General features: G+C 60.5%; 45 protein-coding genes, 1 tRNA gene and 1 pseudogene (1 of these 47 only partly in view). 15 read left to right on the forward strand and 32 right to left on the reverse strand.

Going from position 1 to position 57,671, the window contains the following annotated elements; genetic code table 11:
- Positions 1–256: 256 nt before the first annotated feature.
- The 4 genes from HMPREF2980_RS07485 to HMPREF2980_RS07500 form a co-directional block, all read right to left on the reverse strand.
- Positions 257–1,798, reverse strand: a complete 1,542-nt coding sequence (locus tag HMPREF2980_RS07485; protein ID WP_070691096.1) for a hypothetical protein — start codon at positions 1,796–1,798, stop codon at positions 257–259.
- Positions 1,799–1,931: 133 nt separating this feature from the next.
- Complete coding sequence (locus tag HMPREF2980_RS07490; protein WP_070691099.1) at positions 1,932–2,903, reverse strand: Ppx/GppA family phosphatase; 972 nt, start codon at positions 2,901–2,903, stop codon at positions 1,932–1,934.
- Between the two features lie 302 nt (positions 2,904–3,205).
- Positions 3,206–6,007 (reverse strand): type I DNA topoisomerase, encoded by a 2,802-nt coding sequence (gene topA, locus HMPREF2980_RS07495; protein WP_070691102.1) that lies wholly within the window; start codon positions 6,005–6,007, stop codon positions 3,206–3,208.
- 246 nt (positions 6,008–6,253) lie between these two features.
- The gene (locus tag HMPREF2980_RS07500; protein ID WP_070691105.1) at positions 6,254–6,712 is read right to left on the reverse strand and encodes a pyridoxamine 5'-phosphate oxidase family protein; all 459 of its coding nucleotides are present in this window, start codon (positions 6,710–6,712) and stop codon (positions 6,254–6,256) included.
- 186 nt (positions 6,713–6,898) lie between these two features.
- Between HMPREF2980_RS07500 and HMPREF2980_RS07505 the strand changes: the two genes are divergently transcribed.
- Both HMPREF2980_RS07505 and HMPREF2980_RS07510 read left to right on the forward strand, forming a co-directional pair.
- Complete coding sequence (locus HMPREF2980_RS07505; protein ID WP_246823704.1) at positions 6,899–8,650, forward strand: DUF7059 domain-containing protein; 1,752 nt, start codon at positions 6,899–6,901, stop codon at positions 8,648–8,650.
- Positions 8,651–8,654: 4 nt separating this feature from the next.
- Positions 8,655–9,173, forward strand: a complete 519-nt coding sequence (locus HMPREF2980_RS07510) for a pyrimidine dimer DNA glycosylase/endonuclease V (protein ID WP_049347141.1) — start codon at positions 8,655–8,657, stop codon at positions 9,171–9,173.
- 241 nt (positions 9,174–9,414) lie between these two features.
- Here the strand turns inward: HMPREF2980_RS07510 and HMPREF2980_RS09750 are convergent.
- The 6 genes and pseudogenes from HMPREF2980_RS09750 to HMPREF2980_RS07540 form a co-directional block, all read right to left on the reverse strand.
- Positions 9,415–9,501 (reverse strand): annotated as a pseudogene (locus HMPREF2980_RS09750) (luciferase); the annotation flags it as partial.
- A gap of 37 nt (positions 9,502–9,538) precedes the next feature.
- Complete coding sequence (locus HMPREF2980_RS07520; RefSeq protein ID WP_049327488.1) at positions 9,539–10,189, reverse strand: cation diffusion facilitator family transporter; 651 nt, start codon at positions 10,187–10,189, stop codon at positions 9,539–9,541.
- Positions 10,186–10,545: a Cd(II)/Pb(II)-sensing metalloregulatory transcriptional regulator CmtR gene (locus tag HMPREF2980_RS07525; protein ID WP_070691111.1), complete on the reverse strand. Its 360-nt coding sequence runs from the start codon at positions 10,543–10,545 to the stop codon at positions 10,186–10,188. Before HMPREF2980_RS07525 ends, HMPREF2980_RS07520 begins: the two co-directional genes overlap by 4 nt.
- A 231-nt stretch (positions 10,546–10,776) precedes the next feature.
- Positions 10,777–11,880 carry an LLM class flavin-dependent oxidoreductase gene (locus tag HMPREF2980_RS07530; protein ID WP_141755951.1) on the reverse strand — a complete coding sequence of 368 codons (1,104 nt, stop codon included), beginning with the start codon at positions 11,878–11,880 and terminating at the stop codon, positions 10,777–10,779.
- A 260-nt stretch (positions 11,881–12,140) separates the two neighbouring features.
- A complete protein-coding gene (locus HMPREF2980_RS07535; RefSeq protein WP_049338580.1) occupies positions 12,141–12,638 on the reverse strand; it encodes a GyrI-like domain-containing protein in 498 nt (165 codons plus the stop codon).
- On the reverse strand, positions 12,638–13,549 hold the full coding sequence (locus tag HMPREF2980_RS07540) for an oxygen-dependent tRNA uridine(34) hydroxylase TrhO (protein ID WP_005504694.1): 912 nt from the start codon (positions 13,547–13,549) through the stop codon (positions 12,638–12,640). Before HMPREF2980_RS07540 ends, HMPREF2980_RS07535 begins: the two co-directional genes overlap by 1 nt.
- A gap of 212 nt (positions 13,550–13,761) precedes the next feature.
- Between HMPREF2980_RS07540 and HMPREF2980_RS07545 the strand changes: the two genes are divergently transcribed.
- A complete protein-coding gene (locus HMPREF2980_RS07545) occupies positions 13,762–16,524 on the forward strand; it encodes a DEAD/DEAH box helicase (protein ID WP_070691113.1) in 2,763 nt (920 codons plus the stop codon).
- Positions 16,525–16,575: 51 nt separating this feature from the next.
- On the opposite strand, the gene HMPREF2980_RS07550 is transcribed toward HMPREF2980_RS07545, so the two are convergent.
- The 5 genes from HMPREF2980_RS07550 to HMPREF2980_RS07570 form a co-directional block, all read right to left on the reverse strand.
- A complete protein-coding gene (locus tag HMPREF2980_RS07550) occupies positions 16,576–17,136 on the reverse strand; it encodes an Rv3654c family TadE-like protein (protein WP_049353873.1) in 561 nt (186 codons plus the stop codon).
- Positions 17,123–17,587, reverse strand: a complete 465-nt coding sequence (locus HMPREF2980_RS07555; protein ID WP_246822904.1) for a TadE family type IV pilus minor pilin — start codon at positions 17,585–17,587, stop codon at positions 17,123–17,125. The genes HMPREF2980_RS07550 and HMPREF2980_RS07555 overlap by 14 nt, the downstream gene beginning before the upstream one ends.
- A gap of 150 nt (positions 17,588–17,737) precedes the next feature.
- Entirely contained in the window at positions 17,738–18,367 is a 630-nt protein-coding gene (locus tag HMPREF2980_RS07560) for a DUF4244 domain-containing protein (RefSeq protein WP_070691115.1), read from the reverse strand.
- Positions 18,368–18,495: 128 nt separating this feature from the next.
- Complete coding sequence (locus tag HMPREF2980_RS07565) at positions 18,496–19,752, reverse strand: type II secretion system F family protein (RefSeq protein ID WP_070691120.1); 1,257 nt, start codon at positions 19,750–19,752, stop codon at positions 18,496–18,498.
- 42 nt (positions 19,753–19,794) lie between these two features.
- Positions 19,795–21,447 (reverse strand): TadA family conjugal transfer-associated ATPase, encoded by a 1,653-nt coding sequence (locus HMPREF2980_RS07570; protein ID WP_070642131.1) that lies wholly within the window; start codon positions 21,445–21,447, stop codon positions 19,795–19,797.
- Between the two features lie 247 nt (positions 21,448–21,694).
- On the opposite strand from HMPREF2980_RS07570, the gene HMPREF2980_RS07575 reads away from it, so the two are divergent.
- A complete protein-coding gene (locus tag HMPREF2980_RS07575; protein ID WP_070691123.1) occupies positions 21,695–23,701 on the forward strand; it encodes a bifunctional 3'-5' exonuclease/DNA polymerase in 2,007 nt (668 codons plus the stop codon).
- A 113-nt stretch (positions 23,702–23,814) separates the two neighbouring features.
- Here HMPREF2980_RS07575 and HMPREF2980_RS07580 read toward each other — a convergent pair whose 3' ends face one another.
- Both HMPREF2980_RS07580 and nth read right to left on the reverse strand, forming a co-directional pair.
- Positions 23,815–24,579 carry an NUDIX hydrolase gene (locus HMPREF2980_RS07580; RefSeq protein WP_070691126.1) on the reverse strand — a complete coding sequence of 255 codons (765 nt, stop codon included), beginning with the start codon at positions 24,577–24,579 and terminating at the stop codon, positions 23,815–23,817.
- A gap of 41 nt (positions 24,580–24,620) precedes the next feature.
- Positions 24,621–25,511: an endonuclease III gene (nth, locus tag HMPREF2980_RS07585; RefSeq protein WP_070691128.1), complete on the reverse strand. Its 891-nt coding sequence runs from the start codon at positions 25,509–25,511 to the stop codon at positions 24,621–24,623.
- Between the two features lie 185 nt (positions 25,512–25,696).
- On the opposite strand from nth, the gene aroQ reads away from it, so the two are divergent.
- Positions 25,697–26,137, forward strand: a complete 441-nt coding sequence (gene aroQ / locus HMPREF2980_RS07590) for a type II 3-dehydroquinate dehydratase (RefSeq protein WP_005504658.1) — start codon at positions 25,697–25,699, stop codon at positions 26,135–26,137.
- Positions 26,138–26,217: 80 nt separating this feature from the next.
- Here the strand turns inward: aroQ and HMPREF2980_RS07595 are convergent, their stop codons facing one another.
- Positions 26,218–27,396 carry a MarP family serine protease gene (locus HMPREF2980_RS07595; RefSeq protein WP_049340988.1) on the reverse strand — a complete coding sequence of 393 codons (1,179 nt, stop codon included), beginning with the start codon at positions 27,394–27,396 and terminating at the stop codon, positions 26,218–26,220.
- Between the two features lie 477 nt (positions 27,397–27,873).
- Here HMPREF2980_RS07595 and HMPREF2980_RS07600 point away from each other — a divergent pair, with 477 nt between their 5' ends.
- A complete protein-coding gene (locus tag HMPREF2980_RS07600) occupies positions 27,874–28,551 on the forward strand; it encodes a Crp/Fnr family transcriptional regulator (protein WP_012902921.1) in 678 nt (225 codons plus the stop codon).
- A 146-nt stretch (positions 28,552–28,697) separates the two neighbouring features.
- Here the strand turns inward: HMPREF2980_RS07600 and HMPREF2980_RS07605 are convergent, their stop codons facing one another.
- The 3 genes from HMPREF2980_RS07605 to HMPREF2980_RS07615 form a co-directional block, all read right to left on the reverse strand.
- Complete coding sequence (locus HMPREF2980_RS07605; RefSeq protein ID WP_049340986.1) at positions 28,698–29,867, reverse strand: NUDIX hydrolase; 1,170 nt, start codon at positions 29,865–29,867, stop codon at positions 28,698–28,700.
- On the reverse strand, positions 29,860–30,342 hold the full coding sequence (locus HMPREF2980_RS07610) for a RidA family protein (protein ID WP_049340984.1): 483 nt from the start codon (positions 30,340–30,342) through the stop codon (positions 29,860–29,862). Before HMPREF2980_RS07610 ends, HMPREF2980_RS07605 begins: the two co-directional genes overlap by 8 nt.
- Before the next feature lie 185 nt (positions 30,343–30,527).
- A complete protein-coding gene (locus HMPREF2980_RS07615; protein ID WP_005504647.1) occupies positions 30,528–30,731 on the reverse strand; it encodes a DUF4177 domain-containing protein in 204 nt (67 codons plus the stop codon).
- 166 nt (positions 30,732–30,897) lie between these two features.
- Here HMPREF2980_RS07615 and HMPREF2980_RS07620 point away from each other — a divergent pair, with 166 nt between their 5' ends.
- The 5 genes from HMPREF2980_RS07620 to HMPREF2980_RS07640 all read left to right on the forward strand — a co-directional run bounded on the left by HMPREF2980_RS07620 (position 30,898) and on the right by HMPREF2980_RS07640 (position 38,186).
- Positions 30,898–33,042: a transglycosylase domain-containing protein gene (locus HMPREF2980_RS07620; RefSeq protein ID WP_070691131.1), complete on the forward strand. Its 2,145-nt coding sequence runs from the start codon at positions 30,898–30,900 to the stop codon at positions 33,040–33,042.
- Positions 33,043–33,082: 40 nt separating this feature from the next.
- A complete protein-coding gene (locus HMPREF2980_RS07625) occupies positions 33,083–34,102 on the forward strand; it encodes a metallophosphoesterase (RefSeq protein WP_070691133.1) in 1,020 nt (339 codons plus the stop codon).
- Positions 34,102–36,141 (forward strand): ABC transporter ATP-binding protein, encoded by a 2,040-nt coding sequence (locus tag HMPREF2980_RS07630; protein ID WP_070691135.1) that lies wholly within the window; start codon positions 34,102–34,104, stop codon positions 36,139–36,141. The genes HMPREF2980_RS07625 and HMPREF2980_RS07630 overlap by 1 nt, the downstream gene beginning before the upstream one ends.
- A complete protein-coding gene (locus HMPREF2980_RS07635) occupies positions 36,141–38,003 on the forward strand; it encodes an ABC transporter ATP-binding protein (protein ID WP_070691138.1) in 1,863 nt (620 codons plus the stop codon). Before HMPREF2980_RS07630 ends, HMPREF2980_RS07635 begins: the two co-directional genes overlap by 1 nt.
- Positions 38,004–38,112: 109 nt before the next feature.
- Positions 38,113–38,186: transfer RNA gene (locus HMPREF2980_RS07640), tRNA-Pro, on the forward strand.
- Between the two features lie 140 nt (positions 38,187–38,326).
- Here HMPREF2980_RS07640 and HMPREF2980_RS07645 read toward each other — a convergent pair.
- The gene (locus HMPREF2980_RS07645) at positions 38,327–39,460 is read right to left on the reverse strand and encodes a hypothetical protein (RefSeq protein WP_070691140.1); all 1,134 of its coding nucleotides are present in this window, start codon (positions 39,458–39,460) and stop codon (positions 38,327–38,329) included.
- A gap of 328 nt (positions 39,461–39,788) precedes the next feature.
- Between HMPREF2980_RS07645 and HMPREF2980_RS07650 the strand changes: the two genes are divergently transcribed.
- The gene (locus tag HMPREF2980_RS07650; RefSeq protein WP_070691144.1) at positions 39,789–41,270 is read left to right on the forward strand and encodes a cation:proton antiporter; all 1,482 of its coding nucleotides are present in this window, start codon (positions 39,789–39,791) and stop codon (positions 41,268–41,270) included.
- 610 nt (positions 41,271–41,880) lie between these two features.
- Complete coding sequence (locus HMPREF2980_RS07655) at positions 41,881–43,440, forward strand: molybdopterin-dependent oxidoreductase (protein ID WP_005504634.1); 1,560 nt, start codon at positions 41,881–41,883, stop codon at positions 43,438–43,440.
- A gap of 216 nt (positions 43,441–43,656) precedes the next feature.
- Here HMPREF2980_RS07655 and HMPREF2980_RS07660 read toward each other — a convergent pair whose 3' ends face one another.
- From HMPREF2980_RS07660 to HMPREF2980_RS07670, 3 genes are read right to left on the reverse strand one after another with little or no spacing between them, the layout of a single operon-like run.
- Positions 43,657–44,301 (reverse strand): LutC/YkgG family protein, encoded by a 645-nt coding sequence (locus tag HMPREF2980_RS07660; RefSeq protein ID WP_070691147.1) that lies wholly within the window; start codon positions 44,299–44,301, stop codon positions 43,657–43,659.
- A complete protein-coding gene (locus tag HMPREF2980_RS07665; protein ID WP_070691150.1) occupies positions 44,301–45,929 on the reverse strand; it encodes a lactate utilization protein B in 1,629 nt (542 codons plus the stop codon). Before HMPREF2980_RS07665 ends, HMPREF2980_RS07660 begins: the two co-directional genes overlap by 1 nt.
- Before the next feature lie 16 nt (positions 45,930–45,945).
- Positions 45,946–46,740, reverse strand: a complete 795-nt coding sequence (locus HMPREF2980_RS07670; protein ID WP_005504630.1) for a (Fe-S)-binding protein — start codon at positions 46,738–46,740, stop codon at positions 45,946–45,948.
- Between the two features lie 843 nt (positions 46,741–47,583).
- On the opposite strand from HMPREF2980_RS07670, the gene HMPREF2980_RS07675 reads away from it, so the two are divergent.
- Both HMPREF2980_RS07675 and HMPREF2980_RS07680 read left to right on the forward strand, forming a co-directional pair.
- Positions 47,584–49,257 carry an L-lactate permease gene (locus HMPREF2980_RS07675; RefSeq protein WP_070677480.1) on the forward strand — a complete coding sequence of 558 codons (1,674 nt, stop codon included), beginning with the start codon at positions 47,584–47,586 and terminating at the stop codon, positions 49,255–49,257.
- A gap of 221 nt (positions 49,258–49,478) precedes the next feature.
- Positions 49,479–50,342 carry a FadR/GntR family transcriptional regulator gene (locus HMPREF2980_RS07680; protein ID WP_070633715.1) on the forward strand — a complete coding sequence of 288 codons (864 nt, stop codon included), beginning with the start codon at positions 49,479–49,481 and terminating at the stop codon, positions 50,340–50,342.
- Positions 50,343–50,434: 92 nt separating this feature from the next.
- On the opposite strand, the gene HMPREF2980_RS07685 is transcribed toward HMPREF2980_RS07680, so the two are convergent.
- From HMPREF2980_RS07685 to purD, 7 genes are all read right to left on the reverse strand, one after another.
- Positions 50,435–51,592, reverse strand: a complete 1,158-nt coding sequence (locus tag HMPREF2980_RS07685) for an ABC transporter permease (RefSeq protein WP_070691153.1) — start codon at positions 51,590–51,592, stop codon at positions 50,435–50,437.
- Positions 51,593–52,369 (reverse strand): ABC transporter ATP-binding protein, encoded by a 777-nt coding sequence (locus HMPREF2980_RS07690; protein WP_070691154.1) that lies wholly within the window; start codon positions 52,367–52,369, stop codon positions 51,593–51,595. It abuts the gene before it with no gap.
- A gap of 1 nt (position 52,370) precedes the next feature.
- Positions 52,371–53,585 (reverse strand): peptidoglycan-binding domain-containing protein, encoded by a 1,215-nt coding sequence (locus HMPREF2980_RS07695; protein ID WP_070691157.1) that lies wholly within the window; start codon positions 53,583–53,585, stop codon positions 52,371–52,373.
- A gap of 182 nt (positions 53,586–53,767) precedes the next feature.
- Complete coding sequence (locus tag HMPREF2980_RS07700) at positions 53,768–54,670, reverse strand: adenylate cyclase (RefSeq protein ID WP_070691161.1); 903 nt, start codon at positions 54,668–54,670, stop codon at positions 53,768–53,770.
- Between the two features lie 85 nt (positions 54,671–54,755).
- A complete protein-coding gene (locus HMPREF2980_RS07705; RefSeq protein WP_012902899.1) occupies positions 54,756–55,088 on the reverse strand; it encodes a hypothetical protein in 333 nt (110 codons plus the stop codon).
- A 468-nt stretch (positions 55,089–55,556) separates the two neighbouring features.
- Positions 55,557–56,483, reverse strand: coding sequence for a phosphoribosylaminoimidazolesuccinocarboxamide synthase (locus HMPREF2980_RS07710; protein WP_070691164.1), 927 nt, complete (start codon positions 56,481–56,483; stop codon positions 55,557–55,559).
- 268 nt (positions 56,484–56,751) lie between these two features.
- Positions 56,752–57,671: the 3' portion of a phosphoribosylamine--glycine ligase gene (gene purD, locus HMPREF2980_RS07715; RefSeq protein ID WP_070691167.1), read on the reverse strand. The gene runs 364 nt beyond the window's last position; the window shows 920 of its 1,284 coding nt (coding positions 365–1,284); its start codon lies beyond the right edge, outside the window; its stop codon occupies positions 56,752–56,754.

Below are 57,671 nucleotides of genomic sequence, written 5' to 3' on the forward strand. Positions count from 1 at the left end.
AGTTAAAAACCATGGTCGAAGACACTAAACCATGACACAAATTCTGCGAGGGTTACAGCTGCCCCATAGCGAGAAGCCACATGTGTTTCCAGAAGCTACGATAATGGTGGCTGTTCGAAACACATGTGGCTTCTCAGATTCAACATTTGAGGCATTGAAGGATATCTAAAAAAAAATAAACTTACTTTCAACACAAAGGTTTATAAAATTAAAACTCAATCGCCTGCAATTTCTAAAATTATACAACACATTTTGATTAAATCTCGGATTTCCCCTCTCCCAACTCAGACTTATATTTGGAATATATATCGCTTGCAACCCACATCAAATAATAAATGTAGGCAACCATTATAAAGTCAATTTTCTCCCTTTCCCTACATACCAAGGTAGAAAACTTAAAGTTGTTTGCCAGGATTGGTCCAGACTTTCTTTTAATAATATCCCTCAGAGACCCACGTACAGATTTTTCCACAATAATAACGGAAACGCAGGTCACAATCAAAGTAACAATTAGAATCCCAACGATAAACACCGCCATAGAAATCTCATCTGACAAATCGAGTCCATTAATTAAATCTGATATTTCCCTAACATACCTATCAACCAATACCATAAGGGAAGCAAAGGCGGCCATAAATGCAATCACCCTATTCGCCCATACTGCCGAATAAAATGAGATATATTCAAAGGCCCTACGGTACCCTCGCTTCAGGTATAGAACATTTAATTTATATATTTCTGATATAAGGCTATAACTATTCCCCACAACCATAAACCAATATAGAGAGTAGAACACAGTCAAAGTAATACTAAACTCAATTCCATCCTGCCCCAAAAATATCAAGGACAAAATACATACTATAGCCCAGGGAACGAAAACCTTCAAAAAATGTATATTTAAAATGTATGATAGAATACTTACATTGACGGAAAAATTGGAATACCGCTCCCCAAACTTTAAGATACTGGAGTAATAAACCACTTCATCTTTACCACATTTCAAGCCATCGGACGGTTTCAATTCATCAGTTGTTTCACAACTCTTTTTCGGGTCTCCATATTCAAATTCATATCTTGCTATTTCATACTCATCCCCATATGTCGATTTTCCTGTCGTATCGACACTCTTCAACCTATTGAGAAAAAGTGAATTTTTAATTAATATACTTTTCTCGTTATATGTAAGCATTAGAGATGAGGATAATGTAAACCATGCAAAAAACAACAATACCCATTGAGGAATTTCACCATACCTGGAAAGGTTAATGTACTCTGGGACGATAAGCCTACCCCACCCTGGCCCCACACTCCAAGCCCCCAATATCGAAGGTGCATTAGATGAGCCTTGAAAATACCCAGCAAGCAGCCCATACCAAAAGTTAATTATAAATATTACGAAAACAATACCACTAACAATTTTTGCAAATTGTCGATAGACAGCACGGCGAGCCTCACCAATAACACCTTCAATATTATCAGCAAATTTTCCAACACTAATGTATAAGCTTAAAAGCAGACTGGCCAACGAAGCAATGATTGAACTGCGCACATCAAGTAGATAATATGGGATATTAAACATTGAGCTTATAAAATCTAGAAAAAATTGCCTAACCTCATTAGGCGTAGTATTATACATAACCAAAAATACAATACCTAAAACTATATAGCAAAAAGAAATATTTCTAAATAATTTAAGGGGCTTTCGAACAATATTCTCCCAATATATTTGTTTCTTCTTTTCTTCGTGCTCTTCACCCCAGGCTTCATTAACCTCGTCAATAACTTCTTGAATTTTCATCGGTGATTGTTCCTTTCCTACATCGTTGTCGGCGGGATATATACGTTATATGTGTTGACCCCGCAGGCTGGCGCTCATTACGCACCAGCCTGCGGGGTTTGTTTGCGGCTATTCGGCCCACGTTACGCACCCGTTAAGCGCCCAGGAGGGTCTTCGGGTTGACCGGAGTACCCGTACCCTCCGCCAGGTGCTCAATACGCTTCAGAATCAGGCCCTCACGCAGCGCCCACGGGCACACGCGCATCGTCTCAACCCCGAACGCCTCCATCGCCGCCTCCGCAGCGATAGCGCCCGCCAGCATCTGCTCCGCGCGCGCCTTCGAAACACCCGGCAAATCGCTACGCTCAGACACCGTCATCGCCTCCATACGACGAGTCCACAGGCGCAAATCCTGCAAATGCATCTCACGCTTCACATGCGGGCCCGCCGAATACGGCGCCGCACCACAAATACGCGCCAACGAACGGAACGTCTTCGACGTACCCACCGTCATATCCGGCGCACCATAACGCAACAGATTCTCCGCCACCGGGGCGATCTGCTCACGCACATACTTACGCAGACGCTTCACCTGCTTCGGGCTCGGCGGCTGCTCATCAAAAAACTCACGCGTCAGACGGCCCGCACCCAACGGCACGCTCATCGCCGCATCCGGCAACGCATTCGTACCCGTCGAAAACTCAAACGAGCCGCCACCAATATCAAAATCAAGGATGCGGCCCGCACCCCAGCCCTGCCAGCGGCGCACCGCAAAGTACGTAATCGCCGCCTCCTGATCACCCGAAATACCGTTCAGGCTCACGCCGGTCTGCTCACGCACCTGATGCAGCACCGCCGCACCATTACCCGCCTCACGGATAGCGCTCGTAGAAAACGCCAGCAGGTCCTCCGCCTCATTCTCAATCGCGAAGTCGCGGGCGCTGGTCACGAAGCGGGTCAGCGCGTCCGCACCCTCCTGCGAAATATTGCCCTCAGCGTCGAGGTACTGCACGAGCTGCAGCGGAATCTTATGCGACGCGTACGGTTCGGGGCGCGCTCCAGGGCTGCCGTCAATCAGTAGCAGGTGGACCGTATTCGACCCGACATCCAGAACTCCCAGGCGCACGATGCGCTCCCCTCCCCCGCCCCGCGGCGGGATATTGTCTGTGTGCGGTACCGCAGGTGCGGCGCCTCTTCCAGTCTGTCAGAGGCGCGGCTCACTCCGCAAACAATCCGGGCGGATGCCCAACATCAGCACAGCGCAAGCCTAAGAAACACAGCGCGGGCACAAAATCGTGCCGAACGCGCCGAACATCCCGAGCACAAACGTTCCCCGGACACGCAAAAACCCGAGCACGCAAAAGGCGCAGGAGGCGCCCCACCCCGCTAAGGGGTTCGGGACGCATCCTGCGCCTTCAGGTAGAAGAGCTACTCGGCGGTCTTACGAGTGGTCGTCTTCTTCGCGGTAGTAGACTTTGCGGTCGTCTTCTTAGCAGTAGTCTTCTTAGCCGTGGTGGTCTTCTTCGCGGCGGTCTTACGCTTGACCGGGCCCTTCGCGCGCTTGTCAGCAAGCAGCTGCACCGCACGCTCATGGGTCAGCGACTCGACCGACTCCGCACGCGGAACCGTAATGTTCGTAATACCGTCGGTGATGTACGGGCCAAAGCGGCCGTCCTTCACCACGATCTTCTTCTCGCTGACCGGGTCCACGCCCAGCTCAGCCAGCGGAGGCTTAGCCGCCGCACGACCGCGCTGCTTCGGCTGGGAGTAAATCTCCAGTGCCTGCTCCAGCGTAATCGTGAAAATCTCGTCCTCGCTACCAATCGAGCGGGAGTCCGTGCCCTTCTTCAGGTACGGGCCAAAGCGGCCGTTCTGCACGGTAATCTCCACGCCCTCAGCGTCGGTACCGAGCACGCGCGGCAGGCTCATCAGCTGCAGCGCCTGCTCGAGGGTCACGGTCGCCAGGTCCATGGACTTGAACAGGGACGCGGTGCGCGGCTTCTCGGGCTTCGGCTTCTTCTTCGGCTTGGGCTTGCCGTTCTTGTAGTACTCGGTCGGCTGGGCGTCCAGGTACGCCTGAATCTGCTCCTCGGTCATCTCTTCGATGACTTCGGTGACGTAGGGGCCGTAGCGGCCGTCGCGTGCCACGATCTGGTTGCCGGAGACCGGGTCCACGCCGAGCACGCGACCGTCGGACTTGCCCTGTTCGAGCAGTTCGCGTGCCTTCGCTTCGGTCAGTTCGTCCGGTGCCAGGTCGGCGGGTACGTTCGCGCGGATCGGTTCGGTCAGTTCGCCGGTCTCGGTGTCGAGGGTGCCTTCGGCTTCCAGGTAGGGGCCGAACTTGCCCACGCGCAGCACAATGCCGTCCGCAATCGGGATGGAGTTGATGCTGCGGGCGTCAATCTCGCCGAGGTTGTCCACGATGGGCTTCAGGCCGCGCTTGGAGCCGCCGCCGAAGTAGAACTCGCCCAGCCATTCGACGCGGGATTCTTCGCCGCGTGCGATGCGGTCGAGGTCTTCTTCCATCTGCGCGGTGAACTCGTAGTTCACGTAGGGGCCGAAGCTGGATTCGAGCAGGCGCACCACGGAGAACGCGATCCAGGACGGGATCAGCGAACCAGAACGAACGTTCACGTATCCGCGGTCCATGATGGTCGAAATAACCGCCGCGTAGGTGGACGGGCGGCCAATGCCCAGCTCGTCCAGGGTCTTCACGAGGGACGCCTCGGTGTAGCGCGGGGGCGGCAGGGTCTCGTGGCCGGCGGGCTCAATCGCCTCGGCGGTCAGCGCCTCACCGGTGGTCAGGTTCGGCAGGCGCTTCTCAGCGTCCTTCGCCTCACGCTCAGCTACGCGGGATGCGTCAACGCCCTCTTCGTAGGCGGCGAGGAAGCCGCGGAAGGTGATGACGGTACCGGATGCTGCGAACTCGGCGTCCTGGCCGTTAGATGCCACGGCGCCCAGGCGTACGGAGGCGGTGGAACCGGTCGCGTCAGCCATCTGGGAGGCGACGGTACGCTTCCAGATCAGCTCGTAGAGGCGGAACTCGTCGTTGGACAGGGCGCCGCGCACAGCGTCCGGGGTGCGGAAGGTGTCACCCGCGGGGCGGATTGCTTCGTGTGCTTCCTGCGCGTTCTTGCTCTTGGAGGTGTACACGCGCGGTGCGGAGGGCACGAACTCGGCGCCGTACAGCTCGGATGCCTGGCGGCGTGCGGCAGAGATAGCCTGCTCGCTCAGCGCCACCGAGTCGGTACGCATGTAGGTGATGTAACCGTTCTCGTAGAGGCGCTGCGCCACCTGCATGGTCACGCGGGAGGAGAAACGCAGCTTACGTGCGGCTTCCTGCTGCAGGGTGGAGGTGGTGAACGGCGCTGCCGGGCGGCGCTTGTACGGCTTGGTCTCAACGGAACGAACCGAGAACGCGGCGGACTGCAGGGCTGCGGCGAGCGCACGGGCGGCTTCCTCGTTCAGGTGGGTGACCTTGGAAGAGTTGAGGGTGCCGTCGTCGGCGAAGTCCTTGCCAGTGGCGATACGCTGACCGTCCACGGCGACCAGCTTGGCGTCGAAGCCTTCGGAGGCAGCGGTCAGGAAGCGTCCGGACAGGTCCCAGTAGTTGGCGGCGACGAATGCCATGCGTTCGCGTTCGCGCTCGACCACGAGGCGGGTTGCGACGGACTGCACGCGACCTGCGGAGAGGCCGCGGCCGACCTTGCGCCAGAGCACGGGGGAAATTTCGTAACCGTAGATTCGGTCGAGGATGCGGCGGGTTTCCTGCGCGTCGACCAGGTGCAGGTCGATGTCGCGCAGTTCGCCGAAGGCACGCTGAATGGCTTCCCGGGTGATTTCGGGGAAGGTCATGCGGTAGACGGGTACCTTGGGCTTGAGGACTTCCTTCAGGTGCCATGCGATGGCTTCACCTTCGCGGTCACCATCGGTTGCCAGGTAGAGCGCGTCTACTTCTTTGAGCTTGCGCTTGAGTTCGGCGACCTTTTTCTTCTTGTCGGGGTTGACCACGTAGTAGGGTTCGAAGTTCTCTTCAACGTTGACAGCGAACTTGCCGACGGGGCTCTTCTTGAGGTTTTCGGGCAGTTCGGAGGGCTGCGGAAGGTCGCGGATATGGCCCATGGACGAGTCGACAAGGTAGTCCTCGCCGAGGTAGCTGCTGATGGTTTTGACCTTGGAGGGAGACTCCACAATCAGCAGGGCTTTTCCGTTCTTTGCCTGAGCGGGCACGGCACTCCTCTATCTGTGTGTTGAAAAGCTACGTATTCAACCATAACCTACGCTGGCGCTTGTGGGCGCCGACTGGTTGTGGTGTACGCGGGTGCGACGGTCGGTGGGGGTGAGTATTTTTGTTGAGTCTGCACGAGTGCGCAGGGTACTCGGTACATCATACGGTACCGAGGAGGTGGTGTGTGCACGGGGTACATGGGGGGCGGGTGCTGGGGCGCGCCGCACGGCACCCACTAACCGATGCTTCTAGCTGGTGAGGGTGTCCGAGTCGGGCTGGGTGCCGTCCAGGTATGCGGGCAGCAGCGGGTATTCGCGACCGTACACGGTCTGCGGCACGATGCGCACCCACTGCATTTCGTGGGTTTCGGAGTCGGGCAGGTCGAAGGTGCGCACAATCTGCGGGGTCATTTCCGGCGGTAGCCAGTGGGCGATACCGACCACGATGACGGAGCGGATGCCGTCTTCGAGGGTTTCGTCGATTTCGAAGGCGACGCGGCGGCTGACCACCACGGAGGAGAACTTGTTGCCGCGGGTGGTGCGGATGTAGATTTCCTGCTTGTCGTCTTGGCTGGCGACGGCGTAGAGCACGGGCAGCACATCGACGTGCTGTCCGTCAGTGAGGATGAGGCGGCCGAGAGTGTTTGCGTGCAGACGCTCCCAGCACTTGTCGACGCTGATACTTTCATCGGGGTACAGGTTACTCATGGTTTCAGTGTATGCGATGGGGTGGGCGCTCTTGCGCAGATGACGGTTTTGGTCAGTGGGTGGGTCTTTGGCCAGTGGGTGGGTCGGAGCTCATGAAGTTAGGGATTCTTCCCCGCTAGTCCGTGCGGTGTTCCCAACGCACCTGACTCGGGCGGTCGGTTGCGGCGGGTGCGTAGAATGGTGTGCATGACTATTTCTGCCGCCACTTTCGCCCCCGAGTACGCCGCTGTTGCGGATGCTCCCCGTAGCGATGATTACGCCCGCCTGACCCGCATCCGTGAACGCCTGCTGGCGTTGAACTACAGCTATGACGCTGTGCAGGAGCTGCTGGGTGTTGAGGCGGCTGAGGCGATGGCTCGTGACCAGGTGGTTCCGGGTCTGTGGCGTGTGGAGCACATTCTGCGCGGCGATTACAGCGTGGAGGAGAAGAACCTGGCGCGTCTGCTGGCGTTTTTCCTGCTGGCTCGCCCGCTCACCGAGGCTGAGGCAGCCGAGGTTTTTGCAGATACCCTGGTCGACTTCGAGAATGCCGCGCTGATTGAGCGCGACGCTGCCGATTCTGCCCGCTGGTCCGCGAGCGTTGACCTGCGCCCGCACGCCGCCGATGACGGCACCGAAATCTTTGTTGCCGCCGACCTGGGTGCACATCAGCGCCCCGGCGTGCTCCGTAAGGATCACGTGCTCGGTATTGGTCACGCCTCCCTGACTCTGGCGCAGATTATCGAGCGCACCCCCGTCAAGCGTGCCCTGGATGTGGGCACCGGTTGCGGTATTCAGACCTTCCACCTGCTCGCCCACGCCGAGCACGTGACCGCCACCGATATTTCGGAGCGTGCCCTGGCGTTCACCCGTTTTAACCTGCTGCTGAACGCGCAGGCACTCAATATTGACCCGCAGAACCCGCAGTCGCGCGTGAGCCTGCGCATGGGTTCTTTGCTGGAGCCGGTCGCCGGTGAGCTTTTCGACCTGGTGGTGTCAAACCCGCCATTCGTGATTACCCCGCGCGTTGCCGGTGAGAGTGCCGAGGAACAGTTCACCTACCGTGACGGCGGCCTGCCCGGTGACGAAATTGTGAGCACAATGGTGCGTCAGCTGCCGTCGGTGCTGGTGCCCGGCGGTCGCGCGCAGATGCTGGGTAACTGGGAGATTATTCGCGACTCTGAGGACCCGGAAGCACCGCGTCCGTGGGATGAGCGCCCGCGCGCCTGGGTTGCCGACGGCGGCGCGGAGGCGTGGTTTATTCAGCGTGAGGCGCTGAGCCCCGCCTCCTACGCGGAAACCTGGTTGAAGGATGCGAGCGAGAACCGCGACCGCAGCCACTACGAGCAGACCTATGTGGCGTACCTGAACGACTTCGCTTCCCGGAACGTTCATTCTATTGGTTTCGGCATGATTTGGCTGCGCCGCCCGACCGAGGCGACCGCGGCAGGCGTGACCGAGCCCCTGCAGCGTTTCGAGGAGATCACCTACCCGATTCAGCAGCCCATCGCCCGCGCCCTCACCGAGTCTGTGCGCCGCTACGACCGCCTCGCCGCCATGGACGATGAGGCACTCCTCGCCGCGCACCTGGAGGTCGCCGAGGACGTCACCGAGGAACGCCACGGCCGCCCCGGCGCCGAACATCCCAGCGTGATTTTGCTGCGTGCCGGTTCGGGTCTGTGCCGCACCCAGTTGCTTTCCACCGAGACGGCGGGCTTTGCGTCGGCGAGCGATGGTGAGCTTGCCGTGGGTCAGATTGTGGCGGCTCTTGCCATGCTGCTGTCCTGGCCCGAGTACGACGAGGCTGCCACCGCGGCACGCGGTACGCAGGAGCAGCATCCGCGCGACACCCTGCTGCATGCGGTACGCGAGCTGGTGCTCAAGAGCTTCCTGCACTTTAGCGACGAGCACGCGGGCGCAGAATCAGCTGGCGAAAACACTGCTGAAGAGCAGAGCTAAAAGCGTGCGTATTTGGTCCCTTCACCCTTCCCTGCTCGATCGCCGCGCCCTGGTCGCCTGCTGGCGTGAAACACTGCTGGCACAGAAGGTGCTGCGGGGTCTGACGCGCGGGTACACGAACCATCCGCAGCTGATTCGTTTTCGCGCGCATCCGCAGCCGTTGGAGGCGGTTGCCGCCTACCTGTCCGGGCTGGCGGATGAGGCGGATGCCCGCGGCTACTCTTTCAACCGTGCTCTGATTGATGCGGGCGAAGATAGTACAAGTGAACACGGCGCCGGTAATAACAGCGCAGACAAGGCGGAAAGCCCGTACGCTTCGGTTGCGCGTATTCCCGTTCCTCTCGGTCAGCTGGAGTACGAGCTCGCCTTCCTGCAGCACAAGGTGGCGGGGCGTGACCCCGAGTGGGAGCACCAGTTGAGCGAGCGCCTCGCGGCGCGCGGCAAGTTGGCGGCGTGCGCGCATCCGCTGTTTGAGGTGGTTCCGGGCACTATTGAGCCCTGGGAAAAGACGAAGGACTTCTAGGCAGAGGGACTTCTAGAACTTCTGAGCATAGTAATGCCCCGGCGGTAACCCTTGCGGGTGCCTGCCGGGGCATTGCTGTATGTACGGCTCAAGCTGTATGGAAACAAGCATCGCAACGCGTCATAGAGCGCCGAGAACAGCTTGGCACGCGGTCTTTACCTGGTGGCCAGCGTCTTTACTTGGTCGTCAGCGCGGGCTTGATTTCCTTCACGATGGCGTCGAGCATCTTCAGGTTGAAGTCCACGCCCAGCTGCAGTCGACCCGCCGCAATGAGATCGGCCATGGCGGCAAGTTCAGCCATGTAGAGCGGGTTTTCGTAGCGCATGTCTGGGTTGCAGCACTGGCTCTTCATCGTCGGGGACGGGTCAGTCGTCCTCGTCTTCGAGGTCCTCTAGCACTTCGAACGGTGACTCGACGTCGCCGCGCCAGGCCTCCAGGCCTTCGCGCACCGCGAGCACCGCCACGACCAGCGCCGCGACCGAGTCAGCCCACCACCAGCCGAACAGGCTGTCGAGGACGAGGCCGATGAACACTGCACCGGAGAGGTAGATGCACAGGATGAGCTGCTTGGCGTCGGCCATCACGCTCTTGGAGCCCAGCTCCCGCCCGGTGCGGACCTCAATCCACGCCAGCAGAGGCATGACGACCAGGCTCAGCGCGGTGATACCGAGACCCAGCGGGCTGTGGTCGGGGCCCTCCTGGCCGACCAGGGCCAGCACCGCGTCAATCGAGACGTAGGCCGCCAGCGCGAAGAACGCGATGCCGATGGCCTTGACGGTGACCGTTTCCCACCGCTCAGGGTCCTTGCGGGTGAACTGCCAGGTGACGGCCGCGGCCGAGAGTACCTCGACAACCGAGTCGAGCCCGAAGCCAATGAGCGCCGCGGACGAGGCGAGGACGCCTGCCCAGACTGCGACGATTGCCTCGATTACGTTGTACGTGATTGTGAAGCCGACGATGAAGCGGACGCGCCGGTGCAGCATCGCGCGGCGTGCGGTGGTCAGGGTCTCGCTCATGCTCCCGCCGCCGTTCCACAGCAGCCCGACACCGAGCATTCCGGGTCGATGCACGGCGCGGTCTCGTCCACCGCGAGCGTGACGTCGATTAGGGACGTCAGTGCCGCGGCGAGGTGCGGGTCGGCGATCTCGTAGCGCGTCTGGCGGCCCTCGGGCTCGGCGACGACGATTCCGCAATCGCGCAGGCAGGTCAGGTGGTTGGACACGTTCGAGCGGGTCAGCTCCAGCTCGCGCGAGAGCACGGCTGGATAGCTCGGGCCGCCGAGGAGGGTCATCAGAATCCGGGAACGTGTCGGGTCGGCCATGGCGCGGCCGAGCCGGTTCATGACGTCGAGGTGTGAAGCAATAGTCAGCATACGATGACTATACAGTAATAACTGACCAATTGTCCACTTGTGCGGGCTGCCGCACGCGCTCCGCGCCCTTGCCCTCGGGAGGCGGCAGAGTTCGCGCTCATCAGCGACCATCGCCCATCACGGAAGCGACGGCGGCACGCTGGCGGCACGCGGTACGCGGTACGCAACAGCAGCATCCGCGCGACACCCTGCTGGCCCAGAAGGTTCTGCGGAGTCTTCACCTCAGGGGCTTTACATAGTGGTCAGCGCGGGCTTGATCTCCTTCACGATTGCCTCAAGCATCTTCAGGTTGAAGTCCACACCCAGCTGGTTCGGGATGGTCAGCAGCACGGTGTCTGCCGTCTGGACCGCCTCGTCACGGGCGAGCTCTTCGGCAAGATCCGCCGGATCACCAATGTAGCTACGACCAAAGCGGGAGAAGCTGTTGTCGATAATGCCGGTATAATCCTGCGAGTCCTCCGCCGCGCGGCGACCGAAGTAGCGTGCCGAGGTTTCGTCGATAACGGGCAGCACCGAACGGGACACCGAAACACGCGGAACACCCGAATTACCCGCCTTCACCCACTCGGAGCGGAAGAGGCGAATCTGCTGCGCCTGCTGCTGATCGAACGGAATACCCTTATCTTCCAGCATCAGGGTTGAAGACATGAGGTTCAGGCCCTTCTGTGCGGTCCACACGGCGGTGCTATCGGTGCCTGCACCCCACCAGATGCGCTCGCGCAGACCCGGCGACTGCGGCTGGACGGGGGCATACTTGCCCGCCACGCGAGCGCTGGGCACCATCCCCTCACCCTCGATTGCCTTGAGGAAAATGTCGAGGTGGCGGCGCGCCATATCGCTCTCGTTTTCACCTTCTGCCGGGTAGTAGCCGAAGCTCTCAAAGCCGCGGATAACGGATTCGGGCGAGCCGCGGGAGACACCAAGCTGCAGTCGACCCGCCGCAATGAGGTCTGCCATGGCGGCAAGTTCTGCCATGTAGAGCGGGTTTTCGTAGCGCATGTCAATCACGCCGGTGCCGAGCTCGATGCGTTCGGTCTTGGCGGCAATTGCGGAGAGTAGCGGGTAGGGGGTTGCCTGCTGCTGGTCGAAGTGGTGCACGCGGAAGAACGCGCCGTCCAGTCCGATGTCTTCGGCACCTACGGCAAGATCGATTGCCTGGTGCAGAGATTCGGCGGCGGAGGGCACGCGGGAGCCGGGGACCTCAGCCCAGTGGCCGAAGGAGAGGAAGCCAAGCTTCTTCTCGTCGCCGCGCATGGGTTCGAGGTGGCTGATGCGGATGGATTCGTCGAGCTGCGGATCGAATTGCGGAGTGCCGGGGTTAGTGGGGATGCTCATGGTTTTTTCCTTAGCGAGTTGCGCTCGGGTTCGTGTAGTGCCGGGCTGGTGGTTTAAATCTAAACCCAAATACTTTACATGTCAAGTATTTTGTTTCGGGGTATTACACACAGAGCACTACTCCCCCATTTTCGCCGCACGTTCACCCCCGCCAACCCCAAAAAGGGCACAGAAAAGCCCGGCGGCACGAACGCATCGCGCCACCGGGCCCTTCTATTTGACAGCCAAAACTGCAACTAAAACGACAGAAACAAACTGCCCTAGGAACGCTTCGCCAGCGGAACCCACAGCTCCATACGGTAATCAGCCGCCTGCATATCGCCGCGACCGTACACCTCAAGGCCACCCACGGGGCGGTACTGCGGATTCTTCGCGAAGAACGCTTCCTCAAAGCTCGCAAAGCCAGCCGGAATGGACTCCGAAATCGGGCCGGTCACCTCAACCACCGCATAAGTGCTCGCAGGCAACTCCAACACACCCAGACCAAGCTTCGCCGCGCTCGCCGGCTCCGACACCAGGAAACCCGCCGTGTAGCGGACCTGACCCTTCGGGTTCGGCTGAGTGCACACGCCCAGGTACTGGGTCACGTTCAGAACATCCAGCATCGCCGGGGATGCCTTCTGATTCAGCTCATCCCACAGCGAGGAGAAGTCGCCGTCCAGGGGGAACACCTGCGAAACGCCGGCAACGACCATCGCCGGGTGCTCCTCAATGCGAGGTTCAGAGATCTGAACCGCGCCGCCCTTAGCGGCTGCCATTAGGCGTTCGCCTCAGCTGCTTCGCGGTCCACCGAGCACTCGGGCACGCAGTGGCGCTTCGCGTCATCAGCTGCGCACTCGGGGCAGAGCAGAACCAGCTCGCGGCAGGAATCGTTGGAGCAGTTCTCGAACTTGTTCGAGGGGGCGCCGCACTGTTCGCACTTGCCGATGGTGACGGTGTCCGGGGTGAACTCCATGTGCATGCGCTTGTCGAAGACGTAGAGCGAGCCTTCCCAGAGTTCCTTGTCTCCGTACTTCTCGCCGTAGCGCACGATGCCGCCGTCGATCTGGTAGATCTCCTTGAAGCCGCGGTTCTTCATGAGCGCGGAGAGAATCTCGCAGCGGATACCGCCGGTGCAGTAGGTGACGACCGGCTTGTCCTTGATGTGGTCGTACTTGCCGGACTCGATCTCGCGGATGAAGTCGTGGGTGGTGCGCACGTCGGGAACGATAGCGTTCTTGAACTTGCCGATCTTCGCCTCGAACGCGTTACGGCCATCGAAGAAGACCACTTCGTCGCCACGCTCTTCAACGAGCTTGTTGACCTCTTCAGGCTTCAGGTGCACGCCGCCGCCAACGACGCCGTTCTCGTCCACCTGCAGCTCGTCGGGAGCACCGAAAGCCACAATCTCGTCGCGAGCCTTCACGGACAGGCGGGGGAAGTCCTCCGCGCCACCCTCGGACCACTTGAACTCCATGTTCTTGAAGCCGGGGTACTTGCGGGTTTCCTTGGTGTACGCCTTGACCGCGTTAATCTCGCCGCCGAGGGTGCCGTTAATGCCGTGCTTGGAAATCAGGATGCGCCCGCGCAGGCCGAGCTTCTCACAGAGGGCACGCTGCCAGAGCATGACCGCCTGCGGGTCGGCGATGGGGGCGAACTGGTAATACAGAATAATCTTATTTTGAGCCACGAAACTATTTTATCGTCATATACGCCTAAAGCATGCAGATTTTTTGATATGTGCGCACTGACTACGGGGTCGGCGGGGCTGGGGCGGTACTGGGGGCGTGTGCAAGCGAAGGTTCGGGGCGGGTTCGGAGCGTATGCCAGCGAAGGTTCGGGGCGCGGTTTGAGCGCGGCATACGACCGGCGGAAGACCAGGTTTTAGCCCGCCGCTCTACAATGGAACCCATGCCGCACAGCACCCCTTCGCAGAATCCCAACCAGCACCCCAAACAGCAGTCCGCGCACCAGTCTGTACACCAACCCAACCAGGCGCAGGGGCAGTCTGCGGCGCACCCCAAAACGCTGCAATACCGCGAGCTTCCCGCGAGCGCACAGCAGGTACTGGCATCCCTGTTGCCGGAGGCGGAACGCACCGGAACCCTGCCCGAGCAGGTGACCCATATCCACACCGTTCCCGCTAGGGAGGCGAGCTACGCGCCCTGGCCGCAATGGCTGCATCCGCGCGTGGTGGAGGCCTTTGAATCGCTCGGCATTGCCGAGCCCTACGCCCACCAGGTGCAGGCGGCAGACGCCGCCCATGCGGGTCTTGATGCGGCGCTGGCGGCGAGCGCGGCGCGCTACGGCTGGCAGGCGGGGCGTGTTGAGACTGAGCGCTCTGAGGCATCAGCGAAGAGCACCGGCAGCGGCGGTCACGTGATCGTGGCGACGGGTACCGCCTCGGGCAAGACCCTGAGCTACCTCATGCCCACCCTGGACGCTATCTACCGCGCATCCTGCGGCGAGCCAGTGAGCTCGACTTCCGCGTATTCCGGGGCAGAAAACCTCAATAATAGAGCGAACGTTCTCTACATTTCCCCGGCGAAGGCACTCTCCGCCGACCAGCTCACCGCCCTCACCTCCTACAACCTGCCCGGACTCCACGCGGCAAGCTACGACGGCGACACCCCAACCGGCGAACGCCGCTGGATCCGCGAACACGCCAACTTCATCCTCACCACCCCGGACATGCTCAACTACTCAATCCTGAGCAACCACCGGCAGTGGGCATCCTTCCTGCGCGGGCTACGCTACGTGGTGCTCGACGAAGCACACAGCTACCGCGGCGTTTTCGGCGCGCACATCGCCAATCTGCTGCGCCGCCTGCGCCGCGTCTGCGCACTCTACCGCACCGTGCCTGTGTTCTACGGCGCCTCCGCAACCAGCTCCAACCCGGTCGAGTCTTTCTCCAAGCTCATCGGCGTGCCGCAGCAGGCGGTCACCGCCATTACCGAGTCCACCTCCGCACGCGGTGAAACCACCGTCGCGCTCTGGGAGCCCGAATTCATGCCGCCCAAGGCGCACGATCAGCTCGCCAAGGGCGCCCGCAGCACCCAGCAGCAGGCAGTCCAGTCGAAGGCTGAGCAGGAGGCGCCGCGCCGCGTCTCCCCCGTGGAGCAGGGCGCGCAAATGCTCACCGACCTGGTGCTTTCCCGCACCCGCTCCCTGGTTTTCGCCGGTTCGCGCCGCAGCGTAGAAATCCTCTCGCAGAAGACCCAACGCTACCTCGACGAGGTGGAGGAGGGCCTCTCCCACCGCGTCGCCGCATACCGCGCCGGGTACACCCCCGAAGAGCGCCGCGAACTCGAACGCAAGCTCCGCAACGGCGAACTGCTCGGCCTGGCGAGCACCTCCGCCCTGGAACTGGGCATCGACATCTCCGGACTGGACGCGGTCATCGTGGCGGGCTGGCCGGGTACCCGCGCCTCCTTCATGCAGCGCGTGGGCCGCGCGGGCCGAAGCGGTCAGGATGCGCTCGCTGTACTCATCGCCGACGACAACCCGCTCGACACCTACCTGGTGCACCACCCGGAGGCAATCTTCGGGCAGGAGGTTGAGGCGACTGTTTTCGACCCGACGAACCCGTACGTGCTCTCCCCGCAGCTGTGCGCCGCCGCGCAGGAGGCGCCCATCCGCACCGAAGAGCTAAGCCTGTTCGGACCGCACACCGCCGCACTGCTGGACCGACTGGTACAGCAGGGATACCTGCGTCGCCGCCCGGACGGCTGGTACTGGACGCACGCCGAATCCGCCGCCGACCTGGTCGATATCCGCGGCACCGGCGGCGGACCCTACCAGCTCATCGACACCGAAGACGGCACCCTGGTTGGCACCATGGACGCCGCACACGCCATGAGCCAGGGGCACCCGGGCGCAATCTACATTCACCAGAGCGCGCAGTACGTGGTCGAGTCCCTCAGCGAGGGCGAGCGCGTGATTCTGCTCAGCCGCGTCTACCCGGACTACTACACGCGCGCCGTTGAGAGCACCGAGGTGCGTATTCTGGCGGAGCGTGCGCGGGTTAGTTACGGTGCGCAGAATGTTGGGGAAGCGGTTCCCAGCGAGCTTGCTCCCGAAATCTCAATCCCCGAAACCGACGCGCAGCAGCTCGCCCCGCTCACCATGCACCGCGGGCAGGTTCAGGTCACCGACCAGGTCACCGGATACCGGCGCTTCTCCGTCTACGGCGGCGAATACCTGGGCGAAGAAGCGCAACCCATGCCGCCGGAAGTGCTCATGACCGAGGCGGTCTGGTTCACCTTCGAGCCCAGCTACCTATTCGGCGCGGGCGTAACCGAAGAGGACGGCCCCGGCACCCTGCACGCCGCCGAGCACGCCGCCATCGGACTGCTGCCGCTCATCGCCACCAGCGACCGCTGGGATTTGGGTGGACTCTCCACGCTGCTTCACATGGACACCGGCAGGCCCACCATTTTCGTCTACGACGCCGCACCCGGCGGCGCGGGCATTAGCGAGCGCGGCTTCAACGCGGTTGCGCAGTGGCTGAGCGCCACCCTTGAAGCAATCGAAAGCTGCGGATGCGAAAACGGTTGCCCCTCCTGCGTGCACTCGCCCAAATGCGGCAACCGCAACGAGCCGCTCAGCAAACACGGCGCGCGGGCGCTGCTGACGGCAATGTTGCGGAGTATGGCGGAGGTGTAGGAACACAGGTCACGCAAGCTGGGATGACAACTCCCGGTGAGCGCAAAAAGCCTAGTCGGTGGGGTTTTCTGGGTCGACTGGGCCTTCCGGATCGGGAGATTCGGGCACCGAGTCCCGCTCGGCTCCCAGCTCTTCCTCCAGCTCGGCAACCTCATCGGGGCTCAGCTCCTCCGCGTCCCCCGCCGCCGCGCGCTCTTCTTCGGGAAGCTCTTCCTCGGGGGACTCAGCCCCGGCGCGGGCACGCACCCTCGCCGGGCCCAGCATGCCCATGGGTCCTGCGACGGGGACGGCGACCGTCACCTCCACCGTTTCGGGGCGATCCGGAAACGTGCAGGATTCCAGGTGCGCGCCGTGGCGTTCGGCAAGGTCCGCTGCGACCGCGCACGGGTCGCCCTCTGTGAGCCCGCGGTAGGCATCCGCCGCCGCGAGCGCACTCAAATCGGCGGCGGCGGACGCCCTGCGATTCGCAGAAACCACCCCGATGAGCCCGGCAATTACCACGGTCAGCACCAGCAGCGCGGCAATAATGGCGAGGGCGAGGACGGTGCCGCTACCCTCTTCGGGTTGCTCTTCCGCGGAGCAGGCGAGAACCGAGCTTTTATTCACCATCATTGCCGATGCTTTCTTCACTGTCAGCGCTTTCCTGAGCGCCAGTGCCTTCTTGACTGCCAGCACCACCTTCAACGCGGGCATGGGCGTCCGCTCGCAGTACCCAGCCGGTCGTCGAGCCAATCACGCCGGGGGCGGGGCGGCTCACCCGCACGTGCACCTGCCGGGCGCGCCCCTCCCCTGCATCAACTGCGCTATCAGGAGAAACGGAAATCTGCACACTCTGCGCCGGGTCGATGCGACTGACGGCGGAGCGAATCTGCGCCTCGGAGTCTCCGCGGGCGGCGGCGCGGGCAGCCGTTCGCGCGGATTCCTCCACCTTGAGCTGCGCAACCCCCGTGGAGGCGGCGCCCAGGCAGAGGGCGAGCACCACCGTCACGGCGGGTAGGGCGACCGCAAATTCGGCGGTGATGACACCCTCTTCTGCGGCGTCCTCGTGCGGGGTATCGGGCACCGATTCCGCCCCGGTTTTACCTGCGGATTGAGCATGCCACCAAGCACCCAAATTCACATGAGCATTCATTCTTTATTCCTCCTTTCTTGCCTCATTTTTCGGGGTGCATAGCACCTAGAGCAAAACTCCACGATGGAATTTTCAAAAGCGCTAGAGCAGTCCCGTATTGCCCGCAATAGACAGCGCATTACGCACAATATCCAGGAGCATGGAACGCACCTCATCGGACTTGAGAATCAGCACCAGCAGACCAGCAAAGCCGACCGCCGCAAGCATCACAATGCCGTACTCCGCGGTGGAGGCGCCCTCCTCCGGATCACCCGCCGGGGCATACTCAGCGGGCGTCTTTTCATCGCCTTCAGCAGGCACGTATTCGGCACAGCCGGGCGCGTGCTCACCCAGGCTGCGGCAGGTGGCGCCGCATTCGTCCAGGGTGCAGCCCTCGGCGAGCGCTCGGGCAATGGTCAGCGCCTGCTCGGGGCTCAGGCGGTCAGTGTTCATATCCATCTCCATTTCGGCGGGGTCAATCCTAGGGCCGGCATGCTTCTGCTCAGCGCCGGTGAAAAGTTCAACATCGGTAAAAAGCTCGGGGCATTCTTCGCGCAGCTGCTTCATGGTGGTTGCAATGGCAACGGACAGCGGTACGGGACCCAGAATGGTCTGCGCTTCAGCACCGGGTGCGTGAGCCTGAATTTCACGCGGTGCGCCGACCGGGGCAGTAATCGGGGCATCGCCCGGGTGCAGGTCGTGGCGGATTGCTTCGCAGAGGGTGTTCGTCATTGGTTTTCCTTTCGTTGCGCCCCGGTCATTCGGGGCGGGGTGGGTGCTCTTCTGCCTTCGAGGCGCAGAGCGAGGGTCTAAACTTTTCGGCATTTCAGCTAGTCAACAGCGCTTATGGGCTTGGTTCTTTAGCCAGTCAGCGTGGGTAGCAGCGAAATGAGGATGGGCACAATACCCAGGCAGATAAAGGCGGGTAGCGAACACAGCCCGAGGGGCACCACGAGCGCCACGGAGAGCCTTCCTGCGGCACGTTCTGCCGCGCGGCGCTCGCTGAGGCGGTGCGCATCGGCGAGGGAGAGCAGTAGCGCAGTGCTGGGTGCGCCGCCCGTGTAGGCGGGGGCGAGCGCATCCCGCAGCTCACCGAAGGTTCCCGCCGCGGAGCCCGACCAGGCGCTCCCCCAACCGCTGCCCATCTGTAGGCGCTGGCAGACCGTGTGTAGCGGTCGGCTGTTGAGCGCCTCGGCGAGGGTGCCCAGGGCGGCGAGCGGTGCGAGCCCGGCGCGTAGTTGCGCGGCGAGTAGTTCCAGCACGAGGGCGGTATCGACGGGCGGCACGTTCGAGGTTTGTTCGGCTCCACTACTTGCCGCGCTCTCCACCTCAGCCCGATGCACGAGCACGGCGGTCCAGCGTCGCCCGGCAAAGGCGAGCCCCAACCCGAGCAAGCCGGTAAGCGCCCCGAGAATGGAGCCGGTCAACACGCCCACGGGGTCGCTTCCCATGAGCACACCCAGACCCAGGCCGAGCAACGGCAGCCAGGAGAGGATTCTGCCGGTGGCGCGCGGTGCGGCGAGGGCGCTCTGCCTACCCAGGAGCGCGTCAATGCGTTCTTCGGCGTGTTCGGCGGCGCGTTCCAGGCTCGTGGCGAGCGGCGCGCCGGCGCTCTCACTCATACGAAGGCTCAGCTGCAGGTCGTGCAGGCGCTCGCGACTGTGCGGGCGCATCCGGGCGCTGTTTTCGAGCAGTTGGGCGCAGGCGAGGTGCGCTGGGGCACCCCAGGAGGTGACCGTGGCGAGCGCCTGCGTGAAGCGGCGAATATCTTCGGCGCACCGCTTCTGCCCGTAGTCTTCGGAGAGCGGCGAGGAGCTTCGCGCTCGTCGGAGTCGGGTGCTTTTCCGGGCGGTTGTTTTCTTTGCGTGCGTTTTCCCCGCACCCTGCACCAGCTCGTTCTCCCCGAACTGCCCGGACTCCCCGAGTTGCCCGGAGCCCGGGTTGGCGTGCACCGCTTCCTGCAGAGGAATACCGGCGCGCAGGCTCAGCGCGAGGGTGCGCAACATGAGCGGCCACATGCGCATTTCCTCGGCACTGGCGGGCCCGGCGATACGCTCAACCCAGCACTCAGCCCAGCGTCCGCGAGGGCTTCCATTACTCTTCTCTTTCTGCTTCATTGCTTCCTCCTTTCACGTTTTCCGTTTCCCCCATTTCGGGGGCTAGTACCCAACATTGGATTCGACAGAAATACGCCTGACCTGCAGGTACTTTTCGCTCCCCTGCGTGGCGGGGTGCAGACTGTAGATACCCTCGATGCGGCGGCGACCGTCCCGGTGTTCCAGGTGGATAATGCGTTCAAAAGCCGTCGCCGTATGTAGAGCGACCGTTCTACTATCCAGTCCGGCGAGCGCACCCAGAGCACACAAACGCAGAGGCACCGCCTGCGCACTATTGGCATGCAGGGTCGTTCCAGCACCGCGGTGACCGGTATTCATGGCGGTCAGCAGGTGCACCACCTCCGCACCGCGGCACTCACCCACCACGAGCCGATCCGGGCCCATGCGCAGCGCCTGCACGATCAGCTCACCCAGCCCGATTTCGCCGGCACCCTCGGAGTTCGCGGCGCGGGTTTTGAGGGCGATTACCTGCTCATGCTGCGGCGCAAGTTCCGGGGTATCTTCGAGCAAAATGAGGCGCTCCTGCGGCGTACACAGACCCAGCAGAGCGTTGAGCAGCGTGGTTTTGCCAGTGCCGGTGCCGCCGCTAATGAGGAACCCGCGGCGTTCGGCAATCATGCGGCGCAGGTAGGCGGCGGTCGCCTCATCGCACAGCCCGGCGGCCTGCAGCTGCGCCAGGGTGGGGCGCTCGCGGGCGGGTAGGCGCACGGAGAGCCGGGTGCGTTCGCTCAGCGGCGGGATAATCGCGTGGATGCGCCTACCATGCTCGTCGCTAATGTCAGCCGCCGGATGCGCGGCGTCCAGCTGCCCGCCGTGCCTGCGGATGAGCCGCTCGGCGAGGTCACGCACGCGCCGCTCATTGCCGAGGCTCAGCGCTACGGGGCGGGTGGTTCCGTTGATGCCCGCCCAGATATCGCAGGGCGAGTTCACGTAAATATCGGTGATGGTTCCGGCGCGTTGCCCCTCGTCGAGGAGCAGGTCGAGGACGCCGAGGCCGTAAAGTTCCGCGGCGAGGTAGCGCAGCGCGGTCTGCCGGTTGACGGGCACGTATTCCACGCTGGGGTAGCTCCAGGAGGCGGGCGCGGGCGGCGCCGTTTTGGCACGGAATTTTCGGGGCTTCGTCACATTAGTTCCGTCTACGCCCGTTCCTTCTGCGTTCGCGTTCCCCCAGGCATTCCCCTGGCATCCGCCGTCGATGGCGTAGATTGCCTCGTCCACGGCATTTTCGAGAATCTCACGGAGGGGCTGGGAGTCCTGGAGTAATTCACCGCCCGCGGCACTCGCAACGTTTGCACTGCCCGCGGCAGCTACACCCTCTGCGGGCGGGCGCTCCTCTGTCTTCTCGAACCCGGCACTGACCCCGGTACCAAATCCGCTGCCAAATCCGGCACCGAACCCGCCACTAAAACCATTCAGGGCGATAGCGCTCATCTGCGGCGAGCGCAGGATTAGCTCGCGGGCGTGCAGGGCGACGGCGCGGGCGCGGTAGTCTTCGGGGATGAGCAGAGCGGGTAGCGCGCCCATGTGCTGTGCGCTCGGCGTACCTAGTGCTTTCGTTCCCGGCGCTTTCATGCCCGGCGCGTTCTTTCCCTGCGCCTGCGTGCTTGGGCTCTGCGTGTTTAGACTCTGCGCGGTGCGGGTCGGGTATCCATTGGGGTTACCAGTGTTGCTGGCGGGGTTGCTGGTGGGGTTCATGGCTCTAGGAGAGCATTGCGCTCGCCTCGATTTTTAAAAGAATGAGCGTTCTGTGGATAACCCCTCGTGCACCCCGAAATATCCACGATGCACGCACCTCAAACGAACAAAACGCACGCATCCGGCGCTTTTATGACAAACCCCGGCGCGTTCTGCCCTCTCGCACCCACAGTACTTTTCGCACGTATCCCGTGCCCGCTCATCCGCAAACCGCGCGCCTTCGCACCCGGTCACCGATAATGGAAGAATGTACGTTCTACTCAGTCCTGCCACCGGCGCGGGTATTACCGCCCAGACCGGCACCCCCGCGCACCCGGTCGCCTCGGTTATTGCCGCGGGTGCTTCGCCGCGCGGTGCCCAGCCGGTGACGTCGTGGGGTGCTTTTCATTTTTCGGCGCCGACCGCTGAGCAGTTGCAGGACCCGACCTTTATTCCGCGGATTACGCGTGCGGACCGGGTGAGTGCGGCGAATCTTCCGGCGTATGTGCGTGAGGTGGAGCGTCAGGCGTCCGAGTCGGCGGAGGCGCGTTTTCCGCGCTGGATTTGGGCTGATACCCGCCACGTTGACCCGCTGCTTCTGCACCGCGGGGTGCGGGTGCATCTGTGCCATGATTTGCGTCTGGTGCAGCGAATTTTGGCGACTGCCGCTACGCATCCGAGCGATTTTGTGGAGTACAGCCCGGTGCTGGATCTTGCTGATCTGCGTGAGGCGGTGGAGCCTCAGGGGTATCTGCCGGTGGCGCGGCAGATTCAGGGTCAGGAGGAGCTGTTCGGCGCTGATTTTTTGAGTGCCCCCGCCACCTCTTCCGCCGCACCCGCCGATTCCTCTGCAGATTCCTCCCCCGATTTCCTGGAGGCGGCACCCCATGAGCCTTTTGCCCAGCAGTTGGCGGCGGGCCCGGTGACTCTGCTGCCGGAGCATCCGGTGGTGCGTGTGCTGATGCGTGAGTGGCTGGCGCAGGCGCGCGCTATTAGTGAGTCGAGGCACCCGGAGCGGCTACGTCTTTTGGCGGCGGCTGAGTCTGCCGGTGCGTTGGTGGCCGCTGAGATTGGTTATTACGGCATCCCGTTTAATGTGCAGACGCATCATGAGCATCTGTGCGAGTTGTTGGGCCCGCGCCCGGTGCCGGGTGAGCGTCCGCAGAAGATGCAGGAGTTGGCGGAGCAGATTCAGCGCATGCTGTTTATGCCGTCGTTGAACCCGGATTCGCCGCAGGATCTTTTGCGCGCTCTGCAGTCTGCGGGGGTTTCAGTGAAGTCTACGCGATCATGGGAGTTGAAGAGTTGGGCGGATGCGATTCCGGCTCAGCGGGATAAGCGTTGGGCGCTGATTGACCCGATTCTGCGTTATAAGAAGCTGTACCGCATTTGGACTGCTAACGGCTGGACGTGGGCTGATACCTGGGTTTCTGAGGGTGCGTTCCGCCCACATCTTGAGGTGGGTGGCGCCGCGACCGGGCGCTGGGGCGCTTCCGGCGGTGGCGCGCTGCAGCTTCCTGCGGAGATTCGTCAGGCGGTGCAAGCGCCGGAGGGTCAGGTGCTGACGGTGACGGACGGCTCGCAGATTGAGCCACGCATCCTGGCGGCGTTGAGCCGTGATGAGGCGCTCGCTTCGGCGGGTCGTGGCGCTGACCTGTATGCGGGTATTGCCGAGTTGGCGCGCCTGAAGGGTGTGGGTTTGACGGAGCGTTCCCACGCGAAGGTGGGCATGCTGGCGATTATGTATGGCGGCCGCAGCGGTGAGATTGGTGCGCTGTTGCCGCATGTGGCGGCGCTTTTTCCGCAGGCGATGGAGTTTACGGAGCGTGCGGCTCGTATTGGTGAGGCGGGCGGTCAGGTGACAACTTTTTTGGGTCGTACCTCCCCGCCGGTGGATGAGCGTTTCCGTGAGATTGTGGCCGATCGGTCGTCGCCGGCGGCTGAGTCGCGTGCCGTATCGACGGCGCGTGCGCACGGCCGCATGACCCGCAATTTTATTGTTCAGGGTACGGCTGCGGAGTGGGCTCTGTGTTGGATGGGCGCGGTGCGTTCTCGTCTGCTGTCTGAGCGGATTTTTGGTATGCCGATGCGCACCCGCATTGTGTATTTTTTGCACGATGAGCTTCTGCTGTGCGGTCCTGAGCTGGAGGCGGATCGCGTGGAGCGTATTGTACGTGAGGGTGCTGCGGAGGCGGCGCGTCTGCTCTTCGGTCGGGTGCCGGTTGATTTTCCGGTGTCGGTGGCGCGGGTGCACAACTACGCAGACGGTAAATAATCTGCGGGCGAATAAAGGCAAAAATAGGGGCGGCGGGTAGCTTCGTTCAAGCTACCTGCCGCCCCTATCTACACCTCGTATCTGCAAGTCAGGGACTTATTCCGCGAGAGTCTTTATTCTTCGTAGCCGGGTGCCGGGCGCATCTTTTTCTTGTCCCAGGGCACGGTCCAGCCGAGCGAGTCAAAGATTCGGTCGAGCAGAATCGCGGTGAACCCCCAGACGATAAATTCTTCGCCGCCGGGCATGCGCACCTCGAAGGCGGGGGTGCGGTGTGAGGTGCGGCCACGTTTGACGTAGGCGGTGTGCCGGTTGGCGGGGTTGAGCAGGTCGCGCACGGGCACGCGGGCGATGAGCGCGGATTCGTTGTGGTCGACGACCTCGACGGGCACGGGGCTGTTCCACCAGCCGATAACGGGGGTGACCATGAAGTTGCTGATGGGCAGCGGCAGGGTGCGCAGCTGGCCGAGGACCTGCACACCGGCGGGGTCGAGCCCGGTTTCTTCGACCGCCTCGCGCAGGGCGGCGATGTGGGCGACGGGTTCGCCGGTGGTTTCGGCGAGCGCGTAGTCTTCGGGGTCGATTTTGCCGCCGGGGAAGGCGGGCTGACCGGCGTGTGAGCGCAGGGTTGTGGCACGCACGAGCAGGAGCACGTCCAGGTCGGCGCTGACGTTGTCGGGGCAGCCGTCAAATTCGCCGGTGGAGGGCGAGTCATCGAGCACGCCGAAGAGAATCAGTACGGCGGCTTCTTTGCTCAGGGGGCTGGCGGGTGCGCTGCGCAACAGGGCTTGGACATCGAATTCCACGCCGCCTTCTGCGAGAGCCGTCAACGCCTGCTGGGCGGGGTGTTGCGCCTCCTGCTGGGGCGTGTTTTCGCTCATCTGTGTACCTCTTTTCTGCGCGGGCTTCAATCCAGGCGCCGTTAGGCGCTGAGCGGGTAGCCTTCAGCCATGAGTTCGCGGCGGGTTGCGCCCTGCAGGAATCGCAGGTGCAGGTCTTCTCGGCCGGGTGCCATTTCGTATTTCATGAGTTTACGTGCTGCCTGCTCGTTCGTCTCCCCTGCGCCGTAGGACGGGCAGAGATCGGCAACCGGGCACACGCCGCAGGCGGGCTTTTTGGCGTGGCAGATGCGGCGGCCGTGGTAGACCATGCGGTGTGAGAAGAGCGTCCAGTCTTTGCGTTCGATGAGCTCGGCGACGTCTTTTTCGACCGTCTCGGGGGCATCGGCGGTGGTGAATCCCATGCGGCGGGCGAGGCGGCCGAAGTGGGTGTCTACGGTCAGTCCGGGCACGTCGAAGGCGTTTCCGAGTACGACGTTCGCGGTTTTGCGGCCGACTCCGGCGAGTTCTACGAGCTCTTCGAGGGTGGAGGGTACCTGCCCGTTGTGGCGTTCGACGAGCTGCTGGGAGAGGGTGACGATGGAGCGTGCCTTGGCGCGGTAGAAGCCGAGGGACTGAATGTAGGGTTCGACTTCTTCGGTGCGTGCGGAGGCGAGCGCGGCTGCATCGGGGTAGCGCGCGAAGAGTGCACCGGTCACGGAGTTGACGCGCACATCGGTGGTTTGTGCCGAGAGCACGGTGGCGATGAGCAGCTCGAAGGGGTTGTCGAAGTCGAGTTCTGCGACGGCGTAGGGGTAGGTTTCGCCGAGGATGCGGTTGATTTTGCGGGCGCGGCGCATGGTGGCGAGGTGGCTTTCGGGTGCGCGTGCGTTGAGGCGGCGGGCTGCGGCTGCGGCTTTGAATTCGGGGACGAAGCGAATCTGCAGGAGCGATTCGCTGTTCTCTACTTCGGTGCGGGTGGCGTTCTCGGTCATAGCGCGAGGTTACCGGGCTTTGGGTGTGGGCGGTAGCGAGGTTCACCGTACTTGGCTCGCGTCGCCCCCCGTATGCGGGGATGCGCATCCGCCACGCGCCTGCGCTCTCCCCTCCTCCGCATCATTTTCTGGGCAGTTCGCGTCGGCTAGCGCTCAGCGGGCGCTCGCTGTGCCACACTGGTTTTATGTCAGATACGATTTTTGTGCTTAATGGACCGAATTTGAACCTGCTTGGGCAGCGCCGCCCCGAGGTGTACGGCTACACCACTCTGCACGATATTGAGCGTATGGTGCGTGAGCGCGCGGCGGATCATGGTTTTGATGTTGAGTTTATGCAGTCGAATCATGAGGGCGCGCTGGTGGATGAGATTCAGCGTGCTCGTACTCGTGGCGCGGCGATTATTATCAACCCGGCGGCGTACACCCACACGTCGGTGGCGCTGCATGATGCACTGGAGGCGGCTGAGCTTCCGGTGGTTGAGGTGCATCTGTCGAATGTGCATCGTCGTGAGCAGTTCCGTCATCATTCGTTTGTGTCGCCGCAGGCTACCGCGGTGATTGCCGGTGCGGGTGCGTACGGCTATGTCATGGCGGTTGATTTCCTGGCGCAGCATCTGGCGGAATAACAGCGCGCCGCCTCCTTTCGTTAAATAGTTCAGGCTCCCGTTCCTCGCTAGAGGTTCGGGAGCCTGAATGTTTTTGTTAGCTACTTGCGGCAGGTGCCGGTGGAGACTGCGGCGGTGTTGTCGCCACCTTCAGCCAGTGCCTGCTTGAGGGTGCTTGCGGTGATGGCGTAGCCGGTCTGGCCGGTGGTTGCCTTACCGAAGATCACGCCGACCACGTTGCCGTTTTCGTCGAGGACGGGGCCGCCGGAGTTGCCGTGCTGCACGTCGGCTGCCAGTTGGTAGACCTGGCGCATGGCGTTGGCGCGGCCGGTGTCGGCATCGATGGTTTGGGTGTTGCCGATGCCCTGCACGGTGGCGGGCAGTGCCTTGAACGGGCCGCCCTTGGGGTAGCCCATGAAGGTTACAAGGCTACCTGCGGTGGCGTTGGTGCCGATGGTCAGCGGTTCGAGCGGCAGCTTGGGCACGCTGATGAAGGCGAGGTCCTGTTCGGTATCCATGTAGACGACGGTGCCGGGCCAGGTGCGGCCGCGGGAGTCCTGCACGACCGGGGAGGTCACGCCGGCGACCACGTGGGCGTTGGTGACGACCAGGCCGTTGTCCGCCACGAAGCCGGAGCCGGTGGAGGTGTAGCCGCACTGCTCTGCGGCACCCAGAATCTCAACGACGGAGGCAGCCGCCCGGTCCAGTGCCGCGGATTCTACGGTCTGGGTGGGGGCGCTGGTTTCGGGGGCGATGAGCTGGCTGACTTCCGGAATGGTTCCGAAGGCGAGCACGTCATTGCGTACCGTGTTGATGCGGTCCTTGACGACCTCGGGGGTGGAGGCGACCATCCAGGAGAGGGTCTTGGATTCGCTGAGCGCAGTGTTGAGCTGCGGGATGGGTACGGTGCGCATGGAGATGGTCAGCACTACCATGACCAGGGCGCAGGCGGCGAGGTTCAGCACGCCGCCGAAGAAGCGTTCAATGCCCTTGAGCGGGGTGATGTCAGTGACGCGGCGGATGGTGCGCCCGGCAAGGATACCGAGCCACTGTCCGATGGTCAGGCAGATGACGAGCACACCGACGGCGGTAATGAGGCTCCACTGGGATCCCACGGATGCCACGGCGAGGGGCACGAGCCAGGCTGCGGCGCAGACGCCCAGGCCCAGGCCGAGGAAGGTTCCGAGGGTGGTGAAGAATCCGCTGCGGACTCCGGCGAGGAAGTAGAGCAGCAGAATGATGGGGATAGCAATATCAAGCAGGTTGATGCCAGTCGTCACGACTAATTGCCTCCTTGGTGGGTAGAAGTGGTCACGGTGTGCCCATTGTGGTTGGTGCGGGCTGTGCCCGGTGAGTGTGGCGGCGTGCTGTCACCCGGGTATGGCGGGGCGGTTCCGGGTTTTTGGGACCGGGTTTCTGCCTCGTCGCATCGTACCGCGTGTGGAGGCGGGTGCCTGTTTGTCATGAGGGTGTCAGCGTGCTTGGTACCGATAAAAGTACACACCTGAATGCCTGATATTAGGTGGTAAACCTGTGGGGAAGCTTTGAATTTTCTCGGAAGAAATAACTTTTGGTGTAAAGCTCGCTGTATCGGAATGCATAAAGCGCTTTTTTAGGGTACGCTCGTATCAGTTGAATATGTCACACTAGCTTGAGCCTTCTCACATTTCAGATGTTGAGACGCATGACACCGGTTCGGGCTCACTCACTGAACATTTACGAGTTTCGGCTCATCACCTCATATCTAGGAGAACTTTATGGATCTCGAGATCCTCCGTCGTACCCCTCTCTTTGCTAACCTCGACGACGCAGCTTTCGCTCTGCTGACCGATGACATTCAGGAGATTGACCTCTCCCGCAACGCCGTCCTCTTCTACGAGGGTGACCAGGACGACCAGCTCTTCGCTGTACTCTCCGGTAAGGTCAAGCTGGGTCGCACCGCCGCTGACGGCCGCGAGAATATGGTTGCAATCATGGGTCCCGGTGACGTCTTCGGCGAGATGGCTCTCTTCGATCCTTCGCCCCGTTCGACCAACGCTGTGGCTGTCTCTGAGACTCGCCTGGCTGCCATCAAGCACGAGTCCTTCAAGCGTGCACAGCAGCTCGATCCCACTATCTCCGATCAGGTTATTAAGACTCTGGCTCGCCGCCTGCGCCACGCTAACGAGGCACTGGCTGACCTGGTCTTCTCCGACGTTCCCGGCCGCCTCGCTAAGGCGCTGCTGGACCTGGCTGACCGCTTCGGCCGCCCCGCAACCGACGGCGTGCTCGTTGCTCACGAGCTGACTCAGGAAGAGCTGGCACAGCTGGTTGGCGCATCCCGCGAGACCGTGAACAAGGCTCTTGCCGAGTTCGTTTCTCGCGGCTGGATCCGTCTGGAGGCACGCGCAGTTGTCATTCTGGACCTGCCCCGCCTGCGCCAGCGTTCCCGCTAAGGTCTCTTTGAGTTAGGGCATTCTAGGACGCCCTCGCTGAAAGACGCACAGCTTAAATAGATCAGGAGCCGTTTCCCTCTGCATGGGGAAACGGCTCCTGATTTCTTTAACGCTTCATCGTACGAGCGAACGGCTGCAATACCCTCTTAGAGCGCACCCATCGCGCCGGTGTATATGGAACCGGTGGTAGCCGGAACCACCTCGGTGAAGGAGAGCATGCACGCACCGTTGTGGGTGACGAGCACGGGCTTCTTCACCTCAATATTGCGGCGCTTGGACAGCCACGCCACGGAAGTCTGTGCCTTCGCCAGCGATTCGAGCATGCACATCACGCCGGGGGTAATGAGCTGGTCGAGGGTACGGCCCACCGTGTTGGGCTGGCCGATGCGGTCACCCAGTTCGCTGGTGTCCTTGGCTTCGAGCAGTTCACGCACGTTCAGCCAGTCACCCCACACGCCCTTACCGAGCAGTAGCTTCGGGTCCTGACCGACGGGCAACGCCGTGGTGAAGTAGGCGATATCGTAGCGTTTGAGGAAGAAGTCCGGGGACTGCCAGCGCGCGACCGGGCGCAGCAGGTCGGCGCGCACGCTCAAGCCGCTGGAGGTCAAGAAGTCCGAGAAGCTCTTGTCCTGCTCGGCAACCGCTTCACGCCACGCCATGAGCTCAGGGGTGCTGGAGCGTTCCACGACGTCCTGTTCGTCCTCGCCTGCAAGCAGAATGCCGGTCTCTTCAAAGGATTCACGCACGGCTGCCATGACGCTGCGGCGTGCCTGCGCAATATCGGAGAAGTGGAATTGTTCCTGCCAGTAGTCGGCGCCGGGACCCACCCAGGAGGCGGACTCATCATCACCGGGAAGAGCCGTACCGCCGGGGAAAGCCACCACGCCCAGCGGGGAGGTGCCGGGACGGTAGGTCAGAATCGTTTCGAGGCCGTTGTCGCCGTCGCGCACAAAAATGACGGATGCCGCCTGGCGCATCGTGCAGCCGGTCGTGCCTTCGTTGCCGCATTCGCGCCAGCTTTCGGCGGCGGTGCGCATGAACTCGGGAATCGTGTAGAGACGCTGGATGGATGCGGTGCGCGGGCCTGACTGGCGGCCGGTGAACACGCGGGGGCGTTCCACGCCCTCAGCCGGGGTGGGAGTGCCGAAGCGGCGTTCCTGCACCGGCTGGGGTAGAGTCTTGATGTTTTGGGCGGTGCCGTTGTCCTGTGCGGATGCGGTGTATGCAGTCTTATCGGGAGCGTCCTGCGCCGCCCGCTGAGCCTGGGCAGCACGAATAGCAGACAGCGGCAGCGCGCCGGTGTACAGCTTAGACATACTCAACGATGATTTCGACCTCTACGGGCGAATCGAGGGGAAGGACGGGAACACCGACGGCGGAGCGGGCGTGCTGGCCTGCCTCGCCGAAGATTTCGCCGAGCAGTTCGGAGGCACCGTTAATGACGGCGGGCTGAGCAGTGAAGTTCACCTCGGATGCCACGAAGCCGACAACCTTCACGACGCGCTGCACGCGGTCCAGGTCGCCAATGACGGACTTGACCGCTGCCAGGGCGTTGAGCAGGCAGATACCCGCGTACTTCTTCGCATCCTCGGGGGTCACGAAGCCTTCAGCGCCGGAGTCGGATACCTTACCGGTTTCGGGCAGCGCACCCTCAACGAAGGGCAGCTGACCGGAGGTGTACACGTAGGAACCGGACGTAACAGCCGGAACGTAGGCTGCAACGGGGGCGGGTGCTACGGGCAGTTCGTAACCGAGTTCGCGGATACGTGCTTCAATACGGGATTCAGTCATGATTACTCCAGAAGGATGGCGGGTGCTGGCACCCAAACGGTGATAGGGGAAATGCTGTAAATCTAAACGCTACTGATATTCAGGCAGCTGTTAAACGGCTAACCGGCGGTCTGCCTCATCTATTCCCGCACTCCCCTAGTTATAGGAGAGTCGGGATAGCGAGGTGACCGCCGGGTACGCTGCTCTTAGTCAGCCTTCTCGCGCTTAAAGTAGGCGATGGGGTTGCCCTGAGTCGGAGCGACCATGTTCGACGCGGGGGTTGCACCAGCAGGTGCGGATGCGCCGGGGAGAACGGTTACGAGCTCCCAGCCGTCTTCACCCCAGTTGTCGAGGATTGCCTTGGTCGTGTGGATCATCAGCGGTACAGTTGCGTATTCCCATTTCTTCATACCCTCTAGACTAGCTTTCAGGGTCGAATAAGTAAAAGGGATTTACTATGGTTTCGGTCAATGTCCGGCGCTTTTGGGGGCTTTATTCTCAGGGCTGAGGCGCCCACCTCCCTGTGGGGTGGCGAGACGGGCTTTCTCTCACAGCTTCATGGGATAAACTGAATGAATGGCTTCATCTAAGAAAACCCGTGCGCGTCGCCGCCCGGGAGATTTTTTGCAGTTCCTCGCGTTCAGCGTGATTGCCGGTTTCCTCGCGGCAATTATTGTCGTACCCCCGGCAGTGAGTGCCGGTATGGTCGCGAACGCGTCGATGTCATGGTTCCAGGACCTTCCTGACGACATTGCCGATGGCATCTCCTCCCGTCCTTCTACTATTTACGCTGCTGACGGCAAGACCGAAATCGCAACCTTCTTTGAAGAGAACCGTGAACCGGTCAAGCTGGATCAGATTTCTCAGCACATGAAGGACGCTATCGTTTCGGTGGAGGACCGTGATTTCTACAATCACGGTGCTGTCTCCGCTATCGGTATCGGTCGTGCGTTCTTGAACAACATCATTAACTCCAACAGCGGCCGCCGCCAGGGTGCATCTACCCTGACCCAGCAGTACGTTAACAACCTCATTGTTGACTCCGCTGTGGCTCGTGGTGAGGACGCTACCGCAACCCTGAACGGTAACAAGACGTACGCTGCAAAGATTCGCGAGATGAAGCTTGCGATTTCTATGGAGCAGAACAAGTCCAAGGACGAAATCCTTGAAGGCTACCTGAACATCGTGAACCTTGGTGGTTCGAACTACGGTGTTGAGGCTGCTGCACAGTACTACTGGGGTATTTCCGCTAAGGACCTGAACGTGGCACAGTCCGCGCTTCTTGCCGGTCTGGTGCAGGCACCTAACGTGTACGATCCGACCGTGAACCCCGAACTCGCCCGTGAACGCCGCGACATCGTTCTGGGCACTATGCTCCGCGACGGCAAGATTACCGATAAGGAATACAGCGACGCTATCGCCAGCGATATTAAGCTCAACGTCCACACCAAGTCCCAGGGTTGCTCCCTGGCAGGCGATAAGGCGTTCTTCTGCCGCTACGTGGTCAACTACCTGCTGCAGGATGAGTCCCTCGGCGCAACCGCTGAGCTGCGTAACACCGCTATCAAGCGTGGCGGCCTGAAGGTGATCACCACCCTGAACCCCGAGGCTCAGACCGCGGCTAAGCAGGCTGTGGACTCCACCCAGCCGGCAGCAACCAACTGGAACGACGTGAACTCCGCCCTGACCAGTGTTGAGCCCGGTACCGGTCGCGTCATCGCGATGGCACAGAACACCGAGCTCGGCACCCCGGCTGACGCAAACGACCATTCCAAGACCGAGTACAACTACAACGTTGATAGCGCCTACGGTGGTACCCGCGGCTTCCAGCCCGGTTCGACGTTCAAACCGATTATTCTGGCTCAGTGGCTCATCAGCGGCCGCGGCGCTAACGCTACCGTGAACGGTACCCAGCTGTTCTGGCCCACCAGCTTCGGTTGGAACGCCAAGTGCTACGACGGCGGTAAGTACTACTACACCGGTCAGCCGAACGGCTGGTCCTACAAGAACGCAGTCAACGGCGGTCTGACCTACGGTACCGCTGCGTACGGTATTCGCCAGTCGTTGAACTCGTACCTGTACGGCATGCTCTCCCAGATTGACCTGTGCGATGTGCACGACCTGTCCATCAAGATGCACGCCCTGGACGGTACCGGCGAACCGCTGCACAGCATCCCCGACCTGGGTACCAACATTGGTGGTACCAAGTACGGTATCTCCCCGCTGACCAGCGCATCCATGTACGCTATCTTCGCTTCCGAGGGTAAGTACTGCACCCCGCGCCCCATCGAGAAGATCACCAAGACCAACGGTGAAACCATGAAGGAATACCAGAACCAGTGTGAGCAGGTCCTGGATCCGGACATCGCGAACGGTGTCAGCTGGGTTCTGAAGGGTGTTATCCAGCCTGGCGGTTCCGCTTCTCAGCGCGGTATTGGTCTGCCGAACGGTTCGGCTGCGAAGACCGGTACGAACGATAACTCCTCCCAGACCTGGCAGGTTGGCTACACTCGTGGCCTGTCCACCGCGTCTTGGGTTGGTTCTAACAACCTCGGCTTCCGCTCCCTGAACGGTGTGGGCATTAACGGTCGAGTCCTCGAGTACGTCGATGGTGCAACCTACGCGGGTGCACAGTGGCAGTCGTTCATGAAGACGATCGCACCGAAGTACAACACGAAGGACTTCACCACCCCCAGCGATAAGATTCTGTCGTACAGCTAGAATCACAGCTCATCAGCTGAAGCCTGAAAGGCGATTGATAATGTGTGAAAACGCAGTCAACGCCCGCGTCCCCGTGGCGGTCCCCGGCGCACGCGGCTCCTCCCCGCTCCTGAAGAAGGTAGCGGGGGCGGTAGCCGCCACTGCAGCCTTGGGGGCCGCCACGGCGGCGTATGGGCACTTTATTGAGCTGAACAATTTTCAGCTCCGCACCGAGTCCCTGCCGGTGTTGCCCGCCGGGAGCCCCGACTTTAGGATTCTGCATATTTCGGATATGCACATGATTCCGGGCCAGCAGAAGAAGATTGACTTCATGCACTCGCTGGCAGCCCTGGAGCCGGATTTGGTGATGAACACGGGTGATAACCTCTCCCACGTGGACGGTATGGGCCCGCTGCTGGAGGCACTCGACCCGCTCATGGACTTCCCCGGCGTGTTTGTGCCCGGCTCGAATTGCTATTTCGCGCCGGTTTTCAAGAACCCGGCGCGTTACCTGTGGCAGCCGCGCACCCCGCAGATGATTGAGGAAGGCTCGCGTGTAGCCCTGCCCATTGAGCGGATGCACGACGCCTTCGAGTCGCGCGGCTGGACAGGTCTAATCAATCGCTACGATACGCTGAATCTCAAGGGTCTGCGCCTGGAATTCTCCGGTGTGGATGACCCGCACCTGCGTTACGATGAGCACCCCGGTTTCGCCCCCGGCGCCTTCGATGAGGGCGAGGAGCCGAGCATCCGTATCGGCGTGGCGCACGCCCCCTACATGCGTACCCTGCACCGCTTCGTGCAGGACGGTGCGCAGGCTATTTTTGCCGGTCATACGCACGGCGGTCAGGTCTGTCTGCCCGGCGGTCACGCTCTGGTCAGCAACTGCGATTTGCCGCCTTCGCGTGCGAAGGGCGTCAGTGAACAGTCCGGTATTCCGGTTCAGGTTTCTGCCGGTTTGGGCACCTCTCGTTTTGCGCCGGTGCGCCTGTTCTGCCCGCCGGAGGCAATCCTGGTGACCCTCACGGCTCGCGATAAGGAGCAGGGCACCTCCGCTGCATCGGCGGGTGGTCGTCTCTAATGTCTGAGGCTTCTACAGCGCGCACAACTAAGCGCCGCCGTAATCCCTTCCTGGAGACGGCGAGCGAACCGACCCCCGACCCGATTGACTACGCGCACGGTCAGCGTGCCCCGCGCACCCTCGCCGCGTATGCGCGTCCGATTCGTGTGCGCTGGGGTGTGGGTCTGCTCGTGGCATTCGGTGCCGGTGCCCTTGAGATTTCCATCCCGCAGATGTTGCAGATTATTGTGGATCATCTCTCGCAGAGCACCACCGAAAGCGCCATCTGGACTGCCGGCGGCCTGGTGCTTCTGCTGGGTATTGCGCACGCCTCCTTCATGTACTGGAGGCGCTGGCTGATTGTGGACCCGACCTCCACGATTGAGCTGTCCATGCGTATGAACTTCTTTGACCGCCTGCTCAGCGCCCCGCTTTCTCTGCTGGATCGTTGGCCCTCCGGTCAGTTGCTGACCCGTTCCATGAGCGATTTGGGTACGATTCGCCGTTGGCTGTCCTTCGGTATTGTGCAGCTGCTGACTGTTGCGGTGATGTTCCTGGTCGGTGGCTTCTTCATGTTGCGTTCTTCGCCGTCCCTGGCGCTGGTGTTCGTGGTGACCGTGCCGATTCTGGTGCTGTCGCTGGTGAACTTCACCCGCAAGTACTACCGTGCTTCACATGAGATTCAGCAGATGACGGGCGATCTCTCCACCCGCATTGAGGAGTCGGTGCGCGGCATCCGCGTGATTAAGGCGCTGGGCCGCTCCCCCGAGCAGATTCAGGAATATTCCGAGTCGGTGGATGCTCTGCAGGTGCGCGAGTACGGCAGGTCGATGCTTGTGGCTCGTGTTGCCCTGTACCAGGGGCTGATTGTGGGTGTCTCTACGGCGGTGGCGCTGGCTGTGGGCGCTTCGCAGGTTGCGGCGGGCACCTTGAGCCTGGGCGCGATGACCGCCTACTTTGCGGTGCAGACAACCGTGCTCAGCCACGTGACGCGCTCGACCGCACTGATGTCTGCCTATTTGAGCTATAAGGTGGCGTTGGAACGCCACAACGAGGTCATGGACGAGCCCGGCTTTGAGGCGGTGCCGCTGGTTCGTGGCTCCGCGGCTGTGTCTGGGCCCGAGCATCCGCAGGGTGCTTCTGATTCGTCAACAGTAGCTGGAGTGTCTGCCGAGGGCGGCTCCGGGAAGGAAACTATGCAGTACCCCAGCGGTGGCGCAATATCTGTCACGTTCGATCACGTTCAGTTCAGCTACGACGCTACCAAGGCGCCGGCTGAGGCTACCACTGAGGCGAATTCTGAAGTTGCTTCTGAGACGAAGGCACCCGAGGTTTCCGTGCTGAAGGACGTAAACTTCAAGGTCTTCCCGGGTGAGATTCTGGCGCTGGTGGGTGCAACCGGTAGCGGCAAGTCGACCGTACTGTCGCTGGTTCCGCGTTTCTACGAGCCGACCTCCGGTTCCCTGCGTTTTGGAACCCGAGATACCGCCGACATGTCCATTGAGGAGGTGCGCGCCCAGACCGCGTTCGTCTTTGAGGAGGCGGTGCTCTTCTCCGGCACGGTCCGTGAGAACGTGCTGATGGGCGTTGCCGAGCAGTACGAGCGCGGCACCGAGGATGAGGACTACCCGAGCCAGGAAGAGCTGGAGGCGACCCTGAACACCGCGCTGCAGCTGACTGCCTGCGATTTCGTAGCGGAGCTCCCCGAGGGTCTGGATACCGTCATTGGTGAGGAGGGCCTAAGTCTGTCCGGTGGTCAGCGTCAGCGCCTGTCGTTGGCGCGTGCCCTAGCGAAGCGCCCTTCCGTTCTGCTGCTGGATGACCCGTTCTCGGCGCTGGACGTGAACACCGAGGAACGTATTATTACCGGCCTGCGTGAGGGTCTGGAGGGCCTGGGCGGTGCTACTACCCTGCTGACGGCGCATCGCCCCTCCACGGTGGCTCTGGCTGACCGCGTGTTGCTGATGGTTGATGGTGCCGTGGTGGCTGAGGGTACTCACGCTGAGCTGATGGACTCTTCGGAGCAGTACCGTCAGCTGATGACGATGGAGGAGGGCTAATGGCCCATCATCGTCCGGCGGAGCCGCGGGAGCAGATGAGCCCGCAGGAGCGCGCGGAGACCCGTGAACGCTCGATGGCTCTGCTGCGCCAGATGTTGCGCCCGCACCGTGGGGCGTTGGCTCTGTCGATTATTTCAGTGCTTTTGGTCTCGGGTTCCTCGGCGGTTGCGCCGATTCTGATTGCCCGCGTTTTGGATAGTTCCATTGAGCCACTCAAGCAGGGTGACGTTTCTCCCCTACTGACCCTGCTGACGTTTTTTGTGGTGGCTACCGCGGTGACCGCGATTTTTTCGTGGGTCAACGTGGCGTACACGGTGCGCGTGTCGCTGGGCGTGGTGGTGTACCTGCGTAAGCGGGTGTTCCGTCACGCGCAGTTGCTGAGCGTGTCGTTCCATGAGCGGTACACCTCGGGCAAGGTCATTTCGCGTTTAACCAGCGATATTGATACGGTCCGCAGCTTCTTGGATAGCGGCATCAGCCAGTTGGCGATTACCTTGCTGTCCATGGTGATTTCTGCGGTCGCTATTTTCCTTCTGGATTGGCGTATTGGCCTGTTCATGCTGGTCATGGGCGTGCCGATTTACTTCTTGACGCGCTGGTTCCAGAAGACGGCGGTGCCGGTTTTCCGCATGATGCGTACCGAATCTGCGCATTTGACGAGCCGTTTTGTGGAGACTTTTACGGGTATCCGCGCGGTGAAGGCGTTTGGTGCGGAGGCGCAGATGCGTTCCGAGTACGCGCAGGCGTCGGAGCGTTACCGCCTTGCGGTGATGGATTCGATTAAGATTTTCGGCGTCTACTCGCCCATGCTGATGCTTTTAGGCAATGTGTTTATTGCCGGTGCGCTGGTGCTGGGTGGTTATGCGGTGCTGGGCGGCACCATGCAGATTGGCACCCTGCTGGCTCTGGTGATTTACGCGAACCGTGTGTTTGAGCCGGTCATGCAGCTTTCTGAGTTCTACAACATGTTCCAGTCTGCGATGTCTGCGCTGGAGAAGCTGTCGTCGTTCTTGGCTGAGGAGCCGGAGGTTGCTGAGCCGGATCATCCGTATGAGCGGACTGTAGAGCCTGCCGCCGGTACCGCTGAGGGCGCGTCCGGCAAGGTTCAGGGTGCCCTGGTGGAGCTGGATTCGGCGGTCTTTGGGTACACGTCGGATCGTCACGCGCTGAAGGAGACGACCCTGCGCATCGAGCCGGGTACGACCGTGGCGCTGGTGGGTGCTACGGGTGCCGGTAAGTCGACTATCGCTAAGCTGGTAGCTCGTTTCTACGATGTCTCAGCCGGTCAGGTGCGTATTGACGGCGTGGATGTCCGCCAGCTGGCGGATGTGCAGCTGCGCCGTGAGGTGCTCATGCTGACCCAGGAGGTGTTCCTGTTCTCCGCGTCGATTCTGGAGAATATCCGCATGGGTAACCCGCAGGCCTCCGATGAGCAGGTGAAGACAGCCGCGAAGGCGGTGGGTGCTGACGCGTTCATTGAGCGTCTGTGTGAGGGCTACGAGTCGCAGCTGGGCCGCGGCGGTATTACCCTGTCGGCGGGTCAGCGTCAGCTGGTGTCCTTTGCTCGCGTGTTCTTGGCGAATCCGCGGGTGCTGATTCTGGATGAGGCGACGGCTTCGCTGGACATTCCGAGTGAGCGTGCGGTGCAGGCGGCGCTGCGAACCGTGTTGGCGGGGCGTACGGCGCTGGTGATTGCGCATCGCCTCTCGACAGTTCTGGGTGCTGATCGTGTGCTGGTGATTCATGAGGGCTCCGTGGTGGAGGATGGCTCCCCGCAGCAACTGATTGCCTCCGGCGGTCGTTTTGCGGCGATGTACGCCTCCTGGGATGAGCTGAATCAGGTTCAGGAGGCTGACGCTTAGGCGCCTCTGAGCCGCCCCAACATCCGGTGGCGTGCCGTTGTGTTGCGTTCTGAATTTTTTTGGGTTATCCTAGGTGAGTTGCCTACGGTATTCGCTGATAGGTCAACATCGGGATGTGGCGCAGCTTGGTAGCGCGCGTCGTTCGGGACGACGAGGTCGCAGGTTCAAATCCTGTCATCCCGACAACTAGCCCCGGTCCGCTGGACCGGGGCTTTGTCGTACCCGCAGTATTTTTTGCCGCAGAGCTTGAATGCACAAAAGCGACCCCCTCCCCGCGCAGGAACGCAGGTAGGGGGTCGCTTTTACGTTGAGTTCAGTTCCGCTTAGCCGCGCCCGGAGATAAGGGCGAGAATCGCCTCCAGGGGGCCGCGTCCGGCAATAGAGCGCGCCATGCGCGACCAGAGGGCACAGAAGCCCAGGGCGATGACGGCACCGAGCAGCAGGAAGGCGCTCCAGTACACGGCGGTGCCCCAGCCTCCGGTTGCCACGTAGTGCTCGCCGACAGTGAATGCCTTGACGGTGGGGCCGGCGTAGATGATGATTCCGCTCAGCACAATGGAGGCGCTCAGCGACATCTGGCCCAGGCGAGCAACGGGGGTGAGCATTCCCGCCTGTGCGGAAAGCAGGCGCGCGCATTCAGCCCAGAAGTAGAGGGTTGCCGCCAGGTTCAGGGTCAGCAGCACCTGCGGGCTGTTGAGGAAGCCCAGCTCCGTGTAGGGGTTGAAGGTGCGGTACACGGCGAGCGCCAGCACGGCGAGTACGACGGGGATTGCGAGCTTTGCCTGCAGGTTGTCGTAGAGGCGCACGAGTACGATGCCCAGGCACATGACCCAGATGAGCTGGGCGCTTTGGGCGTGGTTGACTCCGTGGCTCGCCAGGAAGGGTAGCTGCACGGCGGTCCACGCATCAGCCTGGGCGGCTACGTCCATGAGCAGGGTGTAGGTCCAGGTGATGAAGGGGCTGGTGAGCACCGCAAGCACTGCGACTGCCCACAGCGGCAGGTGCACGACGAATAGGGTCAGCAGGGTGAGTAGTGCCAGGTGTACGAGCATGTCGAAGGGCAGAGAATAGCTGAAGCCCTGTGCCGGTACGGTGACGCCCGGTTGCGGCAGGTAGGTGATGCCTTGCATGAGCGCTACGCCCAGCAGTAGTAGTGCAAGGAATCGCACGATGGTTCCGGCGAAGAGCTGCGGAAAGTTTGCGGTGCGGGCGTACCGCCAGGCAGCTGCGCCGAGGATTGCGGCGAAGAGCGGTTCTGCCGGTACGAGGGTCTGCGGAATCCAGAATTTCCATGACACCGGGATCAGCTGTAGCCAGTACCCGAAGGGGATGAGCAGGCTGAGCACGGCGAAGGCGCGGGCGAGGTCGAGCCCAAGGTCGCGTCGGGTGCCTCCGAGGGAGGCGGCGCGTGCCCCGCTGCTGACGGTGGGGATTGGTTGAGTGCGCCCTGCTGCCATGTCCTCGCTCCTTGTAGTGCCGTGTTTGAGAGTCTGTATGCCGCTTCCGGGGGTGTGCGCCGGATGCGCTGGCATAGGTGTTAAGTGTAACGGTGGAAGCTGTGTCCAGCGGGGCGGTGGCGCGGAGGTTTTGCTCTCATGCCGCTTCTCTGCCGGCTGTTGACCGGTGCCTTTCGCCCCTGGTGAGTGCTGTTCAAGTGTTGTTGTGTGGGGGTAGGTGTGTACCATTGGTACGTTCTCAAAGGTGGGGCATTCCTGCGGGCGCATTTTTTGCCCCGTTTACTATCTCAAACGCACCCCACCTGCACATACACCACGTTGAGGTTTTATGTTTTCGACTTTATCCCCTCTTTTTCTGACGGATTGGGGAACTTCCGGTGCTCTTCTTGCCTCGGGTACGACCCTCTCGGAAGGATCGAGCCACGATAGCGGCCAGTTTGTGTCCATTTTCTGGATTACGTTGGTTGCGTTGCTGTCCCCGATTCTTTCGCGTCTGACGGGTAAGAAGATTCCGGATGTGGTCTTCCTGCTCATTTTTGGTCTGCTCATTGGCCCGAATATGTTCAATCTTGCCAGCAGTGAGGGCGGTATTCCGCTGCTGAAGGAGCTTGGTCTGGGCATGCTCTTTTTGATTGCGGGCTTTGAGATTAACGTGTCCTCGCTGCGTAGCCGTCAGGGTTATAGCGCTATTGCCACGTGGTTTGTGTGTTTTACCTTGGGTATGGCGGGTGCGGCAGCGATTACCGCGTTCTCGCGTGAGCTGAATACGTATGTTGCGGTGGGTGTGGCGCTGAGTTCTACGGCGTTGGGCACTCTGTTGCCGATGTTGAAGTCTCACGGTGCCGCTGGCACGCCGGTGGGTAATGCGGTGCTGGTGCACGGCGCTGTGGGTGAATTGCTGCCGATTTTCGCTATTTCGCTGTTGCTGTCGTCGCGTTCACCGGGCATGGCGTTTGTGGTGCTGCTGGCGTTCATGGTGGTTGCGGTGATTACGGCGCTGATTCCGCACCGCCTGTTTGCGCATGTGCCGGGTCTGCGTCAGATTATGGCTGCGGAGGCGAATACGACCGGTCAGACGGTTCTGCGTCTTGCGATGTTCCTGCTGGCGACCCTCATTATGTGTACCGCGCTCTTCGATTTGGATGCGGTGCTGGGTGCGTTCGCGGCGGGTCTGATTCTGCGTACCCTGACCCCTCCGGCGGCTCTGCACATGATGACTCGCCGCCTTGAGGTGGTTGGTTTTACGTTCATGATTCCGTTGTTCTTCGTGGTCAGCGGCATGGGTATTAACGTGTCTGCGGTGTTTGCGAATCCTCTGGGTCTGCTTGCCGTGGTGGTGGGTATTTTGCTGTGCCGTGGTGTTCCGGTTCTTTTGGCGGAGCATTTCTTCGATACCCGTTCGGGCCTGACCACTCGCGCGCAGAAGGCGCAGTTGGCTCTGTATTCGGCTGCGGGTCTGCCGATTATTGTGGCGGTGACGGAGGTTGCGACCAGTTCGGATCTTTTGGAGGAGTCAACGGCTTCTCTGCTGGTGGCTGGTGGCGCGCTGACGGTTTTGCTGTTCCCGCTGTGGGCGTTGGGTATTCGTCAGGCGTTTGGTTCTGCGGAACCGGCTCAGCAGGAGCCGAGCCGTAAGGAGCAGATGAACGCGTTGAAGGCTCAGCGTAATGCTCAGACGAAGCTGACCACGGGCATGATTCCGGTGGTTCGTTTGAAGTCCCAGTCTGATTCTGAGCCCCAGCCTGATTCTGAGCCCCCGTCTGATGCTCAGCCCGGTTCTGCGGAGAATACGGGTTCTGCAGAGATTTAGTAGCGGCGACGCTGTGGTTACGGTCTGGCTTTTCAAGATTGGGTTGACGAACCGGTTTGAGTGAGAATCTCGCTTACAGTCGCCGCAACCTTATGTGGGATTGAATTTCTAAAACCACACAATACCAGGCAGTTAAAGTACTGCAAACCAACATGCATCCCACATATAGGATCAAAGCCCACCGCATCCTCTTTTGAGGCTGCGGTGGGTTTTTTGCACCCGAAAGACCCTATAAACCGCGGAAAGATGAGAATCTTCCTTAAATTCGGATTTTTTATGCAAATATTACAGAACATGACGTGTCTTAGCTTTCACGACTGACACTTTGTCCTATAAAATTGAAAGCGGACAGGGAATTTCCCTAAAACACACATAAACCAACATACATACACAGAGTCGCTTCCGCCCCAGCGGGAGCTGGCGCACCTCCCATCTCACACACGGGAGGCGCCCCTTTCGGGAGTATCCGCGACGATACCCCCGGCGGCTCCCAACCATGGAGGAGGATCATATGGTTCAGAAAGGTAACTATTTCTAACCTCGCATCTCAAGGCCTCGCACTGAATCCTAACGATTGTCTGCACACACAGTCATTTCCGAAGGAAATATCATGCACCAACTACTCCTCACCGCGAGCACTGGTGGCGTAGAGCTGGACTTCCCGGCCTGGCTCCGAATTACGCACTTTATCAACTTCATTATGATGGGCTTCCTGATTCGTTCAGGTTGGGAAGTTCTCGCCTCTCACCCCCGCCTGTACTGGAACAACCACTGCACCCCGGGTTCTGAGTGGATTAAGTTCACCAAGGACAAGGTCCCTACCACCCCCGGCGCATTTACTGCGCGCGATGACCAGCGCACCCTGTCTCCCCTGATTTCTCTGCCCGGTAAAGCCCAGATTGGTCTGGGCCGCGCATGGCACGCGCTGGTGACCGTCATCTGGATTGTTAACGGTCTGGTATATGTCTCCCTGCTGTTCCTGACCGGTCAGTGGCGCCGCATCGTCCCGACCAGCTGGGACATCATCCCGCAGGCGTGGGAATCCATCCAGATTTACGCTGGCTTCCAGATTCCCTCGATTGAGCACTTCCAGCCGTACGACGCTCTGCAGCAGATCATGTACTTCACCGTGGTGTTCATCGTGGCACCGCTGATGATTGCAACCGGCCCGATTATGAGCCCGGCATTCTGCGGCCGCTTCCCCGGCTACGTGCGCCTCTTCCGTAACCGCCAGACCGCACGTTCCATCCACTTCCTGGGCATGGCGTTCTACTGCGTCTTCACCGTCATTCACGTGGCGCTGGTGTTCGTGGTTCACCCCCAGTACAACATCGCCCACATGATGCTGAACAAGCCCTACAACGAGGTCGACGCAGCACAGTTCGCTCAGGCAGTCACCATGCTCATTGGCGGCATTGTCTTCGCTGTGGCTCTGTGGATTTTCGCTTCGTACTGGTCCCTGCGCGACCTGCGATTCACCCAGACCTTCATTTGGGGTCTGACCCAGCCGATTCGTAACGTCCTGCTGGACCGTATCACCTCCCGTCAGGTGCAGAAGAAGACCTTCACCGATGCCGACATCTCGCCCTTCCACTGGGTTAACACTCGCCCGCCGACAGAGCGTGAGAGCACCGAGTGGAACCGCCTGAAGGAGCACGAGTTCGTTGACTACCGCCTGGAGCTGGGCGGCCTGGTGAAGGAATCCAAGTCCCTGAGCATTGACGAGCTCAAGCAGCTGGGCAAGGAAGTCAACATCACCATGCACACCTGCATGCAGGGTTGGACCGGCATCGCCAAGTGGGAGGGCGTGCGCCTGCGCGACGTTCTCGCACTGGTCGAGAAGACCGACGAGGCACGCTACGTTATGGTGACCTCCTTCGGCCACGTGGGCCACACCTACGACGGCCGCCCGACCGAACCCTACTACGAGTGCCTGGACATCTCCATGGCAATGGAAGATGAGACCATCCTGGCGTGGGGCATGAACGACAAGCCCCTGCCCGATGTGTACGGTGGCCCGCTCCGTCTGCGTGCGGACTCCATGCACGGCTACAAGATGGTCAAGTGGGTTCAGAAGATCGAGTGGATCAAGGACTACCACGATGTTGGCGATGGCCAGGGCGGTAGCCGCGAGGACTCCGGTCTGCAGCACTTCGACGCACGCGCCTAAGCACCTTTACGGGGCGCTACGACGCTAACCGTCGATACACCACCCTATAAAGCACAGAACGGTGGCGGGAAACATGGGCCCGCCACCGTTCGCTTATCTTCTCCGCCGCTTTCTACTGCTCTGAAAGATGCAGAAGCCAAGAGGGCATAAAGAAACCGCCCGGGAGCCTTAGCTCTCGGGCGGTTTCTTTAGAGGTTTGCCTTCTGGCGCTTTACCTTAGGCGTCGTAGATGATGACGTCCAGGGTACGGGGGCCGTGCACGCCCTCCACGCGGATCAGCTCGATATCACTGGTTGCCGACGGACCGGAAATCATGGTCACGGGGCGGGTGTAGGTGATACGCTCGATCGACTCGGGAACCAGCTCCACGACGGTGGAACGGGGCACCACGCAGATGTGGTGGTCGGGCACCAGGCTGATGGCGCGGCGACCCTCATCGGGGTTGGTGTTCAAGAAGATCGTGCCGGTCTCTGCGCAGGAGACGGTCGAACCGGTCACCACAGCGTCAACTGCGTCCAGTTCCTTCAGGGTCAGGCAGCCGGGCTTGAGGGTGCTACCGGAGTCGGTGACGCGCTTGCGGTCAGCGGTGTCAGCCGGCAGCCACTCCATGTTCAGGCCCTCGGGAACCACGTAGGTGGACTTTTCACCCAGGCGTTCTGCGATGACCTCGGAGATGTTCTCCTTGTTCGCGTGGAACACATTTGCCTTGTAGTCAATGAGGCGGTCGACGAGCATCTCAATGGTCTGCTCTTCGTTCAGCTCGCTGACGCGGCGGTAGTTACGTACGGGCTCGGGGGCGACGGGTGCGTCAGCCAGGGACGAGCGGATACGTGCGAGGATATCTTCCTTAGCAGAGGACATTAGTTGTTCTCCTTAGCTTTACGGGCTTCCTGAGCAGCCTTAGCGTTTGCAGCCGCTTCAGCTGCCTTACCCTTGTTAGCCTCGATGAGGGCCTGAATGTCAACGCGCTGTGCGTTATCGCGTGCCGGAGCCTGACCCTTCTCCTTCTTCCACCAGTTGCGGAAGGATTCCTTGGGGGGCTCGGGGATGTCGCGGTAAGCGGTCCAGCCGCCGACGATACCGGGAACAGCGGTGATCTTGTGCTTGCGGCCGGTAATGAGGCGGGACATGGGCAGACCACGCTCTGCAATCGACATCATCTTGCCGGAGGTGAAGAGCTTCTTCGCACCGAGCATCATGCCGTCCATCTGCGAGAAGGGAGCCTTCTTGTTACCCTCGAACTCGCGGATAGCGTGCTTGGACTCGACGTCCTTAGCGCGCAGGTGCACGAGGACCTCGGGGAAGTTAATCTTCACGGGGCAGACCTCGTAGCATGCGCCGCAGAGGGAGGACGCGTACGGCAGGGAGTTGTTCTCTGCAGCCTCGATACCGGAGAGCTGCGGGGACAGAATCGCGCCGATGGGGCCCGGGTAGGTGGAGCCGTAGGCGTGACCGCCTGCGCGCTCGTACACGGGGCACACGTTCATGCAAGCGGAGCAACGGATGCAACGCAGTGCCTGGCGACCCAGCTCGTCGGACAGAACGGCGGTACGGCCGTTGTCGATGAGGATGACGTGCATGTTCTGCGGGCCGTCACCGGGGGTCACACCGGTCCACATGGAGGTGTAGGGGTTCATGCGCTCACCGGTGGAGGAACGGGGCAGCAACTGCAGGAATGCCTCGTAGTCCTGGAAGGTGGGCAGAATCTTCTCAATACCCATGAAGGTAATGAGGGTGTCGGGCAGGGTCAGGCACATACGGCCGTTACCTTCGGACTCCACGATGGTCAGGGTACCGGTCTCGGCAATACCGAAGTTGGTGCCGGAGACTGCCACGGTGGTGTTCAGGAACTTGTTACGCAGACGGTTACGCGATGCCTCTGCCAGTTCTGCCGGCTCATCGGTGATGTCCGGGTTAATACCCTCAATTTCGCGCAGGAAGATGTCGCGGATTTCGCGGCGGTTGCGGTGAATTGCGGGCACCAGAATGTGGGAGGGGCGGTCGTGGCCGAGCTGGACGATTTCTTCCGCGAGGTCGGTCTCAATAGCGTTGATGCCGTTTTCCTCGAGGAATTCGTTCAGGCCGGTCTCTGCGGTTGCCATGGACTTAATCTTGATGATTTCGTCCACGCCCTGCTCGCGAATCAGGTCCAGAGCAATCTGGTTCGCCTCGGTGGCGTTGCGTGCCCAGTGCACGTGGCCGCCTGCGGCAGTGAAGTTACGCTCGAACTGTTCGAGCAGCTCGGGCAGGTTCGCCAGAACGTAGTTCTTGACGGACTCACCGGTGTTACGCAGGTCCTGCCAGTCGGGCACCTCTGCGGTGACGCGTGCGCGCTTGTTACGGATCGCGTGGGTCACGAAGCGCAGGTTGGCGCGTAGCTGCTCGTTCTTGAGCTCTTCCTTCGCGTACTTGGGGAAGGGGGTTTCTTCGAAAATGTTGCCCTCGCCGTAGTGAACGACCTTGGGCATACCAAGCTGAATAGCGGTCATGAGGTCTTATCTTTCCTTAGCCGATCGAGAGCTCGACGCGCTCGGAGTTAATCTTGAGCGGGTTTTCCTTGGTGGATGCGAGGATCTCAGCGAAGTGGATGGTCTGAACGTCCGAGCCGCGACGCATCAGCGCACCGCCGATGTTCATCAGGCAGGAGCAGTCGCCGCCGGTGCAGACGGAAGCACCGGTTGCTTCAACGTTGTCTGCCTTGTCGTTGACCATTGCGCCGGAGACGTCAGCGTTCTTGAAGGAGAAGGTACCACCGAAGCCGCAGCACTGGTCCATGCCCTCGAGCTGGGTGTACTTGATGCCTTCGACGGTGCGGACCAGGTCCTGCTGGCGGGTGCCCAGGCCGAGCATACGCATACCGTGGCAGGAGCTGTGGTAGGTGACGTGCTCGGGGAAGTAGGAGCCGAGCTGCTCGGCAGCGTTGGTGATGCCCAGGATGTCGATTAGCAGCTGGGAAAGCTCGAAGGTGCGGGAAGCAATCTGCTCTGCCTTCAGAGCCAGCGCTTCGTCGCCGCGGCTACGTGCGACCATTGCCTGCTGGTGACGCAGGGAAGCAACGCAGGAGCCGGAGGGTGCAACAGCTACGTCCCAGTCCCAGGAGTCGAAAGCTTCAACGTGGTTCTTGATGACTTCGTAGCCGTCATCGAAGTAGCCGGAGTTGACGTGCATCTGGGAGCAGCAGGTCTGGTTCGGGGGGAAGACAACCTCGTGGCCCAGGCGCTCAAGAATTTCGACGGTGGCGCGTGCTACGCGGGGGTACATGCCGTCAACGATGCACGTGGAGAAGAGTGCAATGCGCATGACTTGTCCGTCCTTTCCTCTGTGTTCAGAGTTTCTCGGTCTCACCGCCTGCGTTTGGGGCAGGCGGGGCACAGTCCGAATAAGTTCGGTCTTCCAAAGAGGCGACTCAGATATATTGAGTCGGGGAAGCTGGGCCGGTAGGTTCCGGCTGATGTGCGCGCCCCAAGTGGAGGTGGGATGCGGTGGGATCAGAAACCGTGGTGATGTCTTTTATCTTCCTTGCCATTTAACACCGTTGTGCGGCTTTTCTCTAGTCGAAATAGCACATACTTTCCTTGTTAAATAACGGGTTAGGTCACCCTGACCTTAAGGTACACTTCCCTACCTTCCGGTATATATGACCTCATCTAGTTTTTACCCTCGCCCCACCCCCTATACCCCTTTAATTATTGAACGTTTATCAAACGCACATCTTCGGCGGCTAAACCCCCTAGAAATCCACCTTTCTGAAGCATTAATGATTGTTTTGTGGGGCGACTCCTCTTTAACGCAACATTCTTTTCAAGAATGTGCCCGCAGTTGAAGGTTCCCTAATAGATAAGGCAGTCATTCATACACCCATTTCATTACGCCTTCAGAAATATCTGAGTTTCAGAAGCTGGCATTAACTGTCAGGGTCGCAATATTTCGGTAAATTCACAGGGCGCAAACCCTCCGAACACCCCTTAGTCGCGAAAATGAGTCAGGTCACTTTTGGTGAATCACCACACTATCCGGTACTCTTCTAAACATGCGATCAATGGTCTGACCACATCCCCGCATGGGAAACAATGACCCGTTCCCCAGCGGGATTATCTATGGTCTGACCACACACAAGACACACCCTGAACCAAAGGAGTTCCAGTGGAAACTTATACCGCTGTAACCAATGCAGTGGGAGGTAGCCTCGGCCTCAGCGCGCTCGTGGCAACCATTCCCCTCCTCACCTTCTTTGTGATGCTACTGGGCGTTAAGGCACGCGCTCACTGGTCCGCACTCGTGGCACTGGCAGCATCCATCCTCGTAGCAGCGCTGGGCTTCCACATGCCCGCTGACCTCGCCGGCCTGAGCGCCGTCCGCGGCGCCATCTACGGCCTGGTCATCTGCTGGGTGATTCTGGGCGCCATCTGGTTCTACCAGATCACCGTTCTCTCCGGTCGATTCGAAGACCTGCGCCGCGTCTTCGACCGCCTCGGCGGCGGCGACCTGCGCATCCAGGCTATCCTCATCGCATTCTGCTTCGGTGGTCTGCTCGAGGCACTGGCTGGCTTCGGCGCTCCCGTTGCAATTACCGCAACCATGATTCTGGCACTGGGCGTCAAGCCCCTCAAGGCTGCTATCACCGTTCTGCTCGCTAACACCGCACCCGTGGCATTCGGCGCGGTTGCTGTCCCGATTACCACCGCAGGTGAAGTCGGCGGCAAGGACCCACACGTTATCGCAACCATCGTTGGTCACCAGGCTCCGTTCCTGGCAATGCTCGTTCCGCTCATCCTGCTCGTCATCCTCGACGGCATGAAGGGCCTGAAGGACGCTTGGCTGCCCGCACTGGTCATCGGCGTTTCCTTCGCTATCGCACAGTGGGTCACCGCCGCTACCCCCGCATACAACCTGACCGACGTTGTTGCCTGCATCGTCTCCATGGGCGTTGCCGTGATCTTCCTGCAGTTCTGGAAGCCGCGCGGCGTCGCAGGCGTTCGTGAACGCTACGGTCTGCCCGCACAGGCTGAAGAGAAGGAAGCTCTGCCCGCCGTTCGCGTCTGGATGGCACTGCTGCCCTACGTCATCGTCGTTGCAATCTTCGGTGTTGCTAACCTGCACGCTGGCCTGAAGGCATGGCTGAAGAGCTTCGTCATCAAGATTGATATCCAGGCTCTGAGCTCCCGCCTCGTCACCGCTGACGGCAAGCCCGTCAAGGACGCTGTCTACAACTTCGCGTGGATGTCCAACCCCGGCACCCTGCTGATCATTTCCGGTCTGGTTGTTGCTGTGGTCTACTTCTTCTTCAACGAGAAGGGCCGCTACGCCTTCAAGTTCCCGGCAATCTTCACCGAGTTCGGTTCCGTTGTCTACCGCATGCGCTGGTCCATCCTGACCATTGCTTCGGTTCTGGCACTGGCATACGTCATGAACTTCTCCGGTCAGACCATTGCTATGGGTACCTTCCTGGCAGGCCTGGGCACCGTCTACGCGTTCCTCGCACCGGCTCTGGGCTGGATCGGTACCGCTGTGACCGGTTCGGACACCAGCGCGAACGCACTGTTCTCCAAGCTGCAGGTGTCTGCTGCTGAGAACCTGCAGCACGCAGGTATCCACGGCGCAACCCCCGAGCTCATGCTGGCTGCTAACACCACCGGTGGTGTGGTCGGTAAGATGATCTCCCCGCAGTCGCTGGCTATTGCTGCTACCTCCGTGGACATGGAAGGCAAGGAATCCGACATCCTCAAGGCTGTCCTCCCCTGGTCCTTCGCTATGCTCCTGTTCGTCTGCGTCCTGGTCTTCCTGCAGACCAACGTGCTGTCCTTCATGATTCCCTAATCTGAAGCTCAGGTTTTAGAGAGTTCCTGAAGCATCCGCTTCACGAACAGTAGGACATTCGCCCCGGTTTGACCGGAGGCCACAGCGGGGCGGCGTACCTTTCCGGTATCGCCGCCCCGCTTTTTATGCCCCTTATGACTCGATAGGTTGCCCCAATAGTTTGGGAGAACATGCTGAGTCGAGACTTCTTTTCGTTATCCGCCTCGTTATCAGGAGAGAGTATGCCTCGTTCTTTTGACGACACCCAGCCTGCAGAGGCGCCCCCTGTGGTTGAGCGTCAGCCGATTCTGGCGGACCGCAGCTACAGCATCATCCTGGAGACCTTTGAGCGGCGCCTGCGCCTGGGTGAGTTGCGTGTGGGCGATAAGCTCCCCTCTGAGCGTGAGCTGGCGGCACGGCACGGTATTTCCCGCCCCTCGGTCCGTGAGGGGTTGAGGGTTTTGAACGCACTGGGTCTGATTCGTTCCAGCACGGGTTCGGGACCGAAGTCGGGCGCGATTATCATTTCTGAGCCTTCGGATGCGCTCAGCTGGGCGCTGCGCATGCACATTGCGACCCGTAGCCTGCCGGTGAAGGACGTTGTCTCAACCCGTCTGCTACTGGAGGGCCCTGCGGCGCGTGCGGCAGCTGCCGCGCCGGACACCCCGGAGCGTGCGGCGGCGCTGGAGCGGGCGCGCGTGCATCTGGCGGAGATGGATGAGCAGATCAGCGATGAGCGCTTCCATTTCTGCGATACGCGTTTTCACTATGAGCTGTCGAAGCTCGGCGGCAATATTGTGCTTGATACGGTGATTGACTCTCTGCACATGGCGACGATGAGTTATGTGCAGGAGGCGGTTCCTTTCCTGAAGGATTGGGAGGCGGTCAAGCGCACGTTGCAGCAGCAGCATTACGGCATTATTGAGGCGATTGCCTCTCACGATGAGCAGGCAGCCTATGAGCGGGTGTGCGAGCACATTACGTGGTTTTATTCGCTGTCTGACCGTGCTGCGGAGGAGCGGGCGCGGCAGCATCCGGCGCGGGATATTCTGCACGAGGATTTGTGCCACGAAGGTGTGCACGATGAAGACGTTCACGCCGGCTAGGCTTCGCCCCTCAACCTCATAAACCCACATAGCTAAAGGGCGGTGCCCCGGAAGAATGACCTTCCGGGGCACCGCCCTTATTCGCTGGGCAGTTATTGCAGGAGCTCAAGCGGCTGAACCTTCGTTGCCGCGTAAGCGGGCAATGCACCCGCAACGATGCCCACAGCCAAGCCGAGGAAAGGAATCCCTAGGATAAGGGGCGGCAGAGATAGCGCCCATCCGTTGAGAAGGCACACAACCCAGGAACCGAGAATACCGAGGATGAAGCCTCCAAGAGCGCCCAGGGCCCCGAGGAGAGCCGCCTCCGCAAGGAAGCTGACCGCCACATCTCGCCGTCCCAACCCTAATGCACGGTTAATGCCGATTTCCCTGCGGCGTTCCCAGACCGAAATCTGCATGGTCATCACAATGCCGAAGCTTGTCGAGACGATAAGAACCACCAGAATAATGGTCGTAAGAGCTCGGCTATCCTTCGTCAAGGAAGCACGAAGAGTCACCGGTGAAGGCGGAATCTCAATATTTGTATCAACGGGGGCGCGCTGCGGATCGAGTACCTGCTTAAGCTGTTCCGCGACCGTATCTGCACTTCCTGGATTCACGATGACGTCCATACCGCGTTGCAGGGTGTGGGCTTGCGGCAAGAAAGTGGAGGTGGTCGGCAGAATAAGAGCGCTACTGAGAGCAGCGTTTTTGCCGCCGTCACGGATAATGCCGAGTACGTAGGCTCGCATTCCGTTGACCTCAATCATGTTCCGCCCGGGCTCAGTGCTGACCCCTAGCTCTTTCGCGAGGGCAACACCCAGATAGACGGTAGGCTCACCGAGGCGTTCGCGGGCAGGTTCCGAGAAATGTCCCTCAACAATGTGCGCACCTCGTGCTTTCAAACCTGATTCTGAAACGATTGCGAGGGGTGTCTGTTGGCCTTCTTGCCCCGGCCTGTTGACCTGCGGACGCGTTGTCTGCGTATCGACGGTGACTGTACCGGCAGCTTTGACCTCTGGAACTTGGTTAACGCGCCAGAGCAGTTCATCCTCCGGTATATCCCAGGTCTGCGGCTGGAGGCGCACACCGAGCCGGGTGGAATCGTAACTGACCAGCTGCGAGCTCGTGTTGAGTGCTGACGACTCGCTGACGCCCACCAGCATGATGATGGTGGTTGTTCCCGCGAGCATCGCCAGTACCGTGAGCAGGTTGCGGCGCCAACGGCGAACAACTGCAAGGAGAGCGTAGTGAAGGTTGTTCCTTAGCATCTATCCTCCCCTGACAACGGGTTCTATGAGCGTTTGGTGGGCAAGCTCTTCGGGACGAGTGAGTTCGGGGCTAACGAGCATCCCATCGACCATGTGTAGTTGCCGGTCGCAGCGAGCCGCGATATCGGGTTCATGGGTGATGATGACCAGGCTTTGCTTCTCCGCACGGCCGGCGAGGAGCAGATCCAACACCTTGTGAGAGTTTTCAGTGTCGAGGTTTCCTGTAGGCTCATCGCACAGTAGGATACGCGGGGCGCAGGCTAACGCGCGTGCGACCGCGACTCGTTGCTGTTCACCACCGGACATATTGCGTGGAAGAACCTCCAAACGGTGCCCCAAACCCACCTGTTCGAGTGCCTGCAACGCACGCTGATGTGCCTGACGGCCCGGTACGCCGCGCATCCGGAGGGTATGGGCAATGTTCTCGGTGGCGTTCAGATGAGCGATAAGGTGGTACGCCTGAAAGACAAAAGCGATGTGCTCACGGCGTGCTACAGTTCGCTCGGCGTCGCTGGCGGTGCCCATGTTTTGGCCCAATATTTTCAGCTCACCTTCAGAGGGCTGATCGAGTAGCCCGATGATAGAGAGGAGCGTAGATTTTCCGCTTCCGGAGGCGCCGGTAATGGCCACCGATTCGCCTTCATGAATGCTGAGGGTCGCGTTTTTTAGTGCCCAGGTGGAGGGCGGGAAGAAACGCGCAATATTGTGGCACTCGATATTAGGTTTTGTGGCGGTAGCGCTCGTGGGGAGGGCACGTTCTGTCTCGTGATGAGGCATTTTAGCGCTCCTTCAGCTTCACGACGGTACCTGCCTTGAGTTCTGCAGCGGGGTTGACGAGCTCGCAGATTCCGGCGGAGCACACGCCAAGGGTGACGGGAACGCTCTGACCGTTATCCAGGGTGATGGAGTGCGTTCCGTTTTCTTCGGTTTTGACGGCGGCTTCAAGCACTGCGAGGGCGTTTTCAGCGCCTCGGTTGAGAGTGACGGTTGCTTGAAAACGTGTTGATGCCGTCGTGTTTTCCGGCAAGTCGATTGTGATGGGGTAGCGTTTCCGTGCGGTAGCTCCCTGCGCGGAGGTATCGCTGTTAGGTCGCGCGCTATTCTGCGCACCGTTGGAGGCACCTGCGTTAGCGCCGCCGTCAGCGTTAGTTGAGCCTTCGGGTGTGAGGGCCGCGCCCAGAGTGCCTTCGAGCGGACTTCCGTTATCGGTAAGAATCTGGACTTTCTGTCCCTCAGCGAGTTCATTGCTGAGAGCGCTACCGTCCGCGGAGAGTACCAGACGGTATCCACCCGCGGATAGGGTGCACAGCGCCGGAGTTGAGGTTTGGCCTTTGGCGCCGCAGCTGTTGTCTACGGTGTATTCATTGCCGTCAGCGAAGAGGTATTCAGAGAGCGGCAGTGCGGTGCTGTAGCGTCCTTCTTCGGTTCGGTCAGTATCCCCGGGAGGGTAGTAGCCACGATCCAGGTAGAAACGGTAGACAGCGTTGGCGGTCGCTTCCCCGTAGTTTCCTTCCTCATCCCAGATACTGTAGCCGAGCGATTCTAGAGCTTCTTGGAGCTGTTTAACGTCATCGCCGCGTGCGCCTACGGCAAGGTCGCGGTAGGCGGGAATACTACCCTTGAACGCAATGATGGGACGCTCGTTGATAGTGGTGATAATTGAGCCGTTACTCAGCTGGGTACCTGCTTTAGCACCGTCCCTGGTCACCACTCCTTGAGGGGTTCCTACGGTGTAGCTTCGGGCGGGTGACACGCTGACTTCTCCCGAGTATGTGCGGGTAACAGTCTGCGTGCTGATGCGGGTTGTTAGTTGCGCGGCGCGGGACGGCTGCGCATTGGATTCAACATTGGTGCGTAGCCCCGTGTTGAGCGCGTAGATGGAGAACCCGCCGGTGATGACGAGCAGAATGACGAGCACCGGAACCAGGTAGGCGCGTATGGTTGCCGTCGTGGCGGCGCGGCGGGGGTTTTCTGAACTCTGCTGCGTGTTCATGGGTTCACCTTTCTGCGGTGAAATATGGGGCGGGACTAGAGGTAATTGCTGAGGGAAACAACGTGGCGGGGACTGAATAAAGGGCTGTATCCTCTGCTCTCATCCGCGGGTGAAAGCGGGTGAGAGCAGAGGACCGGTAGAAAATTCTCGCTAGAAAATGTCCAACAAGGAATCAGCGTTTACTATTTGCCGTTGACTAGAGTTGCGGCGCGCTCCTGTGCCTGACGCTCGATATCGCGTACTTCAAGGATGAGCGGCTCATGCTTATTGAGCCAGGTCGCCGCCTTTTCGTAGTAAATATTCTGCGCTTTAGTCAGGATTCCAGTGGACTTTTGGCAGTTGTAGTCAGCATGAGCTAGGGACTGCTCTTCCGCATTGGCGGCGGCATTGGCGGCCTTGTACTTACCCCAGGTTTTCTCTGCGTAGCTGGGAGCATCTCCGAAGTGCTGAATATCGGTGTATCCGCTTTCTTTCATGCAGGCACCGTAGGTGGTGTCATCGCGGTAGTATTTCCCCATTTCTTCTACCGCGTTGTTCTTCGAGCCGCCCGTGATGAGCTCGTTAATGAAGTTAGTGTACTTGAGGTAGTTTTCTGCTGAGCCAAAGACAGCCTCTGCCGCACGTCCGATGCAAGAATCTGTTGCCATACCGACCTGGGCACCGTTACTCATCGTGATGGTGACGGTCTTGCTGTCTGCGGCTTGGGGGTCACCTTGGAACGCTTTCCGGTATGCCGGGTTTTCCATCGCAGGTGCATTGCTGGAGCTAGCGTTGTCCTGCCGGGTGGACAAGTACCCTTGGGTGGCCGCTTCTTCGTTGGGGAGGTGGGCGCCACTCATCGCAAGTTCATGGATGGAGGTACCGTAAATAATGTTCTGGCTACCGGAGTAGGTGAAGGACTTCTCGCTCATGCACTTTTTGACTTCGTTGACGAGGGCCACGTTAATGTCCGGGGAGGGATTCTCGTAGCTTGCCAGGACATTACGAATGTCCTGCTTAACTTCAACAGTGGTGGAGCAACTCGATACGCCCAGACAACAGGCAATACCGATAAGGGCGAGGGATGCGAAGGGCTTCTTTGCCATGGACTTCACCTTTCTCAACAGTAAGGAACAGGGAGGGTAGGAGCCTATGAGTAGGCTCCCACCCTCTGACAGATGTAGTGCCCTATTACCAGGAAACTACAAAATCAGTAGTGTCATTGACGTTATCACCAACATAGTAAAGCACCTGTCCTGCGCCAAGACGGAAGGTATCATTGTTGCCCCACCAATTAGTGTTAACACCCTTCAGACGGCCACCGGTCCAGTTAGCTGCTGATGAAAGCATATTGTCGGGGACATCGATGAAATTGCTGAAACCAGAACGAGCCAGTTCACCCTTGAGACCAACATGGTCGTATGCGTGAAAATCAGCGTGAGCAGCGGGCAGAGCTGCCCCAACCGACAAAGCGGCAGCAACGCCGATTGCGGACACCGCACGGACAAAAGTAGAACGCGACATAGCGAATCTCCTTATTGCTTAGGTAGGAGTCTGAAATTACTGACCCCCATGAGTGGATATACCATCTTGTCGACATATAACTATTTACATCGATTCACCGCATAAAGGGGATCATGCAACTTGCATATGTGACTTATTGCGTTTTATATAAAAAACGCAACTTGTTAGACGGTAAAAGAATCATAGCAAGGCTCTATATTTAGATGCAATGAAAATCTGCATCGCCTAGCAGTGATTTAAATCACATGTATATATGGTTGTTCGTACCGTATTAAGATAAATCCAGGAAAATTTAGTCTTCTAAAGGCACTCCCGATGAATACACACAACAAAGACAAGCGCAACGGCTAAGCTTCGCCCCTCAACCCCATAACCCCACATAGCTAAGGGCGGTGCCCCGGAAGAATGACCTTCCGGGGCACCGCCCTTTAGCTATCGCAAAGACTTATTCGGCCTGAAATATTGAGTTTAGAACTTCGTGCCGGTCAGACGCTCATACGCCTCAACGTAACGAGCACGAGTCTTCTCCACAACCTCCTCAGGCAGGTGCGGCACGTTATCCGAACCGTCCCAACCCGACTCCGGCGAACGCAGCCAGTCACGCACATACTGCTTATCGAAGCTCGGCTGCGCATGACCAGGCTCGTACTGCTGAGCATCCCAGAAACGCGAAGAGTCCGGAGTCAAAACCTCATCACCCAGGGTAATCTCACCGCGGTACGAATCAGTACCGAACTCCATTTTGGTATCCGCCAGAATAATGCCCTGCTCACGAGCAATCTTCTCCGCAGTGGTGTAAAGGCTCAGGCTCAGCTCCTCCAGGCGCTCACCCACCGGCTGGCCAACCTCAGCGTACAGCTCCTCACGGGTCACCAGCTCATCATGCTCACCCACCTCAGCCTTACCGGTCGGAGTAAAAATCGGGGTGTCCAGGCGGGAACCATCCACCAGACCCGCAGGCAGCTTCACACCAGCAATCTCACCGGTCTCGTTATACGCCGCCAGGCCCGAACCGGTCAGGTAACCGCGCACAATGCACTCCACCGGGAACATGTTCAGGGAGCGGCAAATCATCGCGCGACCAGCCACAACATCCGGAACGTCAGTGGACAGCACGTGGTTCGGAACCTGCTTAAGCTGCTCAAACCACCACAGGGACATCTGAGTCAGAATCTTGCCCTTATCCGGGATCTCGGTGGGCAGAATACGGTCAAACGCGCTAATACGGTCCGAGGCAACAACCATGACCGAACCGGCACGCAGCTCAGCGTCATCATTGACGGTCAAGCCGGTAGCGTCAAAACGTTCCTCATTCGGAACGTACAGGTCGCGGACCTTACCGGAATAAATGTGAGTCCAGCCCGGGATTTCCACGGGGTTAGAACGAGAAGTCATGAGAATTTCTCCTGATGAGGTGGTGTGATGTGGATGCAAAAAGTCTGTGTAATTACAATACCGCGACAGGCACGGCTCCCGATAGTGCCAATCAGTCATCAATACGGCACAATCTTGAGAACCCAACCTACCCCGGTCGCCGCCGACAGCACCCCGAGCCGAGGAAATGAACCCGGGAAAAGCTGAGGCTGCGAGGGATAAAGAAGCGAGTGGCAAAGAAGCGACCGGCTCCCCCACCCTCAAGCGGGGAAGCCGGTCACCTTAGGTTTTAGCCGCGCGGAGCGGGAATGTGGATGCGGTTCTCCACAGCCTTCAGCGCAATATCGGTGCGGTACTGCGCGCCAGCCCAGGAGATAGCGCGAACGCCCTCGTAGGCGGCGTCGCGGGCGGCGCCCAGGTTCTCACCGAGCGCCACGACGGCCAGCACGCGGCCGCCGGCGGTGTGGATTTCCTCGCCGGAAACCACGGTGCCCGCGTGAATCACGTGCACGCCCTCCAGCGCGTTTGCCTCATCCAGACCGGAGATGACGTCACCCTTGCGGGGAGTGTCCGGGTAGTTCTCGGCAGCCATAACCACGTCAACCGCGGTGCGGGGATCCCAATCCAGCTCGGTACCCTCAGAAATTTCACCGCGAGCAGCCGCGCGCAGCAGCTGACCCAGCGGGGTGCGCAGACGCGCCAGAACCGCCTGGGTTTCCGGGTCACCAAAGCGCGCGTTGAACTCGATAACGCGCACGCCGCGGCTGGTCACAGCCAGACCGCAGAAGAGCACGCCCACGAACGGGGTGCCGCGCTCAGCCATACGAGCCACGGTCGGGCGGGCAACCTTCTCCACGATCTCCTGCACGAAGCCCTCGGGCAACCAGGGAAGCGGGGTGTAGGCGCCCATACCACCGGTGTTCGGGCCCTCGTCGTTGTCGAAAATGCGCTTGAAGTCCTGAGCCGGGGACAGCGGCAGAACGTTCTTGCCGTCAGAGATGACGAAGAGGGACACCTCGGGGCCGTCCAGGAACTCTTCGATGACCACGGTGCCGCCGGCGTTGAAGCAAGCCTGAGCGTGCTCCAGTGCCGCGGCGCGGTCCTCGGTCACCACAACACCCTTACCTGCAGCCAGGCCGTCGTCCTTCACCACGTAGGGCGCACCGAACTCGTCCAGTGCAGCCTGCGCCTCAGCGGCGTTCGATGCCA

The organism is Rothia sp. HMSC076D04, assembly GCF_001814645.1.
Classification (GTDB): Bacteria; Actinomycetota; Actinomycetes; order Actinomycetales; family Micrococcaceae; genus Rothia; species Rothia mucilaginosa.

Excerpts from the sequence above, each read along its gene's own strand:
- HMPREF2980_RS07485 (WP_070691096.1), bottom strand. The coding sequence starts at position 1,798 with ATGAAAATTCAAGAAGTTATTGACGAGGTTAATGAAGCCTGGGGTGAA.
- HMPREF2980_RS07500 (WP_070691105.1), bottom strand. The coding sequence starts at position 6,712 with ATGAGTAACCTGTACCCCGATGAAAGTATCAGCGTCGACAAGTGCTGG.
- HMPREF2980_RS07505 (WP_246823704.1), top strand. The coding sequence starts at position 6,899 with ATGACTATTTCTGCCGCCACTTTCGCCCCCGAGTACGCCGCTGTTGCG.
- HMPREF2980_RS07520 (WP_049327488.1), bottom strand. The coding sequence starts at position 10,189 with ATGAGCGAGACCCTGACCACCGCACGCCGCGCGATGCTGCACCGGCGC.
- HMPREF2980_RS07525 (WP_070691111.1), bottom strand. The coding sequence starts at position 10,545 with ATGCTGACTATTGCTTCACACCTCGACGTCATGAACCGGCTCGGCCGC.
- HMPREF2980_RS07530 (WP_141755951.1), bottom strand. The coding sequence starts at position 11,880 with ATGAGCATCCCCACTAACCCCGGCACTCCGCAATTCGATCCGCAGCTC.
- HMPREF2980_RS07535 (WP_049338580.1), bottom strand. The coding sequence starts at position 12,638 with ATGGCAGCCGCTAAGGGCGGCGCGGTTCAGATCTCTGAACCTCGCATT.
- HMPREF2980_RS07545 (WP_070691113.1), top strand. The coding sequence starts at position 13,762 with ATGGAACCCATGCCGCACAGCACCCCTTCGCAGAATCCCAACCAGCAC.
- HMPREF2980_RS07550 (WP_049353873.1), bottom strand. The coding sequence starts at position 17,136 with ATGATGGTGAATAAAAGCTCGGTTCTCGCCTGCTCCGCGGAAGAGCAA.
- HMPREF2980_RS07560 (WP_070691115.1), bottom strand. The coding sequence starts at position 18,367 with ATGACGAACACCCTCTGCGAAGCAATCCGCCACGACCTGCACCCGGGC.
- HMPREF2980_RS07565 (WP_070691120.1), bottom strand. The coding sequence starts at position 19,752 with ATGAAGCAGAAAGAGAAGAGTAATGGAAGCCCTCGCGGACGCTGGGCT.
- HMPREF2980_RS07570 (WP_070642131.1), bottom strand. The coding sequence starts at position 21,447 with ATGAACCCCACCAGCAACCCCGCCAGCAACACTGGTAACCCCAATGGA.
- HMPREF2980_RS07575 (WP_070691123.1), top strand. The coding sequence starts at position 21,695 with ATGTACGTTCTACTCAGTCCTGCCACCGGCGCGGGTATTACCGCCCAG.
- HMPREF2980_RS07580 (WP_070691126.1), bottom strand. The coding sequence starts at position 24,579 with ATGAGCGAAAACACGCCCCAGCAGGAGGCGCAACACCCCGCCCAGCAG.
- nth (WP_070691128.1), bottom strand. The coding sequence starts at position 25,511 with ATGACCGAGAACGCCACCCGCACCGAAGTAGAGAACAGCGAATCGCTC.
- aroQ (WP_005504658.1), top strand. The coding sequence starts at position 25,697 with ATGTCAGATACGATTTTTGTGCTTAATGGACCGAATTTGAACCTGCTT.
- HMPREF2980_RS07600 (WP_012902921.1), top strand. The coding sequence starts at position 27,874 with ATGGATCTCGAGATCCTCCGTCGTACCCCTCTCTTTGCTAACCTCGAC.
- HMPREF2980_RS07605 (WP_049340986.1), bottom strand. The coding sequence starts at position 29,867 with ATGTCTAAGCTGTACACCGGCGCGCTGCCGCTGTCTGCTATTCGTGCT.
- HMPREF2980_RS07610 (WP_049340984.1), bottom strand. The coding sequence starts at position 30,342 with ATGACTGAATCCCGTATTGAAGCACGTATCCGCGAACTCGGTTACGAA.
- HMPREF2980_RS07615 (WP_005504647.1), bottom strand. The coding sequence starts at position 30,731 with ATGAAGAAATGGGAATACGCAACTGTACCGCTGATGATCCACACGACC.
- HMPREF2980_RS07620 (WP_070691131.1), top strand. The coding sequence starts at position 30,898 with ATGGCTTCATCTAAGAAAACCCGTGCGCGTCGCCGCCCGGGAGATTTT.
- HMPREF2980_RS07625 (WP_070691133.1), top strand. The coding sequence starts at position 33,083 with ATGTGTGAAAACGCAGTCAACGCCCGCGTCCCCGTGGCGGTCCCCGGC.
- HMPREF2980_RS07630 (WP_070691135.1), top strand. The coding sequence starts at position 34,102 with ATGTCTGAGGCTTCTACAGCGCGCACAACTAAGCGCCGCCGTAATCCC.
- HMPREF2980_RS07635 (WP_070691138.1), top strand. The coding sequence starts at position 36,141 with ATGGCCCATCATCGTCCGGCGGAGCCGCGGGAGCAGATGAGCCCGCAG.
- HMPREF2980_RS07645 (WP_070691140.1), bottom strand. The coding sequence starts at position 39,460 with ATGGCAGCAGGGCGCACTCAACCAATCCCCACCGTCAGCAGCGGGGCA.
- HMPREF2980_RS07650 (WP_070691144.1), top strand. The coding sequence starts at position 39,789 with ATGTTTTCGACTTTATCCCCTCTTTTTCTGACGGATTGGGGAACTTCC.
- HMPREF2980_RS07655 (WP_005504634.1), top strand. The coding sequence starts at position 41,881 with ATGCACCAACTACTCCTCACCGCGAGCACTGGTGGCGTAGAGCTGGAC.
- HMPREF2980_RS07660 (WP_070691147.1), bottom strand. The coding sequence starts at position 44,301 with ATGTCCTCTGCTAAGGAAGATATCCTCGCACGTATCCGCTCGTCCCTG.
- HMPREF2980_RS07665 (WP_070691150.1), bottom strand. The coding sequence starts at position 45,929 with ATGACCGCTATTCAGCTTGGTATGCCCAAGGTCGTTCACTACGGCGAG.
- HMPREF2980_RS07670 (WP_005504630.1), bottom strand. The coding sequence starts at position 46,740 with ATGCGCATTGCACTCTTCTCCACGTGCATCGTTGACGGCATGTACCCC.
- HMPREF2980_RS07680 (WP_070633715.1), top strand. The coding sequence starts at position 49,479 with ATGCCTCGTTCTTTTGACGACACCCAGCCTGCAGAGGCGCCCCCTGTG.
- HMPREF2980_RS07685 (WP_070691153.1), bottom strand. The coding sequence starts at position 51,592 with ATGCTAAGGAACAACCTTCACTACGCTCTCCTTGCAGTTGTTCGCCGT.
- HMPREF2980_RS07690 (WP_070691154.1), bottom strand. The coding sequence starts at position 52,369 with ATGCCTCATCACGAGACAGAACGTGCCCTCCCCACGAGCGCTACCGCC.
- HMPREF2980_RS07695 (WP_070691157.1), bottom strand. The coding sequence starts at position 53,585 with ATGAACACGCAGCAGAGTTCAGAAAACCCCCGCCGCGCCGCCACGACG.
- HMPREF2980_RS07700 (WP_070691161.1), bottom strand. The coding sequence starts at position 54,670 with ATGGCAAAGAAGCCCTTCGCATCCCTCGCCCTTATCGGTATTGCCTGT.
- HMPREF2980_RS07705 (WP_012902899.1), bottom strand. The coding sequence starts at position 55,088 with ATGTCGCGTTCTACTTTTGTCCGTGCGGTGTCCGCAATCGGCGTTGCT.
- HMPREF2980_RS07710 (WP_070691164.1), bottom strand. The coding sequence starts at position 56,483 with ATGACTTCTCGTTCTAACCCCGTGGAAATCCCGGGCTGGACTCACATT.